The sequence below is a fragment of the Nostoc piscinale CENA21 genome, from assembly GCF_001298445.1.
GTDB classification, from domain to species: domain Bacteria; phylum Cyanobacteriota; class Cyanobacteriia; order Cyanobacteriales; family Nostocaceae; genus Nostoc_B; species Nostoc_B piscinale_A.
The window spans coordinates 981,684-1,039,354 of sequence record NZ_CP012036.1 but is presented as its reverse complement, the minus strand read 5'-3'; the positions used below and the strand labels follow the sequence as shown (position 1 = coordinate 1,039,354).

Sequence of the window (57,671 nt, the reverse complement as noted above, 5' to 3'; positions counted from 1 at the left end):
GTGTTGGTAAAGTCTCAGCAATTGCTTTATCGGGTGCGATCGCCATATATTTTTACTCAGTTTTTAGCTTAAAACATACAATAAAATAGTAAATATTATTATTGATAATTGTTAATTAACATTTAGGAGAGATATGAAATTATAAAAAATTTTAATATCTCTACCTAGAGAATGATGACTTTATACATACAGTCTGAATCAAACGTTTTGATGTGAGATAACAAATATAGTTTAGAGTTAATGCTGAGTGTATAACTAGTTAAGAACAATGACACAAGACCCTGCAAATACTTTAAAAGTTGCTCACCAAGCATTTGAACATTTTACATACGGTCTAGAAACAGGAGAATGGCAAGCATTTCTCGATATGCTTACAGAAGATTTTAGCTTATGGTTCCCGATGGGTAAGTTTCATGGTTTGAATGTGGGAAAAGAACGCGCCCAAGAGTTTTTTCAATATGTTTCAGAATCTTTTGGTTCGGGAATTACCTTAACTGCCGTTGACCGTGTTACTAGTAATGATCAAACAGTTGTTTTTGAGTTTCGTGACGAAGGTCTATTATTAGGACAACCTTACAAAAACCGTGTTGCTGTGTCTTTTGATGTGTGTGGCGATAAAATTTGTGCCTATCGAGAATATTTTGGTAGTGATGGTAAATCTTATTAATTGCCTAAGAGGCAATAGCCTATTACTACTAATGTTAATTGAGTTCTTTTAATTCTTGACATTTAGCCTCAGCAGCTTGATAAGCTGCTAAATATTCTTGACCTCCTAACATCACATCACCGTAGTATTCATAAGGTGTTGTGCCGTAAATTGGTAAGGGGTCATCTTCGGGATAATCTTCTTTTGATTCTTCGATGATGGCTTTGAGTTGTTTGGCGTTTAAACTTTGTGCTGCAAAATACCAAAGTTCTTGGTTAGCTTTGCTGATGTGGGGTAAATTGGGGTCAATGATGCGTGTGATGGCATCTTCTCCAGAGGTATCGTTTAATTCAATCCAACCATGTTCCACAGGGCGATAAGGTTTACCAGCATAAACTAAAAAACCTTGAACATAAATTGCCCCCTCTGTTGCTAATGCTGCTTTGTAAGCATTATCAAAAGTTTTATTTGCTTTACTTTTAATGCGTTTAGCAATTTCTAACGAAAAAGTTTCATCCAATACTTTATTCATTTACAGAGGAAATTTTAGTGCGTACTCATATTATTCTATCACTCGCGCAGACTTGATTGAATTGATTGAAATATTAGGCGATCGCTCTTGGTCTTCACAAGACTAATAACTATAAATATTGCTAAACTTCAGCAACAAATGTCAATTATTTTACATCTACAGCAGGATGTCTACCTGAATTCCCAAAACTTAAAATATATACTTAAGTATACCGTTGTCTAATCCGCATAACCACCGTGATTAATCAACACTCCGAGAACATCTTTCACCAGTCGCTAGAAACATCAAGTTCAGACAAAAGCTATAAATTTAGTTGGTTTGATTGGATTTGTCTGTGGTATCCGCCAGGATGGTTAGTTTTGTTTAACCGTCACTGGCAACATTATCACAGTGACCCAGATGGTTGGAATTGGTTGGAATATGTATTATTTTTGATACCGGGTGGATTTTATTTAGCACTACTAATTCGATGGTTGCGCTTGGGTTGTCGTTCTCCCAGAAAAGAAGTTGGAGAATTTAACCCCAAATATCAACAAGCTTTTCGGCAAGAAATTTTAGCCCCAATTGTGAAATATTATTTTCGGGGAGAACTGCAACAAATTGAGCATTTGCCACAAACAGGGCCAATGATTGTGGCGATGAATCATGCAGGTATGTGTTTCCCTTGGGATTTTCTGACTTTGGGTTATTTATTGAGTGAATCACAGGGATGGGTAGTGCAACCATTAGCCAATGTCTCTTTGTTTGAACATCCTTGGATGATTTGGTGGCTACCATCCCAATGGTCGCAAGTATTAGGTGCAGTGCGAGCAGAAATTCAAGACTTTGAGACAGCGATCGCTCAGGGTAAAATTTTACTGTATGCACCCGAAGGCATACGCGGGCCGGGTAAAGGCTGGCAGAAACGCTATCAACTGCAAAAATTCGATATCAGCTTTATTCAGTTAAGCGATCGCTATCAGATTCCGATTATGCCAGTAGTTTGCATCGGTAGCGAATTTTTGCATCCTTGGACTGTGAATAGTAAGAAGTTGCAACGCATCATCAGACTACCATTTTTACCCATATCACCATTAATGTTTATCTTGCTATTATTTCCCTCAATGGGAGTTTGGGCAATGAAAACACGCTTGCAATACTTTATCCAACCCTTAGAACAGCAGATTCATACAGGTAAAGACCGTGCTGATACTTATCAAAAAGCTCAAATCTTGAGAAATAAACTGCAAAATCAAATTACTAGAATGTTGAATAATGTAAATTCGTAGAAATATTCAAATTAATTATCAAATTGAAAAACTAAATCTAACGTTCTTGTTGATGTTAAGCACAGCCACCTTCGTTCTATCACACAGCACAGCAGCCTTAACCCTAGATTAATTTTTCGGTCAATAATTCGGCTCACGAACAACCAGTGTAGGAGTTACAGTTTCTTCTAGAGAAGGAAGTAGCAAACTAGCAGAGATAGCAACACCAGCACCAGCGCCTGCACCTGCTCCATCTCCCACAACTTACTATCAACCGCCTACTTCTCAGCCTCAACCTAAGAAAGTACCTGAACCTAGTACACTAGCTGCTTTAAGCTTGTTTGGTCTGAGTACTATCAGATTGAAGAAAGTTAACAAGAAAAATGATGGATGTGTAAGCTTCGGTAATATTTTTAAGCTTTCATCTTTAGCTAAATATGGGTTGAGAGGTGATGTTCACTTCTCAACCCATTTTTTTTATAGTGAAAATTACTTAGGCTTTTTATCTTGAAAATTGAATCAACAAAAGTAGTACTGATGCGATCGCCTTTACCATACCCTGTGATTACATCAATTAGGAAATATTGAAACAGTAAATTTCGCCAAAACTTATTTTTTGACCTCATAAACTCTTTCATTTATGAATCGAATAGCAGTAAAATTACTGTATTTTATCACACTTAGTTATGTATTTTTTTGCTACAAACACTTTTAGGGCATAACATCATGTACCTAATATAGATACATCAAACACTCTGCTTTTTGGTGTTGAAATTAAAGCTCTGATAAAAAAAATAGAAAAACTCTAGACTACTGAATTTTATTGTGCCAAATTATATTTATCTACCACCGAGAAAAGTCAAGAAATTAACTTTAAGTGCATCTTCGATTGAACTCAGTAGCAAGTAGAAGTTGCGGTTAGACAAAATTAGTGAGCTAACAAAGAGTTAAATACTTATTTACAAGCATAGATTAGCTTACAAAAAGCAATTTATAGCCTCAGTCTATCGTCACTTCAACATTTTATTTTGAAAGACATTTCCAGTTACAATTTCACGTTTCAGAAGCAAAAAGGAGCTTTAAAAAAGTGGCTCAAATCAATTCGCAAAAACTATTAGGTTTCCTCACTTGTGGTTTGTCGTCATTAGCTGTAGTTATGGCTGGACAAATGTCCCAAGCAAACGCAGCCTCTATGAGTTTTACTAGCACTAACTTTACAGGTGATCCATTACAAGTTAGATATACGTTAGATGACTCTATAGCTGGTGCTGGTAAAGTTCAGTTTAAAGTAGAATTTTTGACTGACTCAACCTATAAAAATATTGGTGACATCCGTGGAGTTTTCTTCAACATCAAAGATAACTCTCTTCTCTCTGGTCTCCAAGTCACAGGTGTAAATGGCACACCCATCACAACAAAAGATTACAGTAACAATGGAAAACTTGAAAAAGTCGGTCAAGCTAATCTAAAGGGTGATGGCAATACGCACACATTTGAATTTGGTGTAGAAATTGGTGTGCAAGGTATAGGTGGTGGAGATGATTTTCAAACAGCTACCTTTGTTCTATCTCACAGCACAGCAGCCTTAACTCTCGATCAGTTTTTTAACCAAGACTTTGGCTTGCGTGCAATGAGTGTTGGGGAGGCTGGCTCTAGTCGTAATGGTAGTAGCAAGCTTGCAGGTGTATCCGCATCAACACCTACACCAGAACCAGCACCAGAACCAGCACCAGAGCCAGCACCTGAACCAGCACCTGAGCCAGCGCCAGAACCAGCACCTGAACCAGCACCTGAACCAGCATCGGCACCTGAACCAGCACCAGCACCTGAACCAGCATCRGCACCTGAACCAGCACCTGAGCCAGCACCAGCACCTGAGCCAGCACCAGCACCTGAACCAGCACCTACTCAGGCTGAAGTTAAGTCAGTACCTGAACCTAGCATGATGGCAGCTTTAAGCTTGTTTGGTTTAAGTACTATCAGACTGAAGAAGAAAAATAAAAAAGATGACTTGCAAGCTTAAGTAAATCTTTTCACGTTTAGCTAAATATGAGTTGAGAGGTAACAAAAAACTTCTCGCTCAATTTTTTTATATAGCAGAAGGCAGGAGGCAGGAGCCTAATAGCTTATCCTCTAATTTTTTCTCACTTCTAACTTTTGTTGATGGCTAACTTCTAAAGGTAAAAAAATCGTCAACACTTCGCCATATTGAGGTCTTTGACGCACAATCAGCTTACCGCCAATCGCTTGGAACAAGTGTTTAGTAGCATTTAAATTCAAACTAATTGTCCCTGTCTCTGGTTGAAACATCAGCAATTGCCCCAGAGCCTTCCGAATTGGTGGTGTAACAAATGTATCTGCTGTTTCTGAGTCTTGGCACTGGGGTTGTGGTGACAATTGCAGCTTGAGTTGGTCGCCAGCGGGAATGACCTGTACTTGAATATGGCTCCCAGCAGGTAAGCTACGGGTAAAATTCTCCATCAATCCTGTCAGTACGCGATCTAACATTGTCGGATTACTGACCACTGTAGGTAATTGCTGGGGAACCACTACTTCTAAAGTGAGGTTGCGTCGAGATGCAGCTTGTTGCCAACGGGGAATACTCTGTTGCAGAACTTGATGCAGCGACATAGGCGTAAGATGAGTATTAGCCGCTTTTGTAGCAGCACAAGTTTCTAGTTCTGCTGCCTTGAACAGCAATTCCATCCGATCAATTTGCTCAGTACACTCATGATCAATAATTTCTAAGCGGTTAACCACAGCCGCAGGTAAATCACGCCGCTTGAGTAGCAGACGTGTCATAGTGCGAATGGTAGTTAAGGGAGTGCGAACCTCATGAGCAAAGGCTTGGAGCAATTCGACATCGGGAACTGGATGTTGGGTAGTGGGAATTGGTGTTTGGGAATGAGGTACATTGGTTGCGGTTTCCCACTCTTTCGCAACTTCTGGTTCTGGCAATTCTTGAAGTAGCAACTGACTAAACTGCATAGCAATGCGGTAATCTGGTGCTACTGGCGAATATTGCTGCACTAACCCGTCAAGTTCCGCGCAAAAATCAGGATTAGCCAGCATTACCCGCGCTCCGATCGCTCGCCATGCTTGCTGAACTATCTGGGGTTCAAAGGAAAAGGAAAATCTTTTGTTGCCATTTTTGCATTCTGCCAAAACCAAGACTAATCTGAATTTCTCGGTGAATACCAAGCAAAACTGCTCGGCACCTAGGGGATCAGCAGGTAGTATCGGCAGTACAGCTTCTTGAAAAGAATTTTCTTCGGCTACCGTGGTTGTGGTTGGCATTTGAAACGGCATCAAAGCCAAGGGGTTAAACGGCTTGGCTGTAAAAGTAACCGTCTGGATGTTTTGAGTTAATACTGGTTGACTAAATAAAGGTGCTGGTGCAGCTAATACTAGTGCTGGTGCAGCCCCAGAAGTTGTTGCTAAATTCTCAATTAATAAATGTTCTGTTGCGGCTAAACTCATTTGCCACTGTCGCTCTGCCTTGGCTGGTGAACATTCAGCCATAGTTGATTGACTGTCGGCTAAAACTTCACTCAGACTTGGCAAGATCCATTCGTACACAGGTTTTCACCTCTTGGTTGAAGAGCGACTAAATAAAGTAAAAACGTAATGTTTGACTACTACTTAAGAGGGTATAGTCATTTGTGTACAAGAGACAGTCGTATAACCGAACAAGATAGGCGCAATTTCCCCGTCATCTGGGAAAATTTTACATTGCATTTAATAGGGAACAAGTTACAGCTTACAGGAAGAGAATGTGTTGGCCGGAAATTACAAGCTAGAAAAATCCCAGAAATAAAACTAGATTGTAATGGGAACAATAAATTATATATTTCTTGGTCAATACATGAATGCTTAACCACACAACTTCCCTGACAGCATCAGAACTGAAGTCGGCGATTGTTCCCCATCCGCTCATAGTCAAACCAGAGACATTGGTAACGGAAGTAATTAACCAAATGAGTGGTATCCGAAATATTTGTGATACTACTCAAAGTCAGGATGGGCAACTAGATAAAGTTTATCTAGAAGCACGCTCTAGTTGCGTGTTAGTAGTAGAAGATGGCAGCTTAATCGGTATCTTCACAGAAAGAGATGTTGTGCGGTTGAGTGCAGAACAGCATTCTTTAGCAAATTTGGCAATTCGGGAAGTGATGACTTATCCAGTCGTCACTCTGCACGAATCTGATTTGACAGATTTATTTTCGGCGGTGAATTTGCTCCAGCAGTACCATATCCGCCATATACCGATTTTGAATAAGCAGGAGCAGGTGGTAGGGCTAGTAACCCATGAAAGTCTGAGTCATGCCTGTCGTCCGGTGGATTTGTTGCGGTTGCGCTTGGTGTCGGAGGTGATGATTACTGAGGTGATTTGTGCTTCTCCTGACAGTTCAATGTTAGCGATCGCCCAACTGATGGCTCAACATCAGATTAGTTCGGTAATGATTGTAGATACTGGTGGTAGCCCAATTCAACCGCTGCAATTTCCGCTGGGAATTATTACCGAGCGTGACATTGTACAGTTTCAAGCCTTGGGCTTGAACTTGAAACATTGCCTAGCTCAGATAGTCATGAGTTCACCGATGTTTACAGTAAAACCCCATGATTCCTTGTTGGTGGTGCAGCAAATCATGGAACAACGCTTCATTAGAAGATTGGCAGTGATCGGAAAACAAGGTGAACTCTTGGGCATTATCACCCAAAGCAATCTGCTACAAGCCCTCAACCCCTTGGAACTATACAAGTTAGCAGGAATGCTAGAAAAAAGGGTGATGCAATTAGAAGCAGAACATTTGGCAATTCTAGAAAGTCGCACCGTGGAACTAGAACAACAAGTTGACTTACGGACTAGCGCCTTGCAAGCCAAAATCAGCCAGGAGAAATTAATCGCAGAGATCGCTGTCCAAATTCGCTCATCTTTGAGTTTGCAAACTATTTTGAACACCACAGTTGAAAAGGTAAGGCATTTATTAAACTGCGATCGCGTCAATATTTGGCAATTTCATGTCGATGGGCAAATGACAATGGTTGCCGAGTCTACCAATTCACCAGTGACACTGGTGGGTGAACAAATTCATGACCCCTGCTTTTCGCTACATAACACAGATAGTTATCGCCAGGGAAAAATTCGTGTTGTTTCAGATATCTACACAACCCAATTATCTGATTGTCATCGCGAGATGCTGATGCGCCTGCACACAAGAGCCAAAATTTTAGTGCCACTTTTGTGTGGTGAACAATTATGGGGTTTGCTCAATGCAACCGAAAATCAACACCCCCGTGAGTGGCAACCAGAAGAAGTCGAACTGTTGCAAATGTTATCAGTGCATTTAGCGATCGCCCTTCAGCAAGCTACTACTCACCAACAACTCCAAGATGAACTGCGCGATCGCCAACGCATTGAATTGACTTTACAAAAATTGGTTGAGGGTACAGCCGCCGTCACTGGCGAGGAATTTTTTCCCGCTTTGGTCTGCCACATTGCTGAAGCCTTAGATGTCCCCTATGTGCTTGTGACTGAAAAACTTGGCGATGAATTACATACCTTGGGCTTTTGGGCAAATGGAGCCTTGCAACCACCAATTTCCTACCCTATGGCTCTGACTCCTTGCGAATATGCTCTGAAGAACGGGGAATTTTACTGCCAAAGCCAAGTCCAGTCATTTTTCCCTGACGATTTAGACTTAGTAACGATACAAGCAGATAGTTATCTGGGGATTGCCCTCAAAGATGATGACGGTAATGCCATTGGGACTCTTTGCATTATCGATTTACAGCCCATACAGGAAAATCAATATGCTGAAGCTATACCGATTCTCCAAGTATTTGCAGCCAGGGCAGCCGCAGAATTACAACGCAAAGCCGCTAATCATGCACTACATCGTTTGAACCAAGACTTAGAGCAGAAAATCGCACAGCGCACCCAAGAACTCCAGGCGAGAGAAGCACAATTACGAGATTTCTTTGACAACGCCACCGATTTGATTCAAAGCATTGCCCCTGATGGTCGAATTTTATTTGTGAATCGGGCCTGGAAAGAAACCTTGGGATATGACGATAGCGACTTAGAACAGTTATCGATTTTCCAAGTCATTCATCCCGATGAATTGGTACATTGCCAAACAGCAATGCACAGCTTGTTTGCAGGAGCTTTGTGCTTAGGGATCGAAACCAGATTTCTCACCAAAGCAGGCCGAGAAATTATTGTCGAGGGAAATGTTAATTGTCAATTGCAAAATGGACAGCCGAGCGCGACACAAGGTATCTTTCGAGATATTACCGCTCGTAAACAAATCGAGAAAACAATTTATCTCCAAATACAACGGGAAAAACTACTGCGAGAAATTTCCCAAAGGATTCGTGAATCCCTAGACTTGCAAACGATTTTTAACACTGCTTGTCAGGAAATTCGCCAAGTAATTCAAGCTGATCGGGTGGGTATTTTCAAGTTTTATCCTGACTCCAGCTATAACGATGGCGAATTTGTGGCGGAATCAGTAGGTGAGCGTTTTAGTTCAGTCATCGCCATTCCCATACATGATCACTGCTTTGGCAAAAATTATTCATACCTCTATGCTAAAGGTCGATTTTTTGCGGTTGATGACATTTATCAAGGTGGAATGAGTACCTGTCACAGTGACATCTTGGCTGAGTTTCAGGTGCGGAGCAATTTGGTGATGCCGTTACTCTGTGGTGATGAATTGTGGGGTTTGTTGTGTATTCATCAATGTGGCACAACTCGTTCTTGGCGACAGTCGGAGATTGAGTTTACCCAAGAATTATCCTACCAGTTGGCGATCGCCATTCAACAAGCCAATCTCTACGAACAAATTCAGGCGGAACTGTTAGTCCGCCAACAAGCCGAAGCTAAAATTGCCTTACAACTGCGGCGACAGGAAACCTTGGAAATTATCGTGCAGAAGATTCGGGAATCTTTAGATATTAACGAAATCCTGGCAACGGTAACTCAACAAGTAAAAGATGTACTACACTGCGATCGTGTGATCGTCTTCCGGCTGTTTGCTAACGGTAAGAGCCAAATTGTCGAAGAAGCTATATCTGAGGGATTGCCTAGACTCAAAGACCAACACTGGGAAGATGAAACTTGGTCTCAAGAAATCCTCGATTATTACTGGCAAGGCAAACCGCGCATTGTCCCCGATGTTATGCAAGATATCTGGACAAATTGCTTAGTAGAATACTCCCAGACAGGTCAAATTCAGTCCAAAATCGTCGCACCAATTCTTCAAGAAGTGCGAGACACAGAACATCATCGCTGGGTGACTCCTTGGACAAATAACAAGCTCTGGGGCGTTTTAGTTGTTCATGCTTGTCAAGAAAAGCGCCTCTGGAAAGACTCGGAAGCACAACTCCTGCAACAAATTGCCAATCAGTTAGCGATCGCAATTCAGCAAGCCAGTTTATTTCAACAATTACAGTTAGAACTCACCGAACGCCAGCAAGCAGAAGCAAAACTCACCGAAAGCAATCAAAAACTGGCAATTTCCAACGAAGAACTAGCTCGCGCTACCCGTCTCAAAGATGAATTTTTAGCCAACATGAGTCATGAACTCCGCACACCTCTCAATGCCATTCTGGGGATGACCGAAGGGCTACAAGAAGAAGTGTTTGGAATTATCAATGAGCAACAACTCAAAGCATTACAAACTATTGAGCGTAGTGGTTCCCATTTACTGGAGTTGATTAACGACATTTTAGATTTGGCCAAAATTGAAGCTGGGCAGATCAAACTTGACTATTGCTGGACTTCCGTAAATCATCTGTGCCAATCCAGTCTGGCATTTATCAAACAGCAGGCATTACGCAAGCAAATTCAAGTTGAACTGAAATTGCAAATGAATCTCCCAGAAATACTTGTAGATGAACGGCGGATTCGTCAAGTGTTATTGAATCTGTTGAATAACGCCGTCAAATTTACTCCCGATGGCGGACGCATCACCTTGGAAGTGACGCAAATTTCCTCCCCGATATCAACTAGCGATGCAACGATGCAACACTTCTTGCACTTCGCCATCCAAGATACTGGGATTGGAATTTCACCAGAAAATATCCAGAAACTATTTCAGCCTTTTGTGCAGATTGACAGCGCCTTAAATCGGCAATATACAGGTACAGGCTTAGGTCTGGCATTAGTCAAACAAATTGTAGAACTGCACGGTGGGCGGGTAGGACTGACGAGCGAATTAGGTGTGGGTAGTTGTTTTACAGTCGATCTGCCCTGTCATCCTATTGCTGATCTCGCACCGGAACTCACTACCAATTATCAAGTAATTAATACTCCAGAAGCTTGCTGCTGCACTACCGATGAATCGTCAAGTCTTACCCCCCTTATCTTGCTGGTAGAAGATAACGAAGCCAATATTAGTACAGTTTCTAGCTACCTCGAAGCCAAGGGATATCGTATTGTGTTGGCTAAGAACGGTCAAGAAGCTATTGATTCGACAAAGGCACACCATCCTGACTTAATTTTGATGGATATTCAAATGCCAGGAATCGACGGTTTAGAAGCAATTAGACAAATTCGCCAAAATCCTGAGTTCGTCAATACTCCCATTGTTGCCCTGACAGCCCTAGCCATGAGCGGCGATCGCGATCGCTGTTTAGCCGCAGGCGCTAACGACTACCTCAGTAAACCTGTCAAACTCAAGCAACTAGCAGCCTTAATTAAAAAGTTTTTCATAGGTGAGGGGTGATTTAGTAGGTCAAAGACTCATCATGTAGGGTATGGGGATGATAGGTGTGGGTTTTTGACAAGGGGGATAGGGAAGACAAGGGAGATCAGGAACTTGAGTTTAAATTTCGTTAATCCAAAAGTTCTGATGAATTGGCTGAATTTTTTAACCGAGCATAGTGTGGTTTACAAGGACTACCCCAACAAACTTGTCCAGGGGGCATATTGGCAAACACTGTACTGCGAGCACCAATCACAGCATTTGCACCAATTTCTACCCCAGGGCCAACAAAACAATCAGCTGTCACCCACACCCCATTATTAATAGTAATTGGTGCTGTTTTTAATCCAAAAGCCGGGTCTTGGATGTCGTGGCTACCCGTACATAAGTAGGTTTTTTGGGAAATCACGCAGTGTTCACCGATATTAATTTTATCCAAACTGTATAAAACTACATCATCACCAATCCAACTGTAGTCACCAATGGTAACTTTCCACGGATAAGTGAAGCGGGCTGTGGGTCGAATCAATACACCTTGACCAATACGCGCCCCAAAGAATCGCAGCAAAAAACAACGCAAACCATTAAAAGGATGTGGAGTTAAGGGAAAGGCGATCGCCTGTACAAACCACCACAACAACACATACCAGCCTGGACGACCACGGTCAAACCAGGATTGGTCATACTTGCGTAAATCTACAAAGGATTGGTTATTTGTCATTTGTTATTTGTCATTGGTCAATAAACAAAAGAGACTGGGTAGTATGATTTTCCCAGTCCCTCACGTCTAAATAAAGCAGTTGAAGTATAGTTTAGGACATTTAGAAAGCGCGAATGCTAGTTATAGTAAGACTTTTACCTCCTGCCTTCTGCCTCCTGCCTCCTTCAATTCATACTTCTAAACTGCTGTTTGCTCAATTTTTTGGGGGAGAGATGGCGGAGCTGATTTAGCAGTATTGGCTGTATTTAATTTACCGCCACAATTGCGTAATTCATATAGTTTCACGCCAATTTGATATTCATATTGACTGAGTAGACGGCCATAGATATATCCGGCTCTGCCATCTAAAAAACCACGCTGAATAATATAGAACAAAATAAACCGTAAAATTGGTTTAAAAGGCAAATGTACCCAGACTTTCTTGAGAAAACGTTTACGTTGAACGGCATCACCAAATAAGTTAGCGCCAATTGTACCTGTGTCACCCTGACCAGTGAGCAGATTGTAATAAACTCTAGCTTCCCAATTGGAATAGCGATTGTGTCTTTCTAACCAGTGGAATAAATCACGAAAGTCTTCATGGAGCATATCATTTTTCAGATATCCCACTTTCCCTTGCAAAATCACATGTTCGTGAACTTCGTTATCACCAGTGTTGGGGATATCTTCGGTATTGAGGTTTTCGTAACGACCGGCTTTGTGTTTAAATAAACGCAAATTCCAATCGGGATATTTTCCGCCGTGACGAATCCATTGACCCAAGAAAAATACGCGGCGATTGAGATAGTAACCGCTATATTCTTCATTTTGAATTGCTTGAGCAATTTCATCCCATAATTCGGGAGTAATGCGTTCATCGCAATCCACAATTAGTACCCATTCATTACGGAAAGGTAAGTTATCTAAAGACCAATTTTTCTTTTTCGGCCAGCGTCCATTAAAGTGAAATTGCACAACATTAGCACCATAACTGTTAGCAATTTCCAAGCTTTTATCACTGCTTTGAGAATCTACAATAAAGATTTCATCTGCTCTTTGGAGGCTTGTCAAACAAGCCGGCAAGTTGGCTTCTTCATTTTTGGCAGGAATTAATACAGAGACGGGAATTTTAGAGGACATATATGTTGTTATTTGTTATTTTTTATGGGATGTAGACAGCAGACCCTGAATAGCAGCATTTAAATAACCTATTTGACAATATGTATACACAAGTTTGTCGAAGCGTTCTGCTGGGTCAGAAAAATACTGTAATGATTTATATAAACCCCGAATCAAACGCTCACTGCCGCGTAATAACTGAGCGATACCTGTTTTGCCTGCAAGTTGTTCTCGGTAGCATTCACTGATACCTTGCCACCAGCCGCGATTCAAAAACCAAGAGCGATTGAGCCGTTCGGGTGCAACGTTATGAGCCACTAAAGCTTCTGGCAGATAGGCAACTTGCCAGCCATGCTGGAGTGCAAATTCAGTCATTTGCAATTCTTCGTTAGATAACAAGTTTTTGCCGACTCGACCGAGATGGGGGTCAAAACCACCAATTTCTGCCAGAAAGCTCTGTCGGATGGAATAATTTAAGCCTCTAGGGGTTAAGCCTGGTTGATCAATATAAACTATTTTGTCACCTAAGTCATAAGCTCCCAAATTGCCGGCTAACCCAGAAGATAGCCATTTGGGTGGTTGGACTGTCGGCGGCCATAACAGTGTGACTTTGCCACCAGCGATCGCTAGTTTGGGGTTGCTTTGATAGGCAGAATACAACACTTGCAACCAGCGATCGCTGGCGACAGCATCATCATCTAAATAAGCCAAAATTTCGGCACGCGCAACTTTAGCACCAGTGTTACGGGCAACCGATAATCCGGTGGTGGGTTCAAAGATATACTTTAAACGGGGGTTGCAGGCTCTTTGTTCTACAACTTCGCGGGTGCGATCGCTAGAGTTGTTATCTACCACTATCACCTCAAAGTCGGCGGCAAAGTCCTGCGCCAACAGGCTATCAATCGCCGCACCTAAATAGGTATCTCGATTGTGAGTACAGATAATGGCAGAGATTTGGATGTCTGACATAGGATTAAGTTTAACAACAGAGAATTCAGGAGTCAGGAGGAGACAGTGCGGTGGATGGTAACTGTATTAACAGTGAAACACCACACACTCATCAAAGATTCAGTGGTTGAACAATCAGTGCAGGATTATACCTATTACTCATTGCTTCTGAATTCTGAATTCTGCATTCTGTATTCTTTTTTAAGTTGTCACCTTTGGATTTTAGACTACAGTCTGCTATCCAACGGTCGCCTGCTCTGTGCTAATCTATAACAAAAAATTCCAACCCACCAACCGCGTTTCTTCGGAATTCATCTTTAATTCTTTAAGCTTGTTGAATATGGCTGTGTAAAACTACCAGAGTTTCGGCTAATTGACTCAGACGGGTTTCGAGATATTGTTTGCGTCCTAGTAATTGCCGGAGTTTTTGATGTCGTGCGATCGCCATACTCACTGTCGGTACTTGATCTGGTGGACAGGGACGTGACCAAACTTTACCCGATCCATCTAAGCCACACAGCCGATAGCCTGTGCGCGAAAATTGATAAGCGTCTTTATTACCAGTGGTGCAAATTTCTTCGACATAGTTCATCAAGCGGTCAACTTCGGCGTGGCGTAGTGTGGCGGTTCCTGGTTGTTCTGGCTCTTTGGGATTAGACTCTAACCAACCGTTGACTATCGGCCCTTCTAAATAAAGGTCTTGGATTTGTTGCAGAATTTGTTGCAGTTCTTGTTGCCAACCAGCTACATGAATTTGAATTTCTTGCAGCAGATTCATGGCTAAGGCTGGGTTAGCTCCGTGGCGATGGTTGCTAAAGCTAGGAGTTTTAAACTTGGGTAGGCTGGGAGTTTTATTACCTATTTCTTTAGTGGAAAATGTATCTACAGCAGGATTTTCTGCAAATAAATGCTGTTCAACAGTGCTGTCGTAGTCAGAATTTATCTCTAGGTTTTCGGTGAGTTCTGATGTCATACTCTGCTCATCAGATATATCTATATCTGGGGTAGCAGCTTTGGGAGAGACACTAATTCTAAAAGATACTGGCTGCTTTGGCGAATCTCCAGCTTCGACTGTGGCGTTGTCCCGATTTCCGAGGTCATGCAGAGTTGCTTCAATCCGTTTTAGCCCTGTTTTCATAAGCATATCCTGTGAGTTTGCTGCTCTTTGTGGTGTTTAATCATTCACAAAGGTTAGTTGGGAGTTTTGGCTTTTGCCAATTTTGGCACAAATTAATCTGGTGCTAATTTTATCTTTTAAAAGATATTTGCAACAAACAAACTCAAAATTATCTTCTCAAAGTATGAGGAAAAATTTGTGGGTAAAGTCATTTTAATTACAGGGGCTGCTCGGTCGGGGAAAAGTGAATGGGCAGAATATCTTGCCCAGCAGTCAGGTAAACAAGTGGTTTATGTCGCTACTGCTACCGAAAATCCTGATGACCCTGAGTGGCAAAAACGTATTACGGCACATCAGCAACGCCGTCCCCAAAGTTGGGTAACTTTAGCAGTACCTAGAAAATTATCAGCTACTTTGGCTGATGCTAAACCCCAGAGTTGTTTATTAGTTGATTCTTTGGGAACTTGGGTGACAAATCTTTTAGATGAGGATGAAATTAGTTGGCAAAATATAATTGCCGAGTTTTTGGACACAGTACAACTAGTAGCTGCCGATATGCTGTTTGTGGCGGAAGAAGTCGGTTGGGGTGTGGTTCCTGCTTACCCCATAGGTAGACAATTCCGCGATCGCCTGGGTTCTTTAGTGCGGCAATTAGGTATTGTTTGTGACACAGTTTATCTTGTAGCTGGTGGTCATGTCTTGAATTTGAGTGTGCTGGGTACACCACTACCAACAGTGATAAATGAGGAATTGTAAAGCATCAATTTAAGAAAAATTAAGAGAGCTTGATTATTATTTTGTCTACCGCTGGAGGGTCAACTTTTTAATAGAAAATTAATACTATATACAGAGCAAGTCTCCTCATACCGAATGTACAATCGTGGTATGGCAAACAAAGAAGATGTCAAAAAGTATCTCGCCTACTGGTTTCAGTTGGGTAAGAGAGTAGTGGTTGGGAATGGGGTAGCAAGCTTGTTGCCTCAACCTGTATATAGAGGCGATCGCTATAGCCAGGAATTTGAAGAATGTTGGCAGAAAATCATCTCGCCAGAATCCGGTGATTGTTATTTAGAAGGCACTCACGAAACCATAGCAGAATTACTGACCTCTGCATGGGAAATGTCGCCTTGTAGCCGTTGTAATATGCCGATTCCGATGAGAAACGTAGGAATGCCGGCCGAAACTTGCCCATGCAATAATTTACCTGGTTGGCCGAATACTGATTTACCAGCGCCACGTTCGTCGATTGATAACCAAGCCAGACTGATGGGAATTCGCGATCGCCTGTTAAATAATCTTTCCACGAAAAGTAAATAAACTTGAGTTAGGCAATTCATAACAAAAGGTTTGTAACCGTGGTTTATCAGCAAAACTGCGGTATTTTTATATAAGAATTCAGGAGTCAGAATTCAGAATTCACAAGTATAAATAAATCAGCAGTCTATCAGAGAGAAGTTTTTCAAGTTTAAGAGTATAGGTTTTCAAACTCTCTCGCAATTCTGACTTCTTGATTCTGTATTCTGGATTCTGTTATGTCACCATATAGAATAAAGAGCCAAAATCAGCAATAGGGAAACAAAAAAAACGCTGTGCAGATAACATTTTTTAGGGACAAGTCTGGTGTACCGACGCGATCGCGTAATGTTTCTAGTGTCGCCCTAAGATTACCCCAAAGGCAGAACTATGGTTATTCGATTGTGGTGAAGGTACTCAGCACCAAATTTTGCGGAGTGACCTAAAAATCAGTCAACTTTCCCGAATTTTTATTACCCATCTGCACGGCGACCATATTTTTGGCTTGATGGGTCTATTGGCTAGTTGTGGTTTAGCTGGCAATGTGGACAGAATTGATATTTACGGGCCGCCGGGATTAAATGAATATATTCAATCAGCATCAAGATATTCTCATACACACTTTTCCTACCCGATTAAAGTTCATGCTATCCGTCCAGGTGTAATTTACGAAGATCAGGAATTTACTGTCACCTGTGGCCAGTTGCATCATCGAATTACCGCATTTGGTTATCGAGTTGCCGAAAAAGACCGAGCCGGACGTTTTGATATCGAAAAAGCCAAAGCACTGCAAATTCCTGCGGGTCGGATTTACGGTCAACTCAAACGAGGTGAAACTGTCACCTTGGACGATGGGAGAGTGATTAACGGTGCTGAACTTTGTGGCCCCACAGAAATTGGCCGCAAAATAGCTTATTGTACTGATACAATTTATACTGATGGAGCAGTAGAACTAGCTAAAGATGCGGATGTGTTAATTCACGAAGCGACCTTTGCTCATCAAGACGCAGAGATGGCTTTTCAAAGATTACATTCGACAACCACAATGGCAGCACAAACAGCTTTAGCGGCTGGTTCCCATCGGTTAATCATGACTCATTTTAGCCCTCGCTACGCTCCAGGCAACCCCATAGAATTGAAAGATTTGCTTCAGGAAGCGCGGGCAATTTTTCCGAAGACAGATATGGCTTATGATTTTATGACTTATGATGTCCCACGACGGCGGGAAGTGGAGTTAAAACAAGTGCCTGTAAGTTAAAAATCAAGGGTTTGGGAAAGGGTAAAGGGGTGTAAGGGAGTGGGTCTGTTCGTGTAATATGAGTTAGCCTTGCTGCCGAACTCACACAGTTATGAGTCAACTGACATCTAAAAATTGGATTATCATTCAACAACGACTGACACCATACTTGTTTTTGTTACCTGCGTTAGTGCTGTTAGGGTTAACTGTTTTTTGGCCTGCATTACAAGCTTTTTACCTCAGTTTCACCAGCTATGAAGATATTTCCCAGCCACCACAGTGGATAGGTTTTGGCAATTTTCTGCGCTTGTGGAAAGACGCAGTGTTTTGGAAAACTTTAGAAAACACCTTTCTTTATCTAGTGGGTGTAGTTCCCATTTTAGTAATTACTCCCCTTGGTTTAGCAATTTTAGTTAATCAAAAACTGCGGGGTGTAAGTTGGTTTAGAGCCGCATACTATACACCAGTAGTAATTTCAATGGTAGTTGCAGGTATCGCCTGGAAATGGTTGTACGCCGAAAACGGTTTACTTAATCAGTTACTCAAAACTATCGGAATTTTCCCCGAAGGAATTCCTTGGTTAACTAGTCCAGATAAAATTTTGGGGATTTTACCAATTTCTCTAGCCAGTGTAATGGCTGTAACTATGTGGAAGGGATTAGGCTACTACATGGTAATTTATTTAGCTGGGTTACAATCAATTCCTGCTGATGTTTATGAGGCCGCCGCTATTGATGGTTCAGACGGTATTAAGAAACATTGGGATATTACAATCCCTTTGATGAGGCCTTATTTAGCTTTAGTAGCAGTAATTTCCGCCATTTCGGCTACCAAGGTTTTTGAAGAAGTATATATTATGACTCAAGGCGGGCCACTCAATAGTTCTAAAACAATTGTTTATTATTTATACGAACAAGCTTTTAGTAATTTAGACATTAGCTATGCTTGCACAATTGGTTTGATATTATTTTTAATAATTTTAGGTCTGTCAGTTTTACGGTTAACGCTTAATCAATCAGGTGGAGATTCTCTGGTTTAATTGAATAACAAACTTCGGAGGTTCTGACTATGAAATGGACACTTGAAGAAGCCCAAAAACAGCTCTACATCAATTATTTATGCAACTAGCAGAGAACCTCAGTTAATCTATACCCAAGAACAATTAGTAGCTGCTATTGTAGATCCTGAACTTTTTGAAGAATTTTTAACCTGGCGGCAAAAAAATCAACAAAATTCTCTAGCTCAAGTTTTTCAAGAACTTCAACAGTTGTGTATTGAAGAAGATTACAGCTTATAAATTCCACCAAGAAGTAATCGCAATAATTCTTTTACTGACAATGAAAATGAGTAGTTTGTGCGACACGAATATTATTAGTGAATTAACTCGTTCGCTGCCAAATTCAGGGGTAATAGCATGGAGTAGCACTGTAACCTCTATTAACTTAAGTGTGATTACAATTAAGTTAATTTATTATGGTTTGACAGCCAAGCCAAATGCCAGAATCCAAAACTGGTTTGAAAACTTTCTCACAAATCACTGTCAAATTATTACTATTTCTTCAGAAATTGCCAAGTATGCGGGTGAATTGAGGGGCTGGCTCAGAACTCAAGGTAAACCGCGAGCGCAAGCTGATATACTAATTGCCGCCACAGCTAAAATACATTCCATGACTACTGTTACCAGAAATATTAAAGATTTTGAGGGTTGCGGTATATCTACATTAAATCCTTTTGTTTGAACGCTAAGATGATTGTAGTTGCTGGCAATCGTGAAAACTTAACGATTGACTCTATCTTCAGACAGATGTAATATTTAATTTGATCGAAGGGGAGTAGCTACTGGCATCAAGCCAGTTTATCTGAATCAACATACTGGTGATGAACCTGGTTCAGATATCAAATTTAAGTATTTGACAGCGAGACCTTCACTAAGTTCACAGATAAGATGTGAGCTTGGTGAGGTCTTTTGGCTCTCTTCAAGCTCACATCGCTAACAATGATTTAGGAGCTTGAGAGAGTGTTAACAGCTTTTACCGCAGGTTTATTATTAATTACCGTTTCTGAGCTTGGTGATAAAACTTTTTTTTATCGCCGTGATTTTGGCAATGCACCATTCGCGGCGGTTAGTATTTGCTGGAGTGACAGCCGCCTTAGCCGCAATGACTATCCTTTCGGTAGTATTTGGACAAGCTGCATCGTTGCTGCCAAAAGTTTATATTCATTACGCTGAAATTGCTTTATTTATTGCCTTCGGTATTAAGTTGTTGTACGACGCAAGTAAAATGACTGCGGCTAGTTGTGATACAGATGTAGTCGAAGAAGCTGAAGCAGCCGTTAAAAAAGCAGATGCACAGTTACCCAAGCGCAAAACACCTTGGGCAATTTTAACCGAAGCCTTCTTATTAACATTTATGGCAGAGTGGGGCGATCGCACACAAATTGCTACCATTGCTTTAGCGGCTGGTAATAACGCCATTGGGGTAACAGTTGGAGCAGTTTTAGGACATAGTATTTGTGCGGCGATCGCAGTTATTGGTGGTAAACTCATTGCCGGACGCATTTCTGAACGCCAACTCACCTTTATTGGTGGATGCTTATTTCTGATTTTTGGTGTAATTGCGGCTGTAGAAGGAGTGTAAAGGAGGGCTAGGGGCTAGTAAAACAAGGCAAAAGTAAAAAGTGAGCCACTGCGCTGGGCGGGTTTCCCGACTCCCTCAGTGGCGTTAGCGCAGCGTTAGCGACGCAGGAGCGTCACTCTGAAAGAGTCAACAGGAAAAAGAAACAATAGTTACACCACAAGCCTTGTATCAATTTCTAATGATCTATTTATTTACGCCGACCTGTACTAGCCTCTCTGGAAAAATTAAAGATTTTCTCAACTTAGGATAATTTGGAGCGTAAACAAGGGATAACTAAAAATAGTTCCATCTCGGTAACTATTTTCTGAATGCTTCTATGACCTATTGCCTGAGAATTGCTGATATCCCGACAAATGAACGTCCGCGTGAGCGTTTGATGACTTATGGCCCGAAAATTTTAGGAACGGCGGAATTAATTGCAATTCTTTTAGGTACTGGTCAAGGGCCGGGAAAACTTTCAGCTGTGGGTTTAGGACAATATCTTTTGCAAGAATTAGGCAAACATCAACGTGACCCATTAGCAGTTTTACGAGAAGTTACGCCAGCAGAACTCATGCAAGTTCCTGGTATTGGCCCAGCAAAAGCTACAACTATTTTAGCGGCGGTGGAACTAGGCAAACGTGCATTTCAATCACGTCCTCAAGACGGCGTACCAATTGATAGTCCAATGGCGGCTGCGGCTGCACTCAGTCAAGATTTAATGTGGCAGGCGCAAGAACATTTTGCTGTATTGTTATTAGATGTAAAAAACCGTTTATTAGGTACACAAGTTATTAGCATTGGTACCGCCACCGAAACTTTAGCTTCGCCAAGAGAAATTTTTCGGGAAGTGATTCGTCAAGGTGCAACACGCGCTATAGTTGCCCACAACCATCCTTCTGGGAATGTTGAACCTAGCCAAGAAGATATAGAATTGACACGCCAATTATTAGCCGGAGCGCAATTATTGGGTATTCCGTTGCTAGATCATTTAATTTTAGGTAATGGAAATCACCAAAGTTTACGGGAAATTACAACTTTATGGAATGATTATCCCCAAGGTGATTGATGGAGAGCATCCAAATTTTAAAAGAAACACAAGATGATTGGAAATCGCCGTTCATCTTGCACACAAACAAAGTCCACACTTCGACTTTGCTCAGTTACCACCTCTGCGGACTATCTTGAAACCCTCGCAGGCGACTGGCGAACCCGGAGGGGTTTAGTTTGTATAGCCCCAGACTTCAGTCTGAGGGCTATGTGCTGAACGTAGATGCACCCGATTGATATAGCAATATCTGAAAATTGTCTATTGACAACAAAATTAATCCATGTATTCGTAAAATTTGTATCTTATTGCCAGATTTTTCTCTAACTCAAAGGCATAATAAAAGCACTCATTTCTCACTCTGGTGACTCTACTAACTTCTCGAATCATGATATAGAGAGGATTTGTTGATGAAATGGGGAAAATCAATACTGTTTTCAGAAGAGGTTTGGTGATAATTCTCAGATAAACTGACACGCTATTAAGTCAAGATTTATCATAAGACCTTTCTGGAAATATATCCTAGAAAATCGCGCCTGTAACGCTTTGGTATGATGGTGCATCGAATGTTTTGGTAAAGCGTATGAATTGACTAGGATATCTCCGCACATCTCAGTTGGAAGACAGATGGAAATTTCTTACCGCAACATTCATTATTCACGCAATCTTTCTTCTTCTTGGACAGATTTTCCAGTCCTTCAAACCGATAAGTATATTTTGCGACTGGCTGCAACTGAAGAAGAATTAGAATCTATCTTTCGCTTGCGGTTTGAAGTATTTAATCTGGAATTAGGCTTGGGATTTTCTAGTTCTAGCCTCACCCAGATGGATAGGGATAAATTTGATGAAGTCTGTCATCATTTAATGTTGATTTCCAGACAAACTGGTCAAACAATTGGCACTTATCGGATGCAAACTTATCAAATGGCATCTCAAGGTTTAGGTTTTGATGCAGCGGATGTATTTAATCTCAGCACAATTCCTGATCATATACTGCAAGCGTCGGTAGAAGTTGGACGTGCGTGTATTGCTAGAGAATTTCGTCACAGTCAAGCTTTGTTATTACTGTGGGAAGGACTAGCAAATTATCTCATCTGGAGTAAAAACAAATATTTTTTTGGTTGTGCTTCATTACTAACGCAATCTGCGAGTCAAGCTGCTTGTGCATATCATTTTTTTGAAAAAAATAATTTCACGCATTCGAGTATTTTAGTATCTCCTAATTCGCCATACAGGTTAGAAATTACGCCACATTGTTTAGATAAATGTCAAGTAGAAATTCCCAAAATTTTACAAGCTTATTTAAGTATCGGGGCTAAAATATGTAGTTTACCAGCAATTGATCGACAGTTTAAAACAATTGATTTTTTGACTATTTCTAACCTAGAAAATTTTACAAAGTGGCATTTACCCAAGTGTTTGAACAATAAATAATTTGACTAGCGATCGCCATCTTTCATCTCCCTATAATTTATGTAACTATGCAGCAGAACACAATCATGCCAAGTTGGTTGCGGTTTTTCATTATTGTTTTGCTGGTAATGGCTGTATTGTTCCGCTTTTTTAACCTAGATAGTAAAGTTTATTCCCATGATGAAACATATACATCATTGCGAATTTCTGGTTATACAGTCGCGGAAATCAAACAGCAATTATTTAATGCTCGTGTTGTTTCTCCAGAGAGTTTGGCTCAGTTCCAAGGTGTTAATTCCCAAAAAGGACTGAGTGATACAATTATGTCTTTAGCTAAAGAAAATCCACAGCGTACACCACTTTATTATGCGATCGCGCGATTTTGGCTAGAGATTTTTGGTAATTCAATTACATCGATTCGCAGTTTATCAGCTTGTCTTAGCTTGTTGGTATTTCCGGCTATTTATTGGTTATGTCGAGAATTATTTCCTGTACCTATATCACTATCTGGGATTGCGATCGCACTGGCCGCAGTTTCTCCAGTTTATCTGATATATGGCACAGAAGCCCAAGAATATATTCTGTGGTTTGTCACTATTATTATTAACAATGCCGCACTCATTCGAGCTTTACGGCTAGAGTCAACATCTGGCAATAAATCAACACCAGATCAGTTTACGAATTGGAGTCTTTATACAGTCACTTTAATATTAAGTCTCTACACCTGTATATGGAGTACATTGGTTGCGATCGCACATGGAATTTATGTGATCACAATTGCCGGATTTCGTTTTAATACAGCTTTTCTTGCTTACCTCTCAGCCTCAGTTGTCGCCTTTTTTTGCATTTATTCCTTGGCTAATTATTGGATTAGCCAAATTTTTGCAATTCTTACTATCAAATAATGAAGTAAACAGCCAATTACCATCACAGCCTGTATTCCCATTCCTATTAACACAGTTCAAAAGAATATTTTTTGATTTAGATATGATGTTAGATAACAATTACAGTTATCTAATTTTAGGATTTTTGATTATTTTAGCAGGGTGTGCAATTTTTTTTCCTCTGCCTGACTGCTAACTATCAAGCTTGGCTATTTATTGTGATTTTGATTTTGGTGCCATCACTACCATTAATCTTATCAGCCTTAAGCTCTGGTGGCATCGAGATAGGTTCTGAGCCATATTTTTTCCCAGCCTATTTAGGTATTCAAATTGCTGTCACTTATTTGTTAGCTACACAACTTAATAACGGCAGTTTAGCAAGACGCAGAATTTGGCAAATTATTCTATCACTGCTGATTATTAGTGGGCTAGTTTCGGCGCGGGTATATTATCAAGCAGAAACTTGGTGGAATAAAGGCGTGAGTTATGATAACTTCCAAGTTAGCCAAATTATTCATCGTTCTCCCCGTCCATTGTTAATTAGTGACGCGGAAGGAATTAATTATGGTAATATCTTTTCTTTGAGTTATCTTTTAGAGTCAACTGCCCGTTTAAAGTTGGTGAAAAATCAAATTATTCCCAAAATACCAGAAGGCTATACCCAAATTTTCTTCTTCAACATTACTGATACTTGGCGACAAAAATTAGCGACTCAATACCAAGCCAAAATAAATCTTGTTTATCGAGATGAGTATTACTCACTCTGGGAATTAAGTAAACCAAGGAACTCACGCCAAATTATTATTTTACCACGTAATTAGTTGTCTAAAAGTTGATAGTGTAATATTTTGTGTGACAAAATATTAAGTTAGTTTATTAATTCAATAGAGAATAATCAAAAATTAACTTTGATAAAGCTAAAATTCGATGCGATCGCATAATCATTATAAATATCTATTGTTCAGATATAATTAAAATAATATTTTTCTCTCTTTGTAGTAATAAAAAAATAGTTATTATTCATACGATATTTGAGAAATTTGCAAAACCTAATTCATAAGATTACACAGGTTTTCGATTGATTTATCTCAACATTAAGACTGCGGGAAATTTTTTTTAATCTATAATCTGAAAAAAAGTAAATATATAGTATATTGTTTCTATCGACTAATAAAAAATAATCTTCTTGCTTTAAAGAATCAAAACTAATCAAAATTATTTAATATTCTATGACAGAAAATAAACAGGCAGGAAATTTCTGGACTACAGTTCCTGGTATACTGACAGCGATCGCAGGTTTAGTCACAGCTGTAGCTGGATTATTTGCATCCTATAATACCATCCTAGAAACAACCAATAAAAACCCTGCACCAACTCCTTCGATGACTTCGGGTGCGGCGATTGCAACAGGGGTAGGAATAAATTCACAACAAAGTGGAACTCTAAATATTTCTGCCAAAAATAAAGAAGGTGTTAAATTTACCAATCCCACTGGTAAAGTTGTTAACGTGTATTTTCGTCCTAATGGTGAATCTTTATGGAGTGTAGGACGTGATTGGGGTTCTGTGTCATCAAGAGGCTATGAAACGCCGCAAGTACCTATTAATCAAGATCGTCTACGTTGTCCAAACCATAACATTGGAGCTTTAGTAGTTGAACAAAATGGACAATGCGAATCTGTTGGGCAAGGCATAACTTTAAAGTTAGTAGCCAATGAAGAAGTTTCTTTTTTTATGAATGAATTGCCTAATTTTTATGATGATAATCAAGGTTTTGTTCCAGTAAGTTGGAGCATTGAATGAGACTCAGCCATCTTGGAAAAATTTTAGTTAGTTCCTTGTGTTATAAACATTTAAAGTAGCTATTTGCATAAAGCTGCTCAATTTCAGCATGAAAATCACGCTAGAAACACAACCTAAAGATAATAATTCTAAAGTCAATGGCTATCTTTTTGTAATTTTAATGTGGTTGGTGAGCAGACTTGTAATTATCTTTGCTATGCAAGTTGTTGCTCCTTTCATGCACACATCACCTGTGCATCCATACTGGCAACCTCCATATCCCCTAGACTATACTCGTGGTTTTTTTCCGCAAGCAGGTTGGGAATTATTTTCTCATTGGGATGGTAAATGGTATCGCAAAATTGCTGTTGAAGGTTATAGCTATGCTAACGATGGCAATCAGCATTCTATTGCTTTTTATCCCCTATTTCCCTTAATTAGTCGTGGGTTAATGACGTTTGGCATACCTTTTGAAGTGGCGGGAACAGTATTGAACAACCTCACTTTTCTGGGTGCGCTACTTCTTTTGTACTACTGGGTAAAAGAACGTCATGGAACTAATGTGGCCAGATGGGCAACTGCTGTAATGGCTTGGTGTCCGTTTTCTTTATACGGCACAGTTATTTATACCGAAGGTTTGTTTCTATTGTTGACTACAGCAGCCTTGCGAGCATTCGATAATCGTCAATATGTTTGGGCTGCTGTTTGTGGGGCGTTGGCCAGTGCAACTCGCGCCACAGGAATTACTTTATTACCTACTTTTATTTTGGTTGCTTGGCAAGAAAAGAAACCATTAAGTGCTTATATTGCGGGACTTTGTGTCCCATTAGGATTAATTTCATTTAGTTTATATTGTGCCATTGCTTTCAAAGATCCTTTAGCATTTGTGCATATCCAAAAAACATGGGCGCAACCAAGTTGGTGGTATATTTTAACTGATGCTATTGCTGTGGGCAGAGATAGTTTAATTAAAGTTGTGATGGTATTTGGTGGCGGTTATATGTTGTGGTACTTTCGCCATCAGTTGAGTAAAACAGCTGTAACTTACGGTTTTTGTTCTTTGTTACTCATCATATTTTCTGGAGCGTTGATGTCTGTGAGTCGTTATGTTTATGGTATTGTGTCGCTTTCGTGGGCATTAGGTTTAGTGTTTTCTCGGCATAATCGTTGGGGATATGCAATTTTAACTTGGTTTGCTATATCACTTTATGCTTATGCTTTTAATTTTTCTATTTGGAATTGGGTAGCGTAATAAAGCCAAATTCTGTTAATTACACCTTAGCTACAACCACTGGACTAACATCAATTTTGCGATTAAAAATAAAGCGGGGTTTTAGCAAGATTCTTAATATTAACCATAGAGAAATTAATTCTCCTGGTGCATTTTGACGCTTCCATTGTCCGGGGCGACAAAATAATATTTCTACTAAATGACGATGTTGACTAATATTAATTAATTCAAAGTGGAGGCGAATAATAGGAAATTCATTAGCAAATCCTTGATGCACAACTCCTGCTGTTAGCTGTAAATTTTCTTCAGCTATTTTGACTTGGACTGTTTGACCAACTAATAAATCGATGGGTGGTTGCTGAGTTAGTGCTATCTCTGCACCGATTTCTGACATCATTGTGGTGACACCCCAAAAACTTTCGCTACCAATTTTTAACTCTACGACTCGCCGTAAATCAAACCATTCAAATTTATCAGTCTTGGGTGCATCTAAAAAAACTAAAATAGCTGAACCAATCATGATTAAGTTATAAATACTCCACAGCCAACCCACACCCACACCGACAGTTTGATCAGCCATTGCAGGTGTTTGTGTGGCTATCATTTGTTTAAGTACACTCATGCAGAGATTTTGCCACAAACTAATAGCTGTAGCGATAAATAGTATGATTAAAGGTAAGGCTAATTTCCAGTTAAAAGTATAGTGATCGCTACTCAGTCCTTTAGGTGTAACTTTAAATCCTTTGCCAAAGGGACGCAACAAAGATTGAATAACAGTCCAAGCCACAGGAAAACATAATACCAGAAAATAAATATCAGATAAAAACGCCGAACGCGAATATTTATTCAACCAAGCAAATACCGCTAGATTTACTACATAAAGAGGTAACCAGAAATAAATTAATTCTGGTAAGTTTGCCCGAATAGGAATTACACCTAAAAAAGAATAAGCCAAAGGCATCAACAAAAAAGAAATTCGCGCGACATTGGCAAACCAACTCAAAAACCCTCCTAAATGAGCTAATCTTTGAGTTAAAGTCAATCCGGGCAGAATCAACGGATTAGATTGAATAAACAACCCTTGGAGTGTACCTTGCGCCCAGCGCAAACGTTGAGTTGCATAAGCAGCTATGTTTTCTGCGGCTAAACCTGCACTGAGTAATTCATTTAAATAAATAATGCGATAGCCATAAGCCGCTAAATTAACTCCTGTAAAATAATCTTCTGATAAAGATTCGGTAACAAATCCTCCCGTTTTTTCTAATGCAGCGCGACGCATCACAAAAGAAGTACCAGCGCAAATTGCACTTTCAACGTTATCTCGGACTGATTGAACATGGCGATGAAAAACTTCTTCATCAGGAGTAAGAATATTTTCTAAACCAAGATTTCTAGCTACGGGGTCAGCATTATAAAAGCTTTGTGGTGTTTGCACTATGGCTATAGTTTCATCTTGAAAAAAACCCACAGTCCGCAAGAGAAAGTTAGTGGTAGGCACAAAATCTGCATCAAAAACAGCAATTAATTCACCACTAGTTTGAGTCAGGGCATTATTGAGATTTCCGGCTTTGGCATGTTGATTATTTGGGCGGCTAATGTAGTTACACCCCAGTTCGACTGCTAGTTCTCCCATTTCTGTGCGCCGATTATCATCCAAAAGATAGATGTTTTTTTGGGGATAATTTAGAGCTTGACAACCCATAATCGTACGCCGCACAATATACTCTGGCTCGTTATATGTAGGAATAAAAATATCTACAGATGGCGTAAACTCACCATTGATCACCGCCAAAGATTTTTCATCAGCTTCCCGGTGACGCTCTTTAATATTTAACATTAAGAATAGTTCGATTAAGCTGCTAGAAATCATCACAATTTCTAGAGCAAATAAGCTTAAACTAATTGTGCCATTTAAGGGGTCAGCCAAGTTAAATGTAGAGAGCGATCGCCATAACAAATAACGCACCGTCAAAATAATTAATATGCCAACGACTAACCTTTGTGACCAAACACGCGGTTGGGGTGAAAGTTTCATTACGGCAAACATTGTGACTAGTAATGCCAATGTCAGAGAAAGTAAATATTTATTATGTATCATTGGCGCTTCTAACCACATTGGTGGGTTCATTTGCCAAGTGTAAATTTGAGCAAAAAATTGATTAATTGTCATTTCACCTGCAAACCAACCTGCTACCACCAAGCCAGATAAAATCACAATGCTCAAAAGTATGAACGCTACTAAGCGAAAGAGTAAAACTCTTTGTGTAATTAAATCATCATTATTTTTCTCTCCCCGATTCAAAAGATTAACTCTGGCAAGTTCATGTTTCTGCACTTGATTAATCTCCTAAATAACTAAAAAATATGACTGACTTTAAGGCAAACATTATTATATAGTCTATTCCTGAAGGGAAGGTTAAATAAGTTAAAATATAGCCTCGTTCAGCTTCATATCTCTGAAACTTTGTTGATAATGCTTCCATTTGTTGCGATTATTTTTACTAATTCCACACAACTATTTTTGAAATTCACCCAAGTTTGTCCTTTATGGGTTTACCAAACCTTACACAAAAAGCGTTTGAACCTATTTCGTCTCTCCTTCAGAATTTTTAAATATCCACATCATTGATCTTCAAATTCAAATTCCAACTTTTCGGAAGCTAAAAAATATATTCCTGCTCAATCATGGGTGAATAATATAGATCCACGGCTTCTTTAAGAAGTCCGGGGATCTGAATTTTGCTCTATTTACAAATGTTAAGTATTTTCCAGCCGAGTAGACAAGGCAAAGGTTATACTTTGTGGAAAAGGCTTTTTTTAACCTGTATTTTTAAATTTGTCTGCAAATCAATGGCTCTCAATTTTCGCTTTGCTGTAGTCAGCGACTTACACATTGCACTTCCCCATACAATCTGGGATCATCCCAGTCGGTTTCATTTGGTGGAAGTTAGTATTCCAGCTTTTGAAAGTGTCATCGAACATTTAACACAACTTGATTTAGATTTTCTGTTGCTTCCAGGCGATTTAACCCAGCATGGTGAACCAGAAAATCATCTTTGGTTGCAACAACGCTTATCTAAGTTGCCATTTCCGGTTTATGTTGTTCCGGGTAACCATGATGTACCTGTAATCATGGCAGATCAACAATCCATTGGTTTTGCTGATTTTCCCCATTATTACCGCAAGTTTGGCTATGACAATCCTGAGCAAATTTACTACACACATCAAGTGTTACCGGGAGTGCGGGTAATTGGTTTAAATTCCAATTTTTTTGATGCACAAGGTAAGCAGTTAGGACGTTTAGATCAGCAACAACTAACTTGGTTAGAAAATGTTTTAGCAACAGCTACTGAAGAGTTAGTGTTAGTGATGATACATCACAATGTAGTTGAGCATATACCCCAACAGTCGCGCCATCCGATGGGGAACCGCTATATGTTGCAAAATGCGCCGAAACTGTTGAAATTGCTGCGTCAATATCGAGTCAAGTTAGTATTCACAGGACATCTGCATGTCCAGGATATTGCCTGCTCAGATGGAGTTTACGATATTACTACTGGCTCTTTAGTGAGTTATCCTCATCCTTACCGAGTTTTTGAGTTTCGCCAAGATAACTACGGTAGGGAATGGTTGCAAGTATTGTCTCATCGAGTGGAATCTGTACCGGATTTTCCCAATTTGCAACATTTATCAAAACAATGGATGGGCGATCGCTCTTTACCTTTTTTGATGAAATTTCTGACTCATCCACCCTTAAACTTACCATCAGAACAGGCGCAAGCAATAGCCCCCAGTTTACGTGACTTTTGGTCAAAAATTGCCGATGGGGATGCTTTATTTGACTACCCCCAATTTCCGCAAAATGTACGTCACTATATTCAAACTTACAGTGCGATCGCTCGTTGTGGTACGCCTCACTTTATTGATAACAACAGTACCTTGTTGTTGGAAAAGTAGAAGAGGCAGGAGGCAGGAGGCAGGGGGAATAATTCTTTACTCAGCACTCAGCGAGAAGTTGTGTGCGCGGGTTCCCCGCGTTGAGCAAACTTCGGTGACTCAGCACTCAATCCTCAGATTGACGACAAATGCCGAATACAGAAGTGTAACCATGTAGGAAAGTACTACCACCTACAGGGCCAATTTCACCACCGCAGAAAAAGCCGCCGATGGGAATATTTTGGAAGTAGCGCCTAAATAATGAGGAATCAAAATTAGGTTTACCATAAAGTCCTTCGCCTCGACCGACGCAAGCAAACATTAATGCGGCAATTGCTGTGGATGAAGAAGTGTCTTGGTTGTAATATCTTTCCAAGAGAAATTCTAAGTCTTCTGCGGAAGCTTCGGCATCACGTAAATGAAATTGTAAACGTTGACCAGGCCGGACGCGATCGCCAATTGCGATCGCGCCACCGGTGGGATCTACTCCTAAAATACTGCGAATTAAAAAGTCTCCTTGCTGCAAAGACATTTTAAACTCATCCATCGCCACCCCAACAAATAAAGAATGTTGGGCTAAAGTGCGTTCTTGATCGCTCAGACTATTAATTAAATCACGCAACACAACCAAAGGCACTTGCTCATCTAGTTCTAAAATAATGTTGCGTTCGGCTTTGGTAACTTGCATTGGGTTCCCAATGGGGCGACAGCCTTGAGCCACAATCGTTTCCAAAACAATGTTACCAGTTAAAGCCAAGCCAACAGTGCCTTCGCGGTAGAGGCGATCATTACAAAATAGCGCCTGTCTTCCACCCATACCGCCACCACTAGCTTGTCCCCCCACAATTACCGAACCGGGATAAGCAAAGTCTAGCCCTTGCAATAGTTCATTAATACCGGAAGAAAAAGAACTAGACAGCAAGATAAACTGTGGTCTGGCAGATGGTTCTACACCAATTAAATTCACCCAAGCATCTGGGGAACTGTCCAAATCAGGTAATTCATCCGCCAAAATATGAAAAACGCGGAGATTCACCCCTGGTAAATTTGCCAATGTCAAACTTAAAGCTGCTTCTGCTTCTATCTCTTGAGTTTGCCCATCCGATGTAGTTCCAATTACCCCACCACCGCTACAACCAATTATGACGGGTACAGACAGTTGTTCTGCCAACAAAGGTAAAAGCCGAGAATATTCACTAGCAAAAGCAGATGAAATAAATACCAGCCCTAAATTTGCCGGTGCTGTTAACGAAGACGTAGTTTGTTGCACCGCATCTGTAACTGCGGCTTCTAGAGAAGGACGGGTTGATAGGGCATTAGCCCACTGCATTTGATCTGCCATGAAATTTCATCTCTTCCTTTTTCATCGTGCTTTTAGCCCAAGGTTTTGACAAGGTAAAGCGCCTCACCGACTGCCTTACTGCCCTGCTTTACCTCCTGTTAGCGGCCTTTAAAGACAGATATTCATCAATAACCATTACATGCAATAAATCATGCAATAAATATAGTTTATAGATGCACTTTCGCAGTACTGACTCTATAAAATCTTAAAAGATAGATAAAAATACAGCCTGAATCTCCTAATATACCGTGGTTATCTATCATCAGGCGGCCATAGATACTAAGTGGCTCAACTAATTAGGTAGAATGATGAGTGATAGTACAGAAAATAGCAATTTTTGAATTTTTCTATACTAGTATTAACAACACACAGCAAAACGAAAGCTATGAGCGAAACCAAAGCAAAAGTGGATATCCAAGAACAAATTCAAGCAGAAGTAGAACAAGCTCGTGCTGTCTGCGATATCTCAGGTAGCAATTCTGCTGAGTGTGCAGCCGCTTGGGATGCAGTTGAAGAACTGCAAGCTGAAGCCTCTCACCAGCGCCAAAATAAGCCCAAAAATTCTCTAGAACAGTACTGCGATGACAACCCAGAAGCAGTAGAATGCCGAGTTTACGATGAATAGACATTGAGTGGGTACACTTCTATTCATCCAACAAGCAAGCAACCAAAATCTGTTTACTACGACCTTGTGCTTGATACTCTTGAGGATGTTTTTTAACTCATCCCAAATTATAAGTTGTCAGTTAGTACAAGTTACAAAAGTAAAAGATACACAAGTTGCTTGTTTTTTTACCTCCACACAAGCACATTTCACCCCGATGAAGGATGAAGTGAGTAAACAGACATCAATATTATTGAGCTATTTAAATATTTTTCAGTAACTACTGCCTGATTAGAGTCCTATATTTATTTCAAGTATTTGCAGAAGTATCCGTTATAGTAAATATCTGTTCTTCATGCAAACTTTTTATTGATCGTCTGGCAAACACAATGGAAGACGTTTGGTTTCGCCCATATATCTGGGCTGATTATCGACTGGCAGTATTATTTACACTGATTATTCCCTTAATTCTGCTGATTTGGGCATTTGTCCAGAGGGCAGAAGGAATACAACGCTTGTTAATGATTTACTGGCGAGTGGCAAGTCTGTTGGCAATTACGATTTATTTAATGATTGCTGAGTATCCTGTTAGCTTTGTTTCTGGGTTAATAGCGCGTATCCTGATTCCGATTTCTCTGTGGTTTTGGGTGGATCTCAATGATGAAATTGAGTATCAACAAAGTGGCTTGTTAAAGTTGATTTTTACTTCTTGGCGCTGGGCTGTAACAGTTTATAGTTTACTTGGTGCGATCGCTTTTATTCCTTTTATCGGTTGTGCCTTTTCCGAGACAGCCATCAAAAGTTCTTATTGTCGAGTCTGGTTTGAAGCCCCCTTACTCTTTAAAGACTACTTCCATCACAACAGCAAGCCTGCATTTCTCGGTTTTCTGGGTATTACCTGTTTAGTGATTTATGTACTTTACTTAAGCTACTTTGTTCTTATTAAGCTGGGCAAACAAGGACGTTCAGCAACACCTCAGTAATTAAATCAAAGACAAAGTTCCAATTTGATGAATAATTCCATTGGCAAGCGCCTAGAACAGTACACCAGCAAACGCCCCCAAGAAGTTTTATTGATTACGGTGGAAATAGGCGATGAACAAGACAAAATAGCAGTTTTCAAAGGTTTTTCTAGTTCTTTGATGCGTCCCACAGCTTTTGATCCTGATGTCCCAGTACTCTTAGATGAGGCCACAATTCTCAGTATTGATCGCATCGCCAGCCCTTATAATCCTGAAGCGCCCCGTTACATCGAAAAAGGCATCTCTTGGGAAGCAATGCAAGCTTTGTTGGTGGAAGCGGGAGTGTAAAGTCTGAAGTGTGAAGTATGAATTATAAAATTTTGTTTTTAACCTTCTGCCTCCTGCCTTCTTAACAATGACTAAAGCTGGATACACTTTACCTGTGTTTGCTTGTGCGGCAGCGATGGCGGCGTTACATTGGTTACGCCAAAATCAGCCTGTGCAAACTATGGCGGTTGACTTAATTACACCAGCGCAAATCGCTGAAATTCCGATAGAACAAGTGGCGGGGCTATCGGAAAATCTGGCTTTAGGCATTACTCGCAGTAATCCTGGTGATAATCTTGACCTGACACGAGATACACCAATTTGGGCAATGGTGGCTTGGGGTGGAGAAACAGCACAAGCAGTCACAATTAAAGGTGGCGAGGGAATTGGCAAAATTCTGGATGCAGATGACCAGCCAGCGATTTATCGTTATGCCCAAAATTTATTGCAAGAAAACTTGCAACGGATGTTAGCACCAGGGGAGAAAATCACAGTAACGATTATTTTACCCGAAGGGCGATCGCTGGCTGTCCGCACTTCTAATGCTGCCTTTGGTGTAGTGGAAGGACTTTCACTATTAGGAACAACCGGAATTTCCCAACCTTTAAGTTCACCAGATCAATTAACCGCTTTTCGGGCAGAATTACAACAAAAAGCCAGTCGCTTTCAGAGTTTGGTATTTTGCATTGGCGAGAATGGTTTAGATTTAGCCCAAAAAATCGGTATTAATCCCGAACAATTGGTAAAAACGGCTAACTGGTTGGGGCCGATGTTGGTTGAGGCTGATGCTTTAGGCGTTAAGGAAATCTTATTGTTCGGTTATCACGGCAAGCTGCTGAAATTGGCGGGAGGCATTTTCCATACCCATCATCATTTGGCAGATGGGCGACGGGAAATTTTAGCAGCCCACTGTGCATTGGCGGGAATGCAGTCATCAGATATACAAGCAATATTTCATAGTCCGACGGCAGAAGCAGCCCTGAAATATCTCCGAGAATTGGATACTGACAGTGGTAGTGATTGGGTAAATCAAGTTTATGGTGCAATCGTCCAAACTGTAGATACTCGTTCTCAAGAATACATGCAAGCCCATAATAACCGGGGTACGACAGCACCAAAATGTGGCTCAATTCTCTTTGATCGCGATCGCAAAATTATCGTAAAGAGTAAAACTGCTTGTTTCTTAATCGCAAAATTATGTTAACTTAATATGAATAATCATTAATAATCTAAATAAATAGCTTTTTCAGTAACCACTCTAGGGTAATTTATTCCTTCTAATACCATGTCAGACTGAATGGCCGAGCAAACGCTTTATAACCTGCGTTTGTATGGGACTCCTTTACCATTTACTAGCCTCAGAAGGCAGAGATAGTAAAGTGCTGATTGCAGAAAGCAAAGTATAAACCAAGTACTTTCCAGCTATGAGCAATCAGCACAGTTCTCATCTAAGTAAATCCGGCTATAAATGGTATTTTTGTCAAACCACAGTGCAACTATCTACTTCATTCTCACTTCCCCATCATGAATACAGCGGTGACTCTACTAACCGAACAAGCACCTCAACCAGTAGAAGAATTGAGGCAGCTTGAGCGTCAAATGATTATTATTTTAGACTTTGGCTCTCAGTATTCCGAACTGATAGCCCGACGCATTCGTGAAACTCAGGTATATTCTGAAGTTCTGTCTTATCGCACCACGGCCGAACAACTGCGGCAACTCAACCCCAAAGGCATTATTCTTTCTGGCGGGCCGAATTCAGTTTACAGCGAAAAAGCTCCCCACTGTGACCCAGAAATTTGGCATTTAGGTATTCCAATTCTGGGTGTATGTTATGGGATGCAGTTGATGGTAAACCAACTCGGCGGGGAAGTGGCAAAAGCCGATCGCGGTGAGTATGGCAAAGCCTCATTATATATAGATGATCCCACAGACTTATTAACTAACGTCGAAGATGGCACAACCATGTGGATGAGTCACGGCGACTCCGTGGTAAAAATGCCAACCGGTTTTGAAATTTTGGCACATACAGAAAATACTCCCTGTGCGGCTGTTGCTGACCACGAAAAGAAACTTTATGGTGTGCAGTTCCACCCCGAAGTTGTGCATTCCATTGGTGGTTTAGCCTTAATTCGCAACTTTGTTTATCATATCTGCGAATGTGAACCCACTTGGACAACTGCCGCCTTTGTGGAAGAAGCAATCAGAGAAATTCGGGCTAAAGTTGGCGATAAACGGGTACTTTTGGCATTATCTGGCGGTGTTGATTCTTCTACCCTAGCTTTTTTATTACATAAAGCGATCGGTGATCAACTAACTTGTGTATTTATCGACCAAGGCTTTATGCGGAAATATGAGCCAGAACGGTTGGTGAAATTGTTCCAAGAGCAGTTTCATATTCCTGTAGAATATGTCAATGCCCGCGATCGCTTTTTAGATACCATTGCAGGCGTGACAGATCCCGAAGAAAAACGCCGTCGCATCGGTCACGAATTTATTAGTACCTTTGAAGAAGCATCGAAACGCCTCGGCCCCTTTGATTACTTAGCTCAAGGTACACTGTATCCCGACGTAATCGAATCTGCCGATACCAACGTTGATCCCCAAACAGGTGAACGGGTAGCAGTTAAAATTAAAAGCCATCACAACGTCGGCGGTTTACCCAAAGACTTGCGATTTAAATTAGTCGAACCCCTGCGGAAATTATTTAAAGATGAAGTCCGCAAAGTTGGTCGTTCCATTGGTTTACCAGAAGAAATCGTCCAACGCCAACCCTTCCCAGGCCCCGGTTTAGCAATTCGCATCATCGGTGAAGTCACCGCCGAAAGATTGAATATTCTCCGTGATGCTGATTTAATTGTGCGCCAAGAAATCAATCAACGTGGATTGTACAACGAAGTTTGGCAAGCCTTTGCTGTATTGTTGCCCATTCGCAGCGTTGGCGTAATGGGAGATCAAAGGACTTACGCCTTTCCCATAGTTTTGCGAATCGTCACCAGTGAAGATGGTATGACCGCAGATTGGGCGCGTCTCCCTTATGATGTGTTGGAAGTAATTTCTAACCGCATTGTGAACGAAGTTAAAGGTGTGAATCGTGTAGTTTACGATATTACTTCCAAGCCACCTGGAACTATCGAATGGGAGTAATTAAGTGATTGTTTAAGTGAAAGATTGAGGTGGGTATTCCCCACCTTTTTTTTCAACAATTATCGCTGATATAGCAGGAGGCAGAGGAAAAAAGAATTTCTAGATTTAATTCTTCTTTCGTATACTTTATTGAGTTTCAATGCTGTATCTGGAAAAAGTTATCAGCCAGAAGTAGAAATAAATAGGAAGAAACTTAGGATTAAAGCTGATAGTCGTCAAAAATTATTAGTAAAAATTGAGCCATCTCAAAAATTTGTAACAGGGTAACTAGCTAAAATGTCAAAGTTAGCTTTACTAGTTGGCGTAAGTGAATACACACAAGGGTTAAATCCCCTACCTGCTGCGACAAAAGATGTGGAAGCTATACAGCGAGTTCTACTGCATCCGGAAATGGGGAATTTTGATAGTGTGCAACCACTGATTAACCCTGAACCATTAGCAATGCAGGAAGCCATTGAGAACCTTTTCGCTAACCGTCAACGAGATGATTTAGTGTTACTCTTTTTTTCCGGTCATGGGATTAAAGACTCTAGTGGAAAACTTTACTTTGCTACTCGTCTCACCCGCAAAACATCTCAAGGAGAATTAGTTAAAGCTACGGCTGTTCCTGCAAGTTTTGTACATGACATCATGAGCAACAGTCGCTCACGACATCAAGTAATTATTCTTGACTGCTGCTTTAGCGGAGCCTTTGCAGAGAACTTGTTAGCTAAGGATGATGGTTCCATCAATGTGAAAAATCAATTGGGAGGTGAAGGGCGAGTTGTACTGACTTCCTCAACTTCTACTCAATACTCTTTTGAGCAAAAAGGCACAGAACTGTCAATTTATACGCAGTATTTAGTAGAAGGAATTGAAACTGGGGCTGCGGATTCCAACAGCGATGGAGCGATCGCAGTAGATGAATTACACAACTATGCTAAACAAAGAGTACAAGAAACTGTCCCGGCAATGAAGCCCGAAATTTATGCAGTCAAAGAGGGCTTCAAAATTTTGCTTGTTAAAGCTGGGATTCGTGATCCACAACGAAGATATCAAAAAGAAGTCGAAAGAGTTTTAACTGATGGCAATATCTTTCCACCAGATCGCCGCTATCTTGATGAATTATCAAGTCAGCTAGGAATCTCCCAAGTTGAAGCTAATTATATTGAAATTGCCGTCTTAGAAGCCTATAAAAACTATCAAAATAACTTGGAACAATACAAGCAGATTTTATTAGGTCACATCCAACGTGAATCTACTTTAAGTGACATAACTCGTCACAAGCTCAATCAATTTATAGAACGTTGGGAGCTTAAATATGAGGATGTCTTACTAATAGAAAATCAAATTAGGCAACAATTAAAAGTTGCGTCAATAGCTGAAAAACCTTCTAATTCTGTTCCTACCTTCAATGCAAAAACATCAAATATCAGGTCGCAACCCAGAAGCTCTAATTCCTGGGTTGGTGTAGTGATAATTTTCATCGCTCTCAGTTTTCCCTTAACAGTGGGTTGGGTAATATTTCGTTTTGTTACATCAATTTTTCCAGAAATTTCTATCCAACAAGAGCCTGAAATTACAAAAACTGAGTATGAAGCAGTAAAATATGGAATGACCTACGCAGAAGTTGTGAAAATCATTGGTTCACCAGGAACAGAAGATGGTGGAAGCCAATTGAGTTCTGATACAACAATCACCTATTATAAATGGAAAAAAGGCTTTTCAGAACCCAATGTTACTATGACATTTAAGAATAACAGATTAATTCACAAAGGAACTTGGTGGTAAAGTTAACTTTAAGTCCGATAAACATATTCAATATGTTGGATAGGAAACAGAAACCAACAGCATCGAGACTTTGTTAGATTACGCGATCGCCACATTCAACTTACGAACTTATTTCTCCGCACGCAGCATTTTGATATATCTTGAATTGTAGCAACCGAATTAAAACCTTGTTTGATATTCAATCACTGCGCGGCTATCATCTTCTAAATTAGTAGAAGCACGTACCCTTAATTCATCGTTAATGCGGTAGTTTATCCCCCACTGAAAGGGGTCATTAGCTGTTAAAATCTTGATGCTGGAAATCGAAAATTTTGTAGAAATATCAACACCAGCTTCAGCAGCTAATTCTAATGTGGAACTATTTCTACCCGCTTCGGGATTATCAGAAATCACAGTTGGAAATATGCGAAATTCACTCAAACCAAAAGCATTGGCAATTTGATTAAAGGTTGTTTGAAAGTTATTAAATACAGCGGAACCTGCAATATTAATTAAGCCTAATGTACTATCAGCACGTCCTTGAGTGTCAACAAACCCGCCGCCTAATAAAGCAACAATTTCGGTTTGACTGCGTGAGGGACTGCTAGTAAGTTCGAGATTTTCATTGAGTTTACTAGCTGGCCCTTGGACTCTCGCTTCCACCCGCACACTTTCTAATGAACCTAAGCCGCCGACGGAATTGTTTCTGGTGAAATCTGATGTTTGCACTGCATCTAGTACTTTGGCAAATAACCGCACATCTAAAATGGGGTCACGGGGTGAGTCAGCCCGAAATGTGGCTGTATTTTTATAGCCACGCACTAAGTTAAATTGGGTGGTAAATAAATTCACGCCACCTTTTTGCAGCCGAATTGTACCATCAGGTACAGGCTGATTTAAAGCGCCATTAACTTTTAAATTACCTGTAGCACTAAAGCTAAGAATTGGCGGACGAGTAATTTGGATATTGTTACCTAATGTTAATTCCAGATTATTTAATCTAGCGACATTGGGATTACTTCTTGCTTCTGTTTTATCTTGTTTGTTGGCTTTGACAGCATCGCTATTTGTAGGTTGATTGGTGTTGGTTGATTCTGCTAATAAAACCTGACCATCAGATAACCGAATTTGACCACCAATCAGGGGGTTTAAGGCTGAACCTGTAATTTGTAAATTCCCACTGGCACCACCTTTATATAATCCTTTGAGGTTTAAATTTAATTTTTCTAAATTCACAGTCAGAGGATTACTTGCGACTTCTCCATTATTAAAGACAGGAATTTCCCCAGCCGCATTTACTTGACCCCGACTAAATCTGCCTGCGAGACCTTCTACAACAATGCGGTCAAAATTGAAATTTATCTTGCCTGTTACCCGTCTGATTTTACCCGGTAAGGCTTGGGCTGCAAAAGTGGCATCTTTAACGGTGGCAATTCCGGTTAACTCTGGGCGTTGTCTGGTTCCCCGGACTGTTAAATCAATTTCACCTTCACCTTTCTCAAAGGCTATCTGATCTGTTAAGACATTTAGTAGTGCTAACCCTTCATTGCGGACTTTGACATCTAAACTAATTTCATTGCTGGCGGGTGCAGTAGTTGCAAAGGGTAACTGATAAGGGATGCTGCCAGTAATGTTCACTGGTTCTGGCCCAGCAACAGAGACATTACTACCAAAATTCAACCGACCATTGATATAGCTAAAGCTGGCGGTAGCTGATTCTACTGGCTTTTGATTCAGGGTTCCGTCAGTAATTTCTAATTCGCCTTGGGCTTGGGGATTAGCGATACCACCTGCTAAGGCGGCAGAACCATTCAAATTACCTGTGATATCAACTGGAAGTTTGACAAAGTTATTAATTAAGCCGATGGGAAAATTCCTAACTCGCAACTGACCTGATTGGTCTTTACCGCCGATGTTACCTGTGAACGCTAAGAGACTACTATTATCTAACTCGATGCGTAACGGGCGTAACTGCAAGACACCATTTTCAAAGCTACCTTGGGCAATGATTTGTTTTGCATTGTAGTAGCGATCGCTTTCGGTTTCTTTACCCCAGGTAAAGTTCTGCCCGTTAATATCAAACTGTACAGATAATCCGTTGGCTGTGGCTGTATCTAAGGCAATGTCACCGTTAAAGGTTCCCTGTAAGTCTGCTAGTTCTGGTAATAGATTGGAATCCCGCCGTTGTTGTTGCTGTTGTGCTAATTCTGCTTCAATTTCGTAAAAGCGGCGCAGTTGATCAAATAAAGTTTGATTGGGTAAACCACGAGAATAGGTAGTTAAGTCGGTGGCTGTGCCGTAAGCTGGTTCTGATATGCCTCGCTGAAAGTCTTGAATTTCAAATATTTGGGCAACAGCTAACACATCTTGGATTTTGCCTTGGCTGATGTTGATTTTGCCTTGGAGTTGTGGCCCTTTAGGACTTTGACCAAAACTACCAGTAAAGGCATAAATACTGTTACCTTTGACAAATTTACTACTGGTGAGTGTGGCTTTGCCATTAGCATAGCTGAATTGGGCTGTTAATTCATTGCCTTGAATGCGTCCAATTTTTGGGGATGCGATCGCTAAATTACCATTGGCGGCAAATGTTTGTTGATTAACTTGCAAGTCGCCACTAATTAACCCAGCTACTGTACCCGTACCTAAACGCAAAGCTGGTGGTACAGAAACATTCAAGATTTGTAAGGGGAAGTTCTGCACATTCAAGGCGATGTTATTGCCTTGAAATTGTCCTTTGGCTGAAGCATCTTGCCACTGCACTAAAAAGGATTGGGGGCGATTATTGCCGTCTAAATTGAAGGCGATGCGGTCTCGATTGCCCATTAAATTTAAGTTCAAACCCCGCCCTTGGGCAGAATCAATACTACCTGTTAGCAGTGGTTCAAAGGCAATGTTTTGTACTACCAAGTCCCGTAAGGCAATTTTACCACTGACGTTTGGTAAGGGTAATTTGCCTGTGACTTTGCCGTTAAAATCTACCTTGCCTTTCAACGCTACTTGATTAGGCAAATTAATCGGTAACTGTTGCAAATTATAGTCCTGGGCTTGGACATCCAAATTTAAGGCAGTAATTTCTGGAATGCCTGCTTTGTTGGCGTTGGCTGTGATGTCTCCCGTGACATTTAACCCAGGGGCGGTGAGTTGATTAATTGCTAGTTTCTCACCATTCCAAGCGATCGCAGCTGTTAATGGTCGTTCTAAACCTGGCAAACCTTGAGATAACTGCACCTTACCAGAGGCATTGATGTTAGCTAAGGTTGCCGAACCCAGCGCCCCAGCAACTTGTAATCTACCGCCCAATTGCCCCCGCAATTGCTGATTCAACTTCGTTAACTGCACACCACCCGCATCCAAGATAGCTTGATAACGTCCTTGATTCACTTGAATATTTGAGGCGGTAATCGTCCCCCCGGCAATATTTAACTTGCCTTGACCACTGGCTTGAATGGTTTGGGGTTGGAAGGATGTCACCGAACCCGCCACGTTTAATTGACCTGTTAAATCTCCTTGAAATTGGGGCGGGACGGCTGCTAATTTTTGCAAGGGTACATTAGTCGCTGCGACTTGTGCCTGATAACGTCCATCAGCCACGCGAATATTCGTGGCGGTAATTGTCCCCCCTGCCACATTCAATTTAGCTTGACCACTAGCCTGAATGGTTTGGGGTTGGAAAGATGTCACCGAACCCGTCACGTTTAATTGACCTGTTAAATCTCCTTGAAATTGGGGCGGGACTTTGGTCAAGCGTTGGACTGGTACATTTTTGGCTTGAATCTGCGCTTGATAACGACCGTTATTAACTTTGATATTTGCGGCGGTAATTGTCCCCCCTGCAACCGTTAACTTGGCTTGACCACTGGCTTGGATAGTTTGGGGTTTGAAGGATTCCACGGAACCCGCCACATTAAATTGACCAGCTAACCGACCGCGAATTGGTGAAGTCTTGGGTGTGAGTTCCTGGACAGCCAAATTATTTGCAACTAACTGCGCTTGATAATTGCCATTGGCGAGTTGAATATTTGTGGCTGTAACTGTACCGCCAGCGACGCTGAGGTTAGCTTTGCCGCTACCACGCAGGGTTTTCAAGCTGAAATTATCTCGATTCCCGGCGATTTGGAAAGTTCCCGCCAAGCGCCCTTGCAAAGCTGGGGGTGCTTGTTTGAGAATACGTCCTACGTTGATATTATTGGCAACTAATTGGGCGGTAAAGTTTTGGTTTTGGAGTTGGATACTGGCAATAGCAACTGCCCCACCAGCAATCTGCACAGCTGCCCCTTGACTACGAATCGAACTAATTTGAAATGGCCCACTAGTACCAGCTAAAATCAACCTTCCGTTAAATTCTGCCCCATCCAAGGAAACGTTTTGCAGTTGATTTTTATTCACAAAGGGTTCTAACTGCACACCATCACCTGTAACGACGGCTTGCCAACGTTCTTTGGCATATTTACCCACTGCCCGGACTACACCGCGACCAACTTTCAGGGCGACATTTTGGAAGTAAATTGTGCGATCGCTGGCGATGATCAATTCCCCTCTACCTGGGTAGGTAGCTTGGGGTACTTGCCACTGTACCGCCGTTCTCACATTGGTGGGAGTACCTGTAACTTGGGCGGTGGCGGCGACTCTGCCAATACGGAAAGTCGGGCTGGAGTTGTAGATTTTAGCGATCGTATCCCCCGCAAAATTCTTGGCAGTAAAAGCCAAATTCAATCTTGGACTTTTACCCACAGATATTTGACCGCCCCCGATTATTTCCCCTCCCACAGTGGTTTCGCCTTGAACATCTCGCAAAGTTAACAAAGCATCATTCGCCGAAAATTCAAACTTACTCGTAATAGTTTTAAAGTTGATTTTATCAATCCGAGCCGTGTTAATTGTGGCAACCGCACCAGAGAGAATCGGGTTTGTCGCTTTACCAGTAATTTGGATATCCGCTTTGAGTTGTCCCGTTACAGGTACAGGTAATTTCAACTTGAGTGTACTTTGGGCATTCGCAACACTCACTGTTTTAATTCGCCCAGTTAACTGAAGGCCTGTTTTACTATCAATAATGCCGTTGGCAACTACCGGAATTTTGCCGTAGTTGGTATTGAGATTATCTAGCCTAATTTCTGTCCCTTTGAAGTAAATATCCCCTTCTGTATTACTTAACAATTGGGGGACGCGGGGAATTTGCAGCGTCACTTTTTGTAAATCGGCACTGCCATACAACAAAGGAGTTTGTTCTGGCGCAAGCTTAACTTGCAAGTCACCATTCACTCTCCCGGCTTGTAAATTCAGCGGTAACTTTACCAAATTCGTAATTGTCGAAGCGAGTAAATCTTGGCCATGCAACTGGATGTCAGCAACTAGAGTTTTTGGACGGAATTGTCCTTTAATAGCCACATTGCCACCGCTTTCGGCCTGTCCCGCCACATCAAAATTCACCAGTTGGTTATTCTCTAACAGTTGGGCAGAACCGTTAAGTTGGGCAAATGTCACTACCCCTTTTTTCTGTTGACTGAGTAGGTTCACTTTGCCATTCCGCAACCGCAGATGATCTAAATCTGTTTTAATTAATCCGCTTTTGCTTGGTGGTGCAATGGTTGTTGTAATCCAACGTCCTTGGTCGTCTTGTTCAATGTAGACATCAGGGTTAACTAAAGTGACATCCAACTTGAGTTGACGGTTAAAAACTAATTGCCACGGATTAAAACCCACTTCTACAGCCGCCACTGCTGCTTTATCGGGGTCTGTAGATGTAGCGGGAATTTCTGAAGCCCCAAAATTTACACCTGTGAGGGTAAAGTTGGTGACTTTTCCCAGTTTGACGGGACGGTTAATTGTATTGGTGAGGCTTTGTTCTGCTAACGGCGCTAACTCTTTGTGGATAAAACTCTGTAACCGCCAAATCCCCAGAATAAGTCCTACTAACAAGACTCCTAACAACGGAATGCCAGCCCGACTTAAAATCAGCAACCACATCCGCACACGGGTACGGGATTTAATTTGACGTTCTTGATGGCGAGAGTTAGTCATGTGGTTTCACTCTATACTTGCTGAACCTAGGGGAACGTGACTGGCACTAACAGCATATTTGTTCACTATGCCAAATTCCAGAAGCCAAAATAATTTTAGACCTGGGAATTTGCAAGACCTTGGTCAACTCATGTTATTCAGGGGAGTTGGGGGTATATTCAATTAAATTTCTGACGATCTGGAAAGTTTGGTGAATAAATTGAGTTCAAGGCTGAGGGAATCTACAGAGAAAGAAGTTACAAAATCCCTGTCCATCAAAATCATTTACCCACAGCAACTAATTTAGTATTACGTAGATTTTTGACGTATTAAAAGTTTCATTTTTTTAAGCAATTTCACTAAAAACAAAATTATATTTTTTGAATGTACGTCGAAAAATATTAAATATTGCCTGCTACTATTTATACTATATTTTTAGCGATTCATAAAGATGCAGTAAAGACTAACAGTAACAAGTGATCATCCAGCCCACCAAGATAGCTGTTATGGTATAAGCTTTCACATTGCACTGTAGAATCTAGCGAAAAAATCTCAAAATTGTTTTACCTGCAAGCTTTTACCTTTATAAAATTCCTTCAGATTCTGCAAAGTTTCGCAAACGTGGCAGACATTGACGCTGATAAAAGCTGCTTAGGGTAGGAACGGGTAAGCCAAATTCCTCTGAGAGTTCTTTCCAGCTAACTTCCGGTGGTAAGCGTTTGAGAATCAATATCTGACAATTTACATCTGGGCGACCTTTAACGTAAGTGCTGCGTAATTCGCCATCTGCATCTGTTTGCGCCCATATTTGCACGTTTTCGAGAATCGGCGGTACTTGGGGTGTAGCTTGGAGATTTTCAGTCAAATCAATAATTTCTCCATTGCCACCTTGCCAAGACTGGCGCACTTGCAGAGGAACTGTTAAGGCTTGTTCTCGATGATAGTTGAGGTAAAAGTCTTGGAGTCTGCGTTTGAGATAAGCATTTAGCCAAGTTACTACAGTCCCATAGCTGGGGTCATAGGTCTGACCGGTTAAGCCATCGCAAATGTTACGACAGAAATATAACCAAGTTTGTTGCAGTGCGTCTTGATAATAGGGAGTGCTTTCTCGCCAAAGTCTACCGGAAGTTAAACGGATGATTTGGGTCAGCAGCTTTTGACGCTGTGGACTTCCAGGAGGATAACCGCAGGCTTGAATAACTAAGTTGCGTAACTCTTCATCGAGTTCCATGATGGCAATTTTGACAAAAAAATAGCAAGAATATACTAAGTATTGCTTACAATGACATCCAAATATTAACCTGATGTTATGAATAGGCCATATTAATAGATAGAAAATTCCATATTTATTTAGCTTCTTGAATCAATGTTTTAGGTAGGGTTGCGTAAAAAGATAATCATTTCTGCACACCAAGCCAGCCAAGCCTTTTCCGTCTGAATACCACAACGGAGAGTGACATATTGAAATTTCAATTCATCTGGTAATTCTTGGGGTTTAAGAAAGAACTTTTTCTCAATTTCTTGATAGACTGCTAACCTTTGTTGGTGTTGACTTTGGTGAGTTTCGAGTTTTGCCAAGATAGTTTCACGGGTTACTAAATACCCAGCATATAGCTTGACAAGTAAATCACTTTTAAATGGGGTTGCTGTTTCGGCTGTCGCAATCCATTCACATAATTGCTGTTTACCTAAGTCTGTGACTGAGTAAATTTTTTTATCTGGGCGATTTTCTTGTAAGACTTTTTCTGCTTGTAGCCAACCTTGTTCTTCTAAGCGATTTAACTCTCGATAAATCTGCTGAAAGCTGGCTTCCCAAAAAAAACCGACTGAACCTTCTACAGATTTATCAAACCTTTTAGCCAAGTCGTAACCGCTACAAGGACTATTGATCAATACTGACAAAATTGCGTGGGCTAAAGCCATAGTTTTTTATTGTTGACATATTCATATAGTTGAATATATCATGTTGATTATATTCAACTATGTGAATAGTAATTCAGTTGAATATAATCAATATTAAGAGAATCTAGCTATGACAAAAATTATGCCAGGACGCTTCACCGCCGAAGTAGACTCACCATTTGTAGTTTTCTTGATTGGGATGCGTGTTAACCAATTTTGGTCTTTTTCTAAATGGCTACCGGTGGCTCAAGCAATGACTCCGATGCTAAAAACTTTAAAAGAGCATCCCGAAAAAGGCTTTTTGGGTGGAGAAATGTTTTTTAAGTTGTCTCCGTTATCGACTTTGATGGTGTCATACTGGCGATCGCTTGCAGATTTAGAACACTTTGCTCGCAATCCGTCTGATCTGCATTTACCTGCTTGGCAACGCTTTAACAAAGCCGTTGGTAATGATGGCAGTGTAGGGATTTGGCATGAAACTTACATCATCGAACCCGGACAGTACGAAGCAATTTACGGTAATATGCCAGCTTTTGGTTTAGCCGCAGCGACAAAACTGGTTCCCATTACCAAACGCACTGATACAGCTAGAGCCAGAGTAGAAAGAATTAAACAACTTTAGATGGAAAAAGGTTCTGCAAGGACAAACTTTTACTTTGATCTGCACAATGATGGCGAGAGATAGAAAGAAAGCCAAAAATTGATTTTTGGTAACTCTCTGTCACAATCCCTCATGGAATCTAGGAGCCTAAATCTATGACAAGCTTTCGCTCAGAAGATGTACAGCAAATTCTTCAGCGAGCAATGGCTGATCAGCAAAAAGACGAATTTTCGGAACAGCAGTTACAAGAAATGGCGGCAGAATTAGGTATTTCATTTATTAGTCTGCAAACAGCCCAACAACAATGGCAGCAGGAAAAAGAAATCATCAAACGGCGACAAAGGTCTAATGCTTACCGCCTACAAAAAATCAAACCACATCTGATTAGTTATCTTGTGGTGAATCTGTTTTTAATTGTGTTGAATTTAACAACTAGTCCCAGTTACTTCTGGGCAATTTACCCGCTATTGGGTTGGGGATTAGGTCTTGGTCTACATATCATCAGCATTTACCTGCAAAAAGATTAGAAATTTGGGAGTGGGGAGTCAGACAAATCAAGGGTTTGGCGGAGGCGGAAGTTCACAGGTGAATGATTGAGGATTGCTATAGCGATATGTATTGTGATTTAGGCAGTGAAATTTTCTTAAATGAGTTAGTGTAGGCAAAGACTTGTATTTGGTTTTTCAAAAAACTTAGGTGGTGTCAGGTGGGCATTAACTACTATCAATATTCTTTATTAATTGAAGGTTTTGGTGAAAATGCCCACCCTACTTGCAGTTCAGAAATCTGATTAAGATTCTGTTTTGAGGGGTACAATGCTACTCATCTGTTCTAGATTTAACACTCCAGCTAATTCCGCCTCTGTCATCAACCCTTTTTCTAAAACAATCTGTCGTAAGGATTTCCCAGTTATTAATGATTCTTTGGCGACTTCCGCAGCATTGAGATAGCCAATATGAGTGTTGAGTGCGGTGACTAAAGCTAAACTACCTTCAGCGTAAGCTAAACAGCGATCGCGGTTAGCAGTAATATTTTGAATGCAGCGTTCTGTCAGCACGGCGATGGTATTGCCCAGAATTTCAATACTGTGAATCAGGTTATAGGCAATTAACGGCATCATCACGTTCAATTCTAATTGTCCGGCTTGGGCGGCAAGGGCGATCGCACTATCGTAACCCATCACCTGAAAACACACCATTGATGTCATCTCTGCCATGACTGGGTTATATTTCCCTGGCATAATCGAAGAACCCGGTTGCACTGGCGGAAGTTGAATTTCCTTCAAGCCAGTTTTCGGGCCAGAGTCCATCAACCGCAAATCGTGGGATATTTTGACTAAATCCTGGGCTAAGTTGCGTAAAGACCCAGAAACATTGACAAATGGTGCCATACTCTGCATTGCTGCCATTAACTGCGGCGCAGGTTCTAAAGGCATATTCAGCAATTCTGAGAGAACTTCCACCACACGGGTGCGATACAAAGGATGGGTATTCATCCCCGTACCCGCCGCACTACCACCCAAACCCAGCACCATCAAATCTCCAGATGCAGTATAGATGCGGTTTTGATGATCTGTGAGGATTTGCGCCCAAGCGGCAAAAGTATCACCCAAACGCACAGGTACAGCGTCTTGCATGTGGGTTCTGCCAGATTTGACGATATCTTGAAATTCTACCGCTTTGCTTTCTAGGGCGGCGATCGCTTTTTCTAAAGCTGGGTGTAATGTATGAGTCAGTGCTAATAAACCACCAATCCGAATCGCTGTCGGGATGACATCATTGGTAGACTGGCCGTAATTCACATGGTCGTTAGGATTAACTTTTTTGTAATTACCTTTTTCGTCACCGAGAATTTCTAACGCCCGATTTGCTAAAACTTCGTTAACATTCATGTGGTGTGAAGTTCCAGCACCAGCTTGATAAACATCTACCACAAATTGGTCGCGTAATTGCCCAGCCAGGATTTCATCGGTGGCTTTGACAATTGCTTGACTAATCTCTGGGGTAATGCAATCTAATTCCCCGTTGACAATTGCGGTAGCTTTTTTAATTAGTAAGCAAGCATCTACGTAAGTATGTAAAGGCTTTAAACCACTGATTGGGAAATTTTCTGTAGCCCGGAGAGTTTGAATACCGTAATAAACGCTACTAGAAATTTGGCGATCGCCCATTGAGTCGCGCTCAATGCGAAAATTTATATTGTCAGTCATAGTATTGTCTGGATGATCTCGAAATACAGATCATGCCACGTAAATGGCACTCTCTGAAAAAGTGCTGAGTTGAAAGTGCTGAGTGCTGAGTTAAAGTTTCGACTATGCTCTATGTAAAAGTTGAACATAGTCGAGATGTTAAACAAGAGTATATTAAATTTATCTCTGGGCTTACTCAGCAATCAGCACGAATAAAGCCCTTTTTACTATGTACAATCTTCCCAACTCAAATCAATTTATTTAAGTTAACCTAAGTTTAAATAAGCACAGGTAAATATTATGATTAAGACACCAACTCGCCGGATATCTTTAGAGGAATTTTTACAATTACCAGAAACTAAACCAGCCAGTGAATATATTGATGGTGAAATAACTCAAAAACCTATGCCACAAGGTAAACATAGCATACTTCAAGGTGAATTAGTTACTACAATTAACGGTGTAGCCAAACCTAAAAAGGCTGCATTTGCTTTTCCAGAATTACGCTGTACTTTTGGTGGACGTTCCACTGTTCCAGATGTCGCGGTATTTGCTTGGAATCGAATTCCTGTAGATGAAAAAGGCAATATCGCTAATTTTTTTTAATACATACCCAGATTGGACAATTGAAATCCTCTCTCCTGAACAAAGTACAACCAAAGTTACCAAAAACATTTTACATTGTTTAAAGCATGGTACGAGCTTAGGTTGGTTAATTGACCCAGATGAATATTGTGTTTTAGTTTATCCGCCTCACCAGCAAATTATATATTTAGAAAACGAAGAAGATATATTGCCAGTTCCCGATTTAGTCAGTGATTTAAATTTGACATTGGGGCAATTATTTGGTTGGTTAAAATTATCTGAATAGAATTCAGGAGACAGAATTCAGTATCAATTCTGTGTAACTGATAAATAAACAAGTTATACAACCCTGAAGATTTTCAATTTGTATATCTTAAAATATCGGATAATTAAGACTTTTTCAAAAATAATGTTTCAAACTAAATCATGACTCTACCTAATTGGATTACTTTTTCTCGCCTTCTCGGTGTCCCATTTTTGCTTTACGGTTTGTATAACCCGACATCACAAGCTAGATGGATATGTTTGGCAATTTTTCTTGTGGCGGCGCTAACAGACTGGTTAGATGGCTATTTAGCGCGGAAACTCAACCAAATTAGTGATTTGGGTAAGTTTTTAGATCCTTTGGTAGATAAATTTCTGGTACTTGCGCCGTTAATGGTGTTGATTGAATTAGGGAAAGTTCCAGCGTGGGGAGTGTTTTTGATTTTAGCGCGAGAATTAGCGATCGCAGGGTGGCGAGTTAATCAAACTACGATTACCGGGGCGAATATTTGGGGTAAGCTGAAGACTGTGAGTCAAATAGCAGCGATCGCATTTTTGATTGCACCTTTATCATCAGAATGGCAAACTCCTGCATTAATCGCCTTTTGGGTTTCTGTGGCTTTAACTTTAATATCGGGGTTAATTTATCTTTTGCCGCCGAAGATAAGTAATGATGAATAATATTGAAACGCAGAGGTAAGCCAAGTATTGACTACTTGCTAATAAAACATTTTAAGCATATCCTCTACCTAAAAGTTCAACTCTTAATTTTCCTTGCTTTAAATAAGCCATATTCACATCAGTTATTTCTAACTCATTCCGCGCCGAAGGTTGGAGGTTAGCTGCAATTTATCCAACGTGAGAATCATAAAAATAAATACCAGGAATTAGATATTTAGATTTAGGAATGGTGGGTTTTTCTTCTATCCCTGTTACCCAACCATCTGCATCAAATTCAATCACGCCATAAGGACGCGGATCTTTTACCTGATAGCCAAATACAAGTCCACCTTCTTTTAGTTGCGCGGCTCTCAGTAATACTTCTCTTAAACCATTACCATAAAATAAATTGTCACCTAAAATTAAGCAGACTGGCTGATTCGCAATAAAATCCTTTCCTAAAATAAAAGCATGAGCCACACCTTCGGGATAAGGCTGTTCAATATAACTAAACTGCAAACCCCATTGACTACCATCTTTTAAAAGTTACTGCAATAATGGCAAATCATTAGGTGTAGAAATAATTAAAATTTCGCGGATTCCTGCCCACATTAAAACAGACAAGGGATAATAAATCATTGGCTTGTCATAAATTGGCATGAGTTGTTTACTGACAACATTGGTTATGGGGTAAAGACGTGTACCAAAGCCACCAGCTAAAATAATTCCTTTCATTTGGCTTGGCGATTTTCGTAGTTTTGTTTTAACCAATTCTGGTAAGCACCTGAACGTACTTGATTAACCCAATTGGAATTATCTAAATACCATTGCACTGTTTTTAGTAATCCACTATCAAAATTTTCTTTTGGTTGCCAACCTAATTCACTAATAATTTTATCGCAATCAATTGCATATCTTCTATCATGGCCAGGACGGTCTGGAACAAAAGTCATCAAAGATGAATGTCGCAAATCAGATTTTGGTGCTAATTCATCAAGAATGGTACAAATTTTTTCTACCACTGTTAAATTTGTTTGTTCATTCAGCCCACCAATATTATAAGTTTCACCAATTTTACCCTTTTGTAAAACCAGATAAATAGCTTCACAGTGGTCAATAACATAAAGCCAATCTCGAATATTCTGACCATCACCATATATAGGTAAAGGCTTACCATCTATAGCATTTAGAATAATCAAAGGAATTAACTTTTCGGGAAATTGATGTGGCCCATAGTTATTAGAACAATTGGTAGTTAAATTAGGTAAACCATAGGTGTGATAGTAAGCTCGGACAAAATGATCAGATGCAGCTTTAGATGCTGCATAAGGGCTATTAGGCGCATAGGGTGTATCTTCTCTAAAAGCTGAGTCTTGTGTGCTTAATGAGCCGTATACTTCATCTGTAGAAACGTGTAAAAACCGAAATTGTTGCTGATTTTGCGGTGATAATTTTTGCCAATAAAATCGAGTTGCTTCCAATAAATTAAATGTACCGACTACATTTGTTTGAATAAAAGTTTGGGGACTAAATATAGAACGGTCAACATGAGTTTCGGCAGCAAAATTAATAATTGCATTTGGCTGGTATTTATTTAGTAAATCACTCACTAGCTCAACGTTACCAATATCTCCTTGCAAAAAATCGTAATTTGGGTCAGCTTGGAGTTGCGCTAAATTTTCTAAATTGCTAGCGTAAGTAAGTTTATCTAAATTAATTATATTGAACCAATTATTTTGCCGAGCTAAAAGAATAAAATTAGCACCAATAAATCCGGCTCCACCTGTTACTAATACTGTCTGCATACAATTTCATCTATAAGAAAATTCAAAAAATAATCGAATAATTTAAGCTAACACGAGCAAAAATCAATAATTAGTTTATCATCTGGATGTTAAGTATGTATCAAAAGGAACTTATAAAGGAATTGAGCGATTGTGGTTACGTTGGTATGATGCAGATGGAAATTGGATTCCTACTCCTGTGGAGCAGGAAAGCCAGAGGGCTGAACGATTAGCCGCAAAGTTACAAGAGTTGGGAATTGACCCCAACCAAATATAAATCGCTACACAGCTTGTAAAATTTCTTCATCCATAGAGAAATCTACTTCCTTCTTATCTCGTCCATTGGCGAGATAATCATTGTTTAAGGAATCTTTTAGCCCAGAAATTAAATCATATTCGGGTTGCCAATTTAATTCTGTTTGGGCTTTTTGTACCGATGCGAAGAAATGTTGGACACGCATCGGGAAAGCTTTGCGCTTGCCAAAATCAAATTTTTTTGGGTCGTAGTGAACTATTTTAATTGCATCTGGTGATTTACCAGCAGCCACAGCACAAGCACGGACTAAACCATCAAAAGTCACAAAGCGATCGCCTGAAATATTATAAATCTGCCCAATCGCTGTTTGATTGCCAATCACCAAAGACATCGCCGTTGCCAAATCTTTTACATGACCCAACTGGGTAATATGTAAACCATTACCCGGAATTGGAATTGGGCGATCGCGCACAATTCTATCAAAAAACCAACTTTCTAAATCGTTGTAATTACTTGGCCCGTAAATATAAGTTGGGCGAATTGAAGTAAAAGGTAGTCCTTTTTCCGCTAAGTAAGCCTCAGTTTCGTATTTACCCTTATGGCGACTCTTCGGGTCAATAGCATCACCTTCAACATGGGGTAATTGGTCAGATTTCAGATAAACCCCTGCTGAACTCATGTAAACAAACTGCTGCACTCGACCTTGAAAAATTTCTGCTAATGGCTGAGTATCGCTGAGTTCTCGACCATTATTGTCGAAAATGATGTCAAAATTTTCTTGTGACAACTTTTCTTTCAGCTGGGCTGCATCCGTGCGATCGCCTATAATCTGTCCTACTTTGGATGGTACCGGACGATTGCCACGATTGAACAGTACCACCTCATGCCCTTGTTTTAAAAGTATTTCAGTTAGGTAAACACCAATGAACCTAGTGCCACCCATAATTAAAATTCGCATAAATTCCCCTTTTGTACCTAATGGAGAGGTTAGAGGTTAAGAAGTTAAAAGTAAAAAGGCAAAAATCAAAACAAAAGAGTCTTTTACCTTTTCACTTTTGATTTGTGACTTTATTTAGTCCCACTCCCTCTTCTGAGGTTATCAGGTTGCTGTATCCCTCTGGAACCACTTGCGGCAGAATTCCGTCTGGGGTTAAATCTGGGGCGCTTCCTCACAATTTGTCTGACTATATTTTCCATCTACTCAAGTTAACTGTGCCCTTGAAATATGCTCTGGTTCATGAGTGGTTAACACCCAAAGCCACCGGTGGTTCAGAATTAGTTGTACAAGAAATTCTGAACCATGTTAATGCCGATTTATATGCGTTAATTGACTTTGAATCCAGCAATTCTGAAAGTTACTTGTACAAACGCCAAATTGGTACAACGTTTCTTCAGCATTTTCCCTTAGCACGTAACGGAGTGCAGAAATATTTGCCTTTGTTACCCTTAGCGATTGAACAACTGGATTTGCGGCAATATGACGTAATTTTGTCTTCTTCTCATGCTGTAGCAAAAGGAGTTTTAACTACACCTGATCAGTTGCATATTTGCTACTGTCACAGTCCTATGCGTTATGCCTGGGATTTGACTTTTGACTATCTGCGTCAAAGTAAACTGGGCAGTGGTTTACCAGGCTGGCTAACCAAGTATCTACTGCATCAGTTACGCCAGTGGGATGTCTTAAGTGCCAATCGTGTTGATTACTTTATTGCCAATTCCCAGCATACAGCCAGGCGAATTTGGCGTTGTTATCGACGAGAGGCCAAAGTTATTTATCCACCTGTAAATGTGGAGGCATTTCCGCTTTTTCTCCAAAAAGAAAATTTTTACTTGACTGTTTCCCGTTTAGTTAGCTATAAGCAAGTATCTTTAATTGTCCAAGCTTTCAATAAATTGCAGTTACCATTGGTCATAATTGGTACAGGTTCAGAAATGGAAAAAATTCGCCAAATAGCCAAACCTAACATAACAATACTGGGGTGGCAGCCTGATGATGTAGTCAAAAAAATATATGGCGCAAGCTAGGGCATTTGTCTATGCCGCTTGTGAAGATTTTGGCATTGCCTTAGTGGAAGCACAAGCTTGTGGCACACCAGTCATTGCTTATGGGGCTGGGGGTGCATTAGAAACAGTCCGGGATGTGCGATCGCACAAAGAGCAAGGAACTGGGATCTTTTTTCCAGAGCAAACAGTAGCGGCCTTAACAGCAGCAGTAGAACAATTTGAAGTCTATCGCAATGTCATCAATCCTGAGTATTTGCGATCGCACGCTGAACAGTTTTCACCGCAAATTTTTGCACAGCGTTATCTAGATTTCATCAACCAGTGCCACAAAACCAGACCATACTTAGCGTAATGGTCGAAATTTGTGTACGGAAATTGTGTATGCTTTTGGAACTTCCCTCCAGAAGCACCTCATTTTGGCTTTAAGATTGGGACTATGTGTGGTGTGGATTATTAAGGAGTATGATGACTGCCCAGAGCTCACTCCTCTCCGGCAAGCGAAGCCTACGGCAAGACGCTAGTTCGTCTAGGCGTACTTTCTTAAAACGTAGCAAAAAAACCAAGACACCCAGGGTAAAACCCCAGGCGCTGTCTGCTCAGGCTTTAAACGGAGAGTTTGTTAAGCGACTATTCGACATCGGGTTTTCGCTGTCAGTACTGATTTTGTTTTTTCCCCTTTACTTAATTTTGGCCTTACTCATTGCTTTTAGCTCAGAAGGGCCGATTTTTTACGTCCAAGAACGGGTAGGTAAAAACTACAGGCGCTTCAATTGTATTAAATTCCGCACAATGGTGAGCAATGCCGACGAAATGCTTATGCAGATGATGGAAACATCACCCCAATTGCGACAGGAATTTGAAAGTAGTTTTAAGCTGAAACATGACCCGCGAATTACCACAATCGGTAAATTTCTCCGCATTACCAGCTTGGACGAATTTCCTCAATTTTGGAATGTTTTAAAAGGAGATATGAGCGTCGTCGGGCCGCGTCCCCTGGTAGCAGAGGAATTACCAAAATACGGTCATCACATAGGACAAGTATTAACAATTCGACCAGGAATTACTGGATTATGGCAAGTGTCTGGGCGTAATGATATTCCTTACCCCAGAAGAGTGCAAATAGACCTGCACTATGTCAAATTTAGAAATTTCTGGCTTGACTTGTGGATAATCCTGAAAACGATTAATGTGGTGATTATGCCTAAAAATAACGGCGCTTATTGAGTCAAAATCAACATTGATCGTAGGTGTCTTATCAGAATTCAGGGGTCAGAATGTGGGAAAATTCATCCAGATTCTTCGCCATCAAGCATACTGAATTGCTTTTAAATTCTGACTTCTGAATCCTGAATCCTGAATTCTGTTTGATAAACCTCTCTAAAATTTTTTAATTAATTCCACTTAACAAAAGTCAAGATTATATAAAGTTTTTGTAAAAATTACGCAACATCTCAGAAATTCTATCCATTCATTGAGTTAACCTACTCAAGTTCGACTTGTTAAGGAATTCTTAATTAAGTATATTTGTTTACGGCAAAATTCTGCTATCAATTAAGACCCGTAAGTTTCCCATTAGGCAATTTAGCCATTTGCTGCTAGGTTGTATCAGTTGGACTGAAACTCTATAGATCAAAAATAACAAGGGATAATTGAGCATGGTGCAAACTAAGCGAGCGTTGATCACTGGTATTACCGGTCAAGATGGTTCATATCTGAGTGAATTTTTGTTAGAGCAAGGTTATGAAGTTCATGGAATTATTCGTCGGACTTCGACCTTCAACACAGACCGCATTGATCATATTTACGAAGACCCCCACAAAGAGGGTGTGCGGTTGTTACTTCACTACGGTGACTTGACAGATGGTACAACGCTGCGGCGAATTCTAGAAGAAGTTCAGCCAACCGAAATATATAACTTAGGCGCACAATCTCATGTTCGGGTGAGCTTTGATTCACCAGAATATACAGTTGATGCTGTGGGCATGGGTACTCTGCGTCTGTTGGAAGCGATTCGAGATTATCAGCGACGCACTGGTACAGAAGTCCGTTTCTATCAAGCTGGTTCTTCCGAAATGTATGGTTTAGTCCAAGCCGTACCACAAAGCGAAACCACACCATTTTATCCTCGTAGCCCCTACGCTTGTGCAAAAGTTTACGCACACTGGCAAACAGTAAATTACCGCGAATCTTACAATTTGTTTGCTTGTAACGGAATTTTGTTTAACCACGAATCACCACGACGTGGAGAAACATTTGTTACCCGGAAAATTACCAGAGCAGTAGCGAGAATTGTGGCTGGTAAGCAGAAAAATTTGTATATGGGTAATCTTGATGCGAAACGAGATTGGGGTTACGCAAAAGATTATGTACGGGCTATGTGGTTGATGTTACAACAAGACCAACCAGATGATTATGTAATTGCGACTGGGGAAACCCATTCCGTTAGAGAATTTTTAGAGTTAGCTTTTGGTTACGTCAATCTGAATTGGCAAGATTACGTAGAGTTTGACGATCGCTACCTACGCCCAGCAGAAGTAGACTTATTAATTGGTGATCCTACAAAGGCAAAACAAAAGTTAGGTTGGGAACCTTCTGTTACCTTTGAAGGATTAGTCGCTCTGATGGTGGAAGCAGATTTACAAGCATTGGGTCACACTTCACCTAATGGTAATGGTTCAAAAGTACCTGTAGATGTTGCTACTATTCGGCAAGAATTGGGCGCTCTCCACTTCTGATTCACACCGCAGAGGATAATAAAAATATGACCGCCTTAGAACTAAAAAACAAAAGGATTCTCGTCACAGGTGGCGCGGGATTCCTCGGTCGTCAGGT

The 57,671-nt window shown here is 40.6% G+C and carries 45 protein-coding genes and 5 pseudogenes (2 of these 50 cut by a window edge); 34 read left to right on the top strand and 16 right to left on the bottom strand.

Features of this window, described 5'->3' with window-relative positions:
- Positions 1–46 carry the 5' portion of an aromatic ring-hydroxylating dioxygenase subunit alpha gene (locus tag ACX27_RS04675; protein ID WP_062289100.1) on the bottom strand. Its footprint begins 1,295 nt before the window's first position, so only the first 46 of its 1,341 coding nucleotides appear in the window; the start codon lies at positions 44–46; its stop codon lies beyond the left edge, outside the window.
- 222 nt (positions 47–268) lie between these two features.
- Here ACX27_RS04675 and ACX27_RS04670 point away from each other — a divergent pair, with 222 nt between their 5' ends.
- A complete protein-coding gene (locus ACX27_RS04670; protein WP_062289097.1) occupies positions 269–667 on the top strand; it encodes a nuclear transport factor 2 family protein in 399 nt (132 codons plus the stop codon).
- Positions 668–701: 34 nt separating this feature from the next.
- On the opposite strand, the gene ACX27_RS04665 is transcribed toward ACX27_RS04670, so the two are convergent.
- A complete protein-coding gene (locus ACX27_RS04665) occupies positions 702–1,178 on the bottom strand; it encodes a hypothetical protein (protein WP_062289094.1) in 477 nt (158 codons plus the stop codon).
- Between the two features lie 236 nt (positions 1,179–1,414).
- Between ACX27_RS04665 and ACX27_RS04660 the strand changes: the two genes are divergently transcribed.
- From ACX27_RS04660 to ACX27_RS32745, 3 genes are all read left to right on the top strand, one after another.
- Positions 1,415–2,446, top strand: a complete 1,032-nt coding sequence (locus tag ACX27_RS04660) for a 1-acyl-sn-glycerol-3-phosphate acyltransferase (protein WP_062289092.1) — start codon at positions 1,415–1,417, stop codon at positions 2,444–2,446.
- Between the two features lie 196 nt (positions 2,447–2,642).
- A complete protein-coding gene (locus ACX27_RS35625) occupies positions 2,643–2,936 on the top strand; it encodes a PEP-CTERM sorting domain-containing protein (protein WP_144427576.1) in 294 nt (97 codons plus the stop codon).
- 576 nt (positions 2,937–3,512) lie between these two features.
- Positions 3,513–4,448, top strand: a complete 936-nt coding sequence (locus tag ACX27_RS32745; RefSeq protein ID WP_062289090.1) for a hypothetical protein — start codon at positions 3,513–3,515, stop codon at positions 4,446–4,448.
- A gap of 110 nt (positions 4,449–4,558) precedes the next feature.
- On the opposite strand, the gene ACX27_RS04650 is transcribed toward ACX27_RS32745, so the two are convergent.
- Entirely contained in the window at positions 4,559–6,004 is a 1,446-nt protein-coding gene (locus ACX27_RS04650) for a sensor histidine kinase (RefSeq protein ID WP_062289087.1), read from the bottom strand.
- Between the two features lie 290 nt (positions 6,005–6,294).
- Between ACX27_RS04650 and ACX27_RS04645 the strand changes: the two genes are divergently transcribed.
- Complete coding sequence (locus tag ACX27_RS04645; RefSeq protein WP_062289084.1) at positions 6,295–11,157, top strand: GAF domain-containing protein; 4,863 nt, start codon at positions 6,295–6,297, stop codon at positions 11,155–11,157.
- Positions 11,158–11,266: 109 nt separating this feature from the next.
- On the opposite strand, the gene hpsU is transcribed toward ACX27_RS04645, so the two are convergent.
- The 4 genes from hpsU to ACX27_RS04625 all read right to left on the bottom strand — a co-directional run bounded on the left by hpsU (position 11,267) and on the right by ACX27_RS04625 (position 15,041).
- The gene (gene hpsU, locus ACX27_RS04640) at positions 11,267–11,857 is read right to left on the bottom strand and encodes a hormogonium polysaccharide biosynthesis acetyltransferase HpsU (protein WP_062289080.1); all 591 of its coding nucleotides are present in this window, start codon (positions 11,855–11,857) and stop codon (positions 11,267–11,269) included.
- A 177-nt stretch (positions 11,858–12,034) separates the two neighbouring features.
- Positions 12,035–12,976: a glycosyltransferase family 2 protein gene (locus ACX27_RS04635; protein WP_062289076.1), complete on the bottom strand. Its 942-nt coding sequence runs from the start codon at positions 12,974–12,976 to the stop codon at positions 12,035–12,037.
- A 15-nt stretch (positions 12,977–12,991) separates the two neighbouring features.
- On the bottom strand, positions 12,992–13,924 hold the full coding sequence (locus tag ACX27_RS04630; protein ID WP_062289072.1) for a glycosyltransferase family 2 protein: 933 nt from the start codon (positions 13,922–13,924) through the stop codon (positions 12,992–12,994).
- Between the two features lie 304 nt (positions 13,925–14,228).
- Positions 14,229–15,041, bottom strand: coding sequence for a hypothetical protein (locus ACX27_RS04625; RefSeq protein ID WP_062289070.1), 813 nt, complete (start codon positions 15,039–15,041; stop codon positions 14,229–14,231).
- 177 nt (positions 15,042–15,218) lie between these two features.
- On the opposite strand from ACX27_RS04625, the gene cobU reads away from it, so the two are divergent.
- The 13 genes and pseudogenes from cobU to ACX27_RS04565 all read left to right on the top strand — a co-directional run bounded on the left by cobU (position 15,219) and on the right by ACX27_RS04565 (position 26,546).
- Positions 15,219–15,776 (top strand): bifunctional adenosylcobinamide kinase/adenosylcobinamide-phosphate guanylyltransferase, encoded by a 558-nt coding sequence (gene cobU, locus ACX27_RS04620; RefSeq protein WP_062289068.1) that lies wholly within the window; start codon positions 15,219–15,221, stop codon positions 15,774–15,776.
- Between the two features lie 129 nt (positions 15,777–15,905).
- The gene (locus tag ACX27_RS04615; protein ID WP_062298145.1) at positions 15,906–16,337 is read left to right on the top strand and encodes a hypothetical protein; all 432 of its coding nucleotides are present in this window, start codon (positions 15,906–15,908) and stop codon (positions 16,335–16,337) included.
- Positions 16,338–16,609: 272 nt separating this feature from the next.
- Positions 16,610–17,571: pseudogene (locus ACX27_RS04610) on the top strand (ribonuclease Z).
- 91 nt (positions 17,572–17,662) lie between these two features.
- Entirely contained in the window at positions 17,663–18,589 is a 927-nt protein-coding gene (locus ACX27_RS04605; protein WP_062289063.1) for a carbohydrate ABC transporter permease, read from the top strand.
- A 42-nt stretch (positions 18,590–18,631) separates the two neighbouring features.
- Complete coding sequence (locus ACX27_RS04600) at positions 18,632–18,847, top strand: prevent-host-death protein (protein ID WP_235526498.1); 216 nt, start codon at positions 18,632–18,634, stop codon at positions 18,845–18,847.
- A gap of 40 nt (positions 18,848–18,887) precedes the next feature.
- On the top strand, positions 18,888–19,289 hold the full coding sequence (locus ACX27_RS04595; RefSeq protein ID WP_235526497.1) for a type II toxin-antitoxin system VapC family toxin: 402 nt from the start codon (positions 18,888–18,890) through the stop codon (positions 19,287–19,289).
- Positions 19,290–19,567: 278 nt separating this feature from the next.
- Positions 19,568–20,189, top strand: a pseudogene (locus ACX27_RS04590) (TMEM165/GDT1 family protein).
- 316 nt (positions 20,190–20,505) lie between these two features.
- Positions 20,506–21,237 carry a RadC family protein gene (gene radC, locus ACX27_RS04585; protein WP_062289059.1) on the top strand — a complete coding sequence of 244 codons (732 nt, stop codon included), beginning with the start codon at positions 20,506–20,508 and terminating at the stop codon, positions 21,235–21,237.
- A gap of 606 nt (positions 21,238–21,843) precedes the next feature.
- A complete protein-coding gene (locus ACX27_RS04580; protein WP_062289044.1) occupies positions 21,844–22,650 on the top strand; it encodes a GNAT family N-acetyltransferase in 807 nt (268 codons plus the stop codon).
- Positions 22,651–22,697: 47 nt separating this feature from the next.
- Positions 22,698–23,534 (top strand): glycosyltransferase family 39 protein, encoded by an 837-nt coding sequence (locus tag ACX27_RS35155; protein WP_335337761.1) that lies wholly within the window; start codon positions 22,698–22,700, stop codon positions 23,532–23,534.
- A 143-nt stretch (positions 23,535–23,677) separates the two neighbouring features.
- On the top strand, positions 23,678–24,334 hold the full coding sequence (locus tag ACX27_RS35150) for a hypothetical protein (RefSeq protein WP_335337760.1): 657 nt from the start codon (positions 23,678–23,680) through the stop codon (positions 24,332–24,334).
- A 408-nt stretch (positions 24,335–24,742) separates the two neighbouring features.
- Entirely contained in the window at positions 24,743–25,315 is a 573-nt protein-coding gene (locus ACX27_RS04570) for a hypothetical protein (RefSeq protein WP_062289041.1), read from the top strand.
- A gap of 88 nt (positions 25,316–25,403) precedes the next feature.
- A complete protein-coding gene (locus ACX27_RS04565) occupies positions 25,404–26,546 on the top strand; it encodes a hypothetical protein (RefSeq protein ID WP_062289038.1) in 1,143 nt (380 codons plus the stop codon).
- A gap of 19 nt (positions 26,547–26,565) precedes the next feature.
- Here the strand turns inward: ACX27_RS04565 and ACX27_RS04560 are convergent, their stop codons facing one another.
- Positions 26,566–28,860, bottom strand: coding sequence for a glycosyltransferase (locus ACX27_RS04560; RefSeq protein WP_062289035.1), 2,295 nt, complete (start codon positions 28,858–28,860; stop codon positions 26,566–26,568).
- 515 nt (positions 28,861–29,375) lie between these two features.
- On the opposite strand from ACX27_RS04560, the gene ACX27_RS04555 reads away from it, so the two are divergent.
- Entirely contained in the window at positions 29,376–30,482 is a 1,107-nt protein-coding gene (locus ACX27_RS04555; protein WP_062289032.1) for a metallophosphoesterase family protein, read from the top strand.
- Between the two features lie 106 nt (positions 30,483–30,588).
- Here ACX27_RS04555 and ACX27_RS04550 read toward each other — a convergent pair whose 3' ends face one another.
- Positions 30,589–31,803 carry an FIST signal transduction protein gene (locus ACX27_RS04550; RefSeq protein ID WP_062289029.1) on the bottom strand — a complete coding sequence of 405 codons (1,215 nt, stop codon included), beginning with the start codon at positions 31,801–31,803 and terminating at the stop codon, positions 30,589–30,591.
- A gap of 385 nt (positions 31,804–32,188) precedes the next feature.
- Between ACX27_RS04550 and ACX27_RS04545 the strand changes: the two genes are divergently transcribed.
- From ACX27_RS04545 to ACX27_RS04520, 6 genes are all read left to right on the top strand, one after another.
- Positions 32,189–32,428, top strand: coding sequence for a Calvin cycle protein CP12 (locus ACX27_RS04545; protein WP_062289026.1), 240 nt, complete (start codon positions 32,189–32,191; stop codon positions 32,426–32,428).
- Positions 32,429–32,796: 368 nt separating this feature from the next.
- The gene (locus ACX27_RS04540; RefSeq protein WP_062289024.1) at positions 32,797–33,390 is read left to right on the top strand and encodes a DUF3177 family protein; all 594 of its coding nucleotides are present in this window, start codon (positions 32,797–32,799) and stop codon (positions 33,388–33,390) included.
- Positions 33,391–33,417: 27 nt separating this feature from the next.
- A complete protein-coding gene (locus ACX27_RS04535; protein ID WP_062289021.1) occupies positions 33,418–33,717 on the top strand; it encodes a DUF7734 family protein in 300 nt (99 codons plus the stop codon).
- Between the two features lie 67 nt (positions 33,718–33,784).
- Positions 33,785–34,900 (top strand): cobalt-precorrin-5B (C(1))-methyltransferase CbiD, encoded by a 1,116-nt coding sequence (gene cbiD / locus ACX27_RS04530; protein WP_062289018.1) that lies wholly within the window; start codon positions 33,785–33,787, stop codon positions 34,898–34,900.
- Positions 34,901–35,220: 320 nt separating this feature from the next.
- Entirely contained in the window at positions 35,221–36,843 is a 1,623-nt protein-coding gene (guaA, locus tag ACX27_RS04525; protein ID WP_062289015.1) for a glutamine-hydrolyzing GMP synthase, read from the top strand.
- 276 nt (positions 36,844–37,119) lie between these two features.
- Positions 37,120–38,613 (top strand): caspase, EACC1-associated type, encoded by a 1,494-nt coding sequence (locus tag ACX27_RS04520; RefSeq protein ID WP_062289012.1) that lies wholly within the window; start codon positions 37,120–37,122, stop codon positions 38,611–38,613.
- A 159-nt stretch (positions 38,614–38,772) separates the two neighbouring features.
- On the opposite strand, the gene ACX27_RS04515 is transcribed toward ACX27_RS04520, so the two are convergent.
- The 3 genes from ACX27_RS04515 to ACX27_RS04505 all read right to left on the bottom strand — a co-directional run bounded on the left by ACX27_RS04515 (position 38,773) and on the right by ACX27_RS04505 (position 46,518).
- Complete coding sequence (locus ACX27_RS04515) at positions 38,773–44,616, bottom strand: translocation/assembly module TamB domain-containing protein (RefSeq protein ID WP_062289009.1); 5,844 nt, start codon at positions 44,614–44,616, stop codon at positions 38,773–38,775.
- Positions 44,617–45,178: 562 nt separating this feature from the next.
- Positions 45,179–45,829 (bottom strand): hypothetical protein, encoded by a 651-nt coding sequence (locus tag ACX27_RS04510; protein WP_062289006.1) that lies wholly within the window; start codon positions 45,827–45,829, stop codon positions 45,179–45,181.
- Between the two features lie 137 nt (positions 45,830–45,966).
- Positions 45,967–46,518, bottom strand: coding sequence for a PadR family transcriptional regulator (locus tag ACX27_RS04505; RefSeq protein ID WP_062289003.1), 552 nt, complete (start codon positions 46,516–46,518; stop codon positions 45,967–45,969).
- Positions 46,519–46,627: 109 nt separating this feature from the next.
- Here ACX27_RS04505 and ACX27_RS04500 point away from each other — a divergent pair, with 109 nt between their 5' ends.
- The gene (locus tag ACX27_RS04500) at positions 46,628–47,119 is read left to right on the top strand and encodes a DUF4188 domain-containing protein (RefSeq protein WP_062289000.1); all 492 of its coding nucleotides are present in this window, start codon (positions 46,628–46,630) and stop codon (positions 47,117–47,119) included.
- A gap of 134 nt (positions 47,120–47,253) precedes the next feature.
- Entirely contained in the window at positions 47,254–47,625 is a 372-nt protein-coding gene (locus ACX27_RS04495) for a 2TM domain-containing protein (protein ID WP_062288997.1), read from the top strand.
- 263 nt (positions 47,626–47,888) lie between these two features.
- Here the strand turns inward: ACX27_RS04495 and ACX27_RS04490 are convergent, their stop codons facing one another.
- On the bottom strand, positions 47,889–49,307 hold the full coding sequence (locus ACX27_RS04490; protein ID WP_062288994.1) for an aspartate ammonia-lyase: 1,419 nt from the start codon (positions 49,305–49,307) through the stop codon (positions 47,889–47,891).
- A 279-nt stretch (positions 49,308–49,586) separates the two neighbouring features.
- On the opposite strand from ACX27_RS04490, the pseudogene ACX27_RS04485 reads away from it, so the two are divergent.
- Positions 49,587–50,157: pseudogene (locus ACX27_RS04485) on the top strand (Uma2 family endonuclease).
- A gap of 140 nt (positions 50,158–50,297) precedes the next feature.
- On the top strand, positions 50,298–50,816 hold the full coding sequence (gene pgsA / locus ACX27_RS04480; protein WP_062288990.1) for a CDP-diacylglycerol--glycerol-3-phosphate 3-phosphatidyltransferase: 519 nt from the start codon (positions 50,298–50,300) through the stop codon (positions 50,814–50,816).
- A 54-nt stretch (positions 50,817–50,870) separates the two neighbouring features.
- On the opposite strand, the pseudogene ACX27_RS04475 reads toward pgsA, so the two are convergent.
- Positions 50,871–51,530 (bottom strand): annotated as a pseudogene (locus ACX27_RS04475) (sugar nucleotidyltransferase); the annotation flags it as partial.
- Positions 51,527–52,600, bottom strand: coding sequence for a dTDP-glucose 4,6-dehydratase (gene rfbB / locus ACX27_RS04470; RefSeq protein ID WP_062288987.1), 1,074 nt, complete (start codon positions 52,598–52,600; stop codon positions 51,527–51,529). The gene rfbB and the pseudogene ACX27_RS04475, both read right to left, overlap by 4 nt.
- Before the next feature lie 130 nt (positions 52,601–52,730).
- On the opposite strand from rfbB, the gene ACX27_RS34825 reads away from it, so the two are divergent.
- On the top strand, positions 52,731–52,856 hold the full coding sequence (locus tag ACX27_RS34825) for a hypothetical protein (protein ID WP_256364384.1): 126 nt from the start codon (positions 52,731–52,733) through the stop codon (positions 52,854–52,856).
- Positions 52,857–52,860: 4 nt separating this feature from the next.
- On the opposite strand, the gene ACX27_RS04465 is transcribed toward ACX27_RS34825, so the two are convergent.
- The gene (locus ACX27_RS04465; protein ID WP_062288984.1) at positions 52,861–53,793 is read right to left on the bottom strand and encodes an NAD-dependent epimerase/dehydratase family protein; all 933 of its coding nucleotides are present in this window, start codon (positions 53,791–53,793) and stop codon (positions 52,861–52,863) included.
- A 254-nt stretch (positions 53,794–54,047) separates the two neighbouring features.
- Here ACX27_RS04465 and ACX27_RS04460 point away from each other — a divergent pair.
- The 4 genes and pseudogenes from ACX27_RS04460 to ACX27_RS04445 all read left to right on the top strand — a co-directional run.
- Positions 54,048–55,191, top strand: a pseudogene (locus ACX27_RS04460) (glycosyltransferase).
- Positions 55,192–55,304: 113 nt separating this feature from the next.
- Positions 55,305–56,063, top strand: a complete 759-nt coding sequence (locus ACX27_RS04455; RefSeq protein WP_062298142.1) for an undecaprenyl-phosphate galactose phosphotransferase family protein — start codon at positions 55,305–55,307, stop codon at positions 56,061–56,063.
- 431 nt (positions 56,064–56,494) lie between these two features.
- A complete protein-coding gene (gene gmd, locus ACX27_RS04450; RefSeq protein ID WP_062288981.1) occupies positions 56,495–57,574 on the top strand; it encodes a GDP-mannose 4,6-dehydratase in 1,080 nt (359 codons plus the stop codon).
- 26 nt (positions 57,575–57,600) lie between these two features.
- On the top strand, positions 57,601–57,671 hold the start of the coding sequence (locus ACX27_RS04445; RefSeq protein ID WP_062288978.1) for a GDP-L-fucose synthase family protein. 874 nt of this gene lie beyond the right edge of the window; the window shows 71 of its 945 coding nt (coding positions 1–71); the start codon lies at positions 57,601–57,603; the stop codon falls past the right edge of the window.

Excerpts from the sequence above, each read along its gene's own strand:
- ACX27_RS04670 (WP_062289097.1), top strand. The coding sequence starts at position 269 with ATGACACAAGACCCTGCAAATACTTTAAAAGTTGCTCACCAAGCATTT.
- ACX27_RS04665 (WP_062289094.1), bottom strand. The coding sequence starts at position 1,178 with ATGAATAAAGTATTGGATGAAACTTTTTCGTTAGAAATTGCTAAACGC.
- ACX27_RS04645 (WP_062289084.1), top strand. The coding sequence starts at position 6,295 with ATGCTTAACCACACAACTTCCCTGACAGCATCAGAACTGAAGTCGGCG.
- hpsU (WP_062289080.1), bottom strand. The coding sequence starts at position 11,857 with ATGACAAATAACCAATCCTTTGTAGATTTACGCAAGTATGACCAATCC.
- ACX27_RS04635 (WP_062289076.1), bottom strand. The coding sequence starts at position 12,976 with ATGTCCTCTAAAATTCCCGTCTCTGTATTAATTCCTGCCAAAAATGAA.
- ACX27_RS04630 (WP_062289072.1), bottom strand. The coding sequence starts at position 13,924 with ATGTCAGACATCCAAATCTCTGCCATTATCTGTACTCACAATCGAGAT.
- ACX27_RS04625 (WP_062289070.1), bottom strand. The coding sequence starts at position 15,041 with ATGAAAACAGGGCTAAAACGGATTGAAGCAACTCTGCATGACCTCGGA.
- ACX27_RS04615 (WP_062298145.1), top strand. The coding sequence starts at position 15,906 with ATGGCAAACAAAGAAGATGTCAAAAAGTATCTCGCCTACTGGTTTCAG.
- ACX27_RS04605 (WP_062289063.1), top strand. The coding sequence starts at position 17,663 with ATGAGTCAACTGACATCTAAAAATTGGATTATCATTCAACAACGACTG.
- ACX27_RS04595 (WP_235526497.1), top strand. The coding sequence starts at position 18,888 with ATGAAAATGAGTAGTTTGTGCGACACGAATATTATTAGTGAATTAACT.
- radC (WP_062289059.1), top strand. The coding sequence starts at position 20,506 with ATGACCTATTGCCTGAGAATTGCTGATATCCCGACAAATGAACGTCCG.
- ACX27_RS04580 (WP_062289044.1), top strand. The coding sequence starts at position 21,844 with ATGGAAATTTCTTACCGCAACATTCATTATTCACGCAATCTTTCTTCT.
- ACX27_RS35155 (WP_335337761.1), top strand. The coding sequence starts at position 22,698 with ATGCAGCAGAACACAATCATGCCAAGTTGGTTGCGGTTTTTCATTATT.
- ACX27_RS04570 (WP_062289041.1), top strand. The coding sequence starts at position 24,743 with ATGACAGAAAATAAACAGGCAGGAAATTTCTGGACTACAGTTCCTGGT.
- ACX27_RS04565 (WP_062289038.1), top strand. The coding sequence starts at position 25,404 with ATGAAAATCACGCTAGAAACACAACCTAAAGATAATAATTCTAAAGTC.
- ACX27_RS04555 (WP_062289032.1), top strand. The coding sequence starts at position 29,376 with ATGGCTCTCAATTTTCGCTTTGCTGTAGTCAGCGACTTACACATTGCA.
- ACX27_RS04550 (WP_062289029.1), bottom strand. The coding sequence starts at position 31,803 with ATGGCAGATCAAATGCAGTGGGCTAATGCCCTATCAACCCGTCCTTCT.
- ACX27_RS04545 (WP_062289026.1), top strand. The coding sequence starts at position 32,189 with ATGAGCGAAACCAAAGCAAAAGTGGATATCCAAGAACAAATTCAAGCA.
- ACX27_RS04540 (WP_062289024.1), top strand. The coding sequence starts at position 32,797 with ATGGAAGACGTTTGGTTTCGCCCATATATCTGGGCTGATTATCGACTG.
- ACX27_RS04535 (WP_062289021.1), top strand. The coding sequence starts at position 33,418 with ATGAATAATTCCATTGGCAAGCGCCTAGAACAGTACACCAGCAAACGC.
- cbiD (WP_062289018.1), top strand. The coding sequence starts at position 33,785 with ATGACTAAAGCTGGATACACTTTACCTGTGTTTGCTTGTGCGGCAGCG.
- guaA (WP_062289015.1), top strand. The coding sequence starts at position 35,221 with ATGAATACAGCGGTGACTCTACTAACCGAACAAGCACCTCAACCAGTA.
- ACX27_RS04520 (WP_062289012.1), top strand. The coding sequence starts at position 37,120 with ATGTCAAAGTTAGCTTTACTAGTTGGCGTAAGTGAATACACACAAGGG.
- ACX27_RS04515 (WP_062289009.1), bottom strand. The coding sequence starts at position 44,616 with ATGACTAACTCTCGCCATCAAGAACGTCAAATTAAATCCCGTACCCGT.
- ACX27_RS04505 (WP_062289003.1), bottom strand. The coding sequence starts at position 46,518 with ATGGCTTTAGCCCACGCAATTTTGTCAGTATTGATCAATAGTCCTTGT.
- ACX27_RS04500 (WP_062289000.1), top strand. The coding sequence starts at position 46,628 with ATGACAAAAATTATGCCAGGACGCTTCACCGCCGAAGTAGACTCACCA.
- ACX27_RS04495 (WP_062288997.1), top strand. The coding sequence starts at position 47,254 with ATGACAAGCTTTCGCTCAGAAGATGTACAGCAAATTCTTCAGCGAGCA.
- ACX27_RS04490 (WP_062288994.1), bottom strand. The coding sequence starts at position 49,307 with ATGACTGACAATATAAATTTTCGCATTGAGCGCGACTCAATGGGCGAT.
- pgsA (WP_062288990.1), top strand. The coding sequence starts at position 50,298 with ATGACTCTACCTAATTGGATTACTTTTTCTCGCCTTCTCGGTGTCCCA.
- rfbB (WP_062288987.1), bottom strand. The coding sequence starts at position 52,600 with ATGCAGACAGTATTAGTAACAGGTGGAGCCGGATTTATTGGTGCTAAT.
- ACX27_RS04465 (WP_062288984.1), bottom strand. The coding sequence starts at position 53,793 with ATGCGAATTTTAATTATGGGTGGCACTAGGTTCATTGGTGTTTACCTA.
- ACX27_RS04455 (WP_062298142.1), top strand. The coding sequence starts at position 55,305 with ATGACTGCCCAGAGCTCACTCCTCTCCGGCAAGCGAAGCCTACGGCAA.
- gmd (WP_062288981.1), top strand. The coding sequence starts at position 56,495 with ATGGTGCAAACTAAGCGAGCGTTGATCACTGGTATTACCGGTCAAGAT.